Origin of the sequence: Agrobacterium vacciniicorymbosi (genome assembly GCF_040427045.1) — a bacterium.
Classification (GTDB): Bacteria; Pseudomonadota; Alphaproteobacteria; order Rhizobiales; family Rhizobiaceae; genus Agrobacterium.
Window position 1 is genome coordinate 387,633 of record NZ_JBETMF010000002.1, and the last position, 55,108, is coordinate 442,740.

General features: G+C 57.8%; 60 protein-coding genes (2 of these 60 only partly in view). 18 read left to right on the forward strand and 42 right to left on the reverse strand.

Annotated features, from left to right (window positions below):
* A protein-coding gene (locus ABUK73_RS05185) for a DUF2339 domain-containing protein (RefSeq protein ID WP_454892329.1) crosses the window boundary here: on the reverse strand, positions 1-571 show its beginning. 2,189 nt of this gene lie to the left of the window's left edge; only the first 571 of its 2,760 coding nucleotides appear in the window; it begins with the start codon at positions 569-571; its stop codon lies beyond the left edge, outside the window.
* A 51-nt stretch (positions 572-622) separates the two neighbouring features.
* Positions 623-2,197 (reverse strand): VOC family protein, encoded by a 1,575-nt coding sequence (locus ABUK73_RS05190; protein ID WP_353576326.1) that lies wholly within the window; start codon positions 2,195-2,197, stop codon positions 623-625.
* Between the two features lie 283 nt (positions 2,198-2,480).
* Between ABUK73_RS05190 and ABUK73_RS05195 the strand changes: the two genes are divergently transcribed.
* The 3 genes from ABUK73_RS05195 (at position 2,481) to ABUK73_RS05205 (ending at position 5,302) form a co-directional block, all read left to right on the forward strand.
* Positions 2,481-3,521, forward strand: coding sequence for an ABC transporter substrate-binding protein (locus tag ABUK73_RS05195; RefSeq protein WP_454892325.1), 1,041 nt, complete (start codon positions 2,481-2,483; stop codon positions 3,519-3,521).
* Positions 3,522-3,698: 177 nt separating this feature from the next.
* On the forward strand, positions 3,699-4,487 hold the full coding sequence (locus tag ABUK73_RS05200; protein WP_162727722.1) for an ABC transporter ATP-binding protein: 789 nt from the start codon (positions 3,699-3,701) through the stop codon (positions 4,485-4,487).
* Positions 4,484-5,302, forward strand: coding sequence for an ABC transporter permease (locus ABUK73_RS05205; RefSeq protein ID WP_353576328.1), 819 nt, complete (start codon positions 4,484-4,486; stop codon positions 5,300-5,302). The genes ABUK73_RS05200 and ABUK73_RS05205 overlap by 4 nt, the downstream gene beginning before the upstream one ends.
* A 25-nt stretch (positions 5,303-5,327) precedes the next feature.
* Here ABUK73_RS05205 and ABUK73_RS05210 read toward each other — a convergent pair whose 3' ends face one another.
* The 13 genes from ABUK73_RS05210 to ABUK73_RS05270 form a co-directional block, all read right to left on the reverse strand.
* Positions 5,328-5,684 (reverse strand): HepT-like ribonuclease domain-containing protein, encoded by a 357-nt coding sequence (locus tag ABUK73_RS05210; RefSeq protein ID WP_353576329.1) that lies wholly within the window; start codon positions 5,682-5,684, stop codon positions 5,328-5,330.
* Positions 5,684-5,980, reverse strand: coding sequence for a nucleotidyltransferase family protein (locus ABUK73_RS05215; RefSeq protein WP_353576330.1), 297 nt, complete (start codon positions 5,978-5,980; stop codon positions 5,684-5,686). Before ABUK73_RS05215 ends, ABUK73_RS05210 begins: the two co-directional genes overlap by 1 nt.
* Positions 5,981-6,030: 50 nt before the next feature.
* Positions 6,031-6,852 carry a mechanosensitive ion channel family protein gene (locus ABUK73_RS05220; protein WP_353576331.1) on the reverse strand — a complete coding sequence of 274 codons (822 nt, stop codon included), beginning with the start codon at positions 6,850-6,852 and terminating at the stop codon, positions 6,031-6,033.
* An 82-nt stretch (positions 6,853-6,934) separates the two neighbouring features.
* The gene (locus ABUK73_RS05225; RefSeq protein WP_353576332.1) at positions 6,935-7,453 is read right to left on the reverse strand and encodes a tyrosine phosphatase family protein; all 519 of its coding nucleotides are present in this window, start codon (positions 7,451-7,453) and stop codon (positions 6,935-6,937) included.
* Positions 7,450-8,061 (reverse strand): HD family hydrolase, encoded by a 612-nt coding sequence (locus ABUK73_RS05230; protein WP_353576333.1) that lies wholly within the window; start codon positions 8,059-8,061, stop codon positions 7,450-7,452. The genes ABUK73_RS05225 and ABUK73_RS05230 overlap by 4 nt, the downstream gene beginning before the upstream one ends.
* A gap of 2 nt (positions 8,062-8,063) precedes the next feature.
* Positions 8,064-8,912 carry a CAF17-like 4Fe-4S cluster assembly/insertion protein YgfZ gene (ygfZ, locus tag ABUK73_RS05235; protein WP_353576334.1) on the reverse strand — a complete coding sequence of 283 codons (849 nt, stop codon included), beginning with the start codon at positions 8,910-8,912 and terminating at the stop codon, positions 8,064-8,066.
* Positions 8,913-9,003: 91 nt separating this feature from the next.
* Positions 9,004-9,753 (reverse strand): hypothetical protein, encoded by a 750-nt coding sequence (locus tag ABUK73_RS05240; protein WP_353576335.1) that lies wholly within the window; start codon positions 9,751-9,753, stop codon positions 9,004-9,006.
* 14 nt (positions 9,754-9,767) lie between these two features.
* On the reverse strand, positions 9,768-10,025 hold the full coding sequence (locus tag ABUK73_RS05245) for a hypothetical protein (RefSeq protein WP_111841631.1): 258 nt from the start codon (positions 10,023-10,025) through the stop codon (positions 9,768-9,770).
* Positions 10,026-10,129: 104 nt separating this feature from the next.
* Positions 10,130-10,558, reverse strand: a complete 429-nt coding sequence (locus ABUK73_RS05250) for a TIGR02301 family protein (RefSeq protein WP_353576336.1) — start codon at positions 10,556-10,558, stop codon at positions 10,130-10,132.
* 62 nt (positions 10,559-10,620) lie between these two features.
* Positions 10,621-11,040, reverse strand: a complete 420-nt coding sequence (locus tag ABUK73_RS05255; protein WP_353576337.1) for an NUDIX hydrolase — start codon at positions 11,038-11,040, stop codon at positions 10,621-10,623.
* Between the two features lie 37 nt (positions 11,041-11,077).
* Complete coding sequence (locus ABUK73_RS05260) at positions 11,078-11,758, reverse strand: glutathione S-transferase family protein (protein WP_353576338.1); 681 nt, start codon at positions 11,756-11,758, stop codon at positions 11,078-11,080.
* Positions 11,759-11,770: 12 nt separating this feature from the next.
* Complete coding sequence (locus ABUK73_RS05265) at positions 11,771-12,100, reverse strand: type II toxin-antitoxin system RelE/ParE family toxin (RefSeq protein ID WP_353576339.1); 330 nt, start codon at positions 12,098-12,100, stop codon at positions 11,771-11,773.
* The gene (locus ABUK73_RS05270) at positions 12,097-12,372 is read right to left on the reverse strand and encodes a ribbon-helix-helix domain-containing protein (protein WP_113087204.1); all 276 of its coding nucleotides are present in this window, start codon (positions 12,370-12,372) and stop codon (positions 12,097-12,099) included. The genes ABUK73_RS05265 and ABUK73_RS05270 overlap by 4 nt, the downstream gene beginning before the upstream one ends.
* 134 nt (positions 12,373-12,506) lie before the next feature.
* Between ABUK73_RS05270 and ABUK73_RS05275 the strand changes: the two genes are divergently transcribed.
* On the forward strand, positions 12,507-12,830 hold the full coding sequence (locus ABUK73_RS05275) for a YnfA family protein (RefSeq protein WP_353576340.1): 324 nt from the start codon (positions 12,507-12,509) through the stop codon (positions 12,828-12,830).
* A 3-nt stretch (positions 12,831-12,833) separates the two neighbouring features.
* Positions 12,834-13,595, forward strand: a complete 762-nt coding sequence (locus ABUK73_RS05280; RefSeq protein WP_353576341.1) for an SOS response-associated peptidase — start codon at positions 12,834-12,836, stop codon at positions 13,593-13,595.
* A gap of 72 nt (positions 13,596-13,667) precedes the next feature.
* Here ABUK73_RS05280 and ABUK73_RS05285 read toward each other — a convergent pair whose 3' ends face one another.
* The 6 genes from ABUK73_RS05285 to ABUK73_RS05310 all read right to left on the reverse strand — a co-directional run bounded on the left by ABUK73_RS05285 (position 13,668) and on the right by ABUK73_RS05310 (position 21,375).
* Positions 13,668-14,963 (reverse strand): GGDEF domain-containing response regulator, encoded by a 1,296-nt coding sequence (locus tag ABUK73_RS05285; protein WP_353576342.1) that lies wholly within the window; start codon positions 14,961-14,963, stop codon positions 13,668-13,670.
* A gap of 287 nt (positions 14,964-15,250) precedes the next feature.
* A complete protein-coding gene (locus tag ABUK73_RS05290) occupies positions 15,251-15,388 on the reverse strand; it encodes a hypothetical protein (protein WP_353576343.1) in 138 nt (45 codons plus the stop codon).
* A 181-nt stretch (positions 15,389-15,569) separates the two neighbouring features.
* Positions 15,570-16,430, reverse strand: coding sequence for a CDP-alcohol phosphatidyltransferase family protein (locus ABUK73_RS05295; RefSeq protein ID WP_353576344.1), 861 nt, complete (start codon positions 16,428-16,430; stop codon positions 15,570-15,572).
* 21 nt (positions 16,431-16,451) lie between these two features.
* Positions 16,452-17,150 (reverse strand): phosphatidylserine decarboxylase, encoded by a 699-nt coding sequence (locus tag ABUK73_RS05300; RefSeq protein WP_113087105.1) that lies wholly within the window; start codon positions 17,148-17,150, stop codon positions 16,452-16,454.
* Positions 17,151-17,300: 150 nt separating this feature from the next.
* Positions 17,301-19,187 (reverse strand): ABCB family ABC transporter ATP-binding protein/permease, encoded by a 1,887-nt coding sequence (locus ABUK73_RS05305; protein WP_353576345.1) that lies wholly within the window; start codon positions 19,185-19,187, stop codon positions 17,301-17,303.
* A gap of 121 nt (positions 19,188-19,308) precedes the next feature.
* On the reverse strand, positions 19,309-21,375 hold the full coding sequence (locus tag ABUK73_RS05310; RefSeq protein ID WP_353576346.1) for a LysM peptidoglycan-binding domain-containing protein: 2,067 nt from the start codon (positions 21,373-21,375) through the stop codon (positions 19,309-19,311).
* A 154-nt stretch (positions 21,376-21,529) separates the two neighbouring features.
* Between ABUK73_RS05310 and ABUK73_RS05315 the strand changes: the two genes are divergently transcribed.
* Positions 21,530-22,150 (forward strand): LOG family protein, encoded by a 621-nt coding sequence (locus ABUK73_RS05315; RefSeq protein ID WP_353576465.1) that lies wholly within the window; start codon positions 21,530-21,532, stop codon positions 22,148-22,150.
* A 30-nt stretch (positions 22,151-22,180) separates the two neighbouring features.
* Here ABUK73_RS05315 and rarD read toward each other — a convergent pair whose 3' ends face one another.
* From rarD to alr, 13 genes are all read right to left on the reverse strand, one after another.
* Positions 22,181-23,095, reverse strand: coding sequence for an EamA family transporter RarD (gene rarD, locus ABUK73_RS05320; protein ID WP_353576347.1), 915 nt, complete (start codon positions 23,093-23,095; stop codon positions 22,181-22,183).
* A 169-nt stretch (positions 23,096-23,264) separates the two neighbouring features.
* Complete coding sequence (gene pip / locus ABUK73_RS05325) at positions 23,265-24,221, reverse strand: prolyl aminopeptidase (RefSeq protein WP_353576348.1); 957 nt, start codon at positions 24,219-24,221, stop codon at positions 23,265-23,267.
* A 10-nt stretch (positions 24,222-24,231) separates the two neighbouring features.
* Positions 24,232-24,696, reverse strand: coding sequence for a GFA family protein (locus tag ABUK73_RS05330; protein ID WP_353576349.1), 465 nt, complete (start codon positions 24,694-24,696; stop codon positions 24,232-24,234).
* The gene (locus ABUK73_RS05335) at positions 24,693-25,169 is read right to left on the reverse strand and encodes a GFA family protein (RefSeq protein WP_353576350.1); all 477 of its coding nucleotides are present in this window, start codon (positions 25,167-25,169) and stop codon (positions 24,693-24,695) included. Before ABUK73_RS05335 ends, ABUK73_RS05330 begins: the two co-directional genes overlap by 4 nt.
* Complete coding sequence (locus ABUK73_RS05340) at positions 25,166-25,534, reverse strand: endonuclease domain-containing protein (protein WP_353576351.1); 369 nt, start codon at positions 25,532-25,534, stop codon at positions 25,166-25,168. The genes ABUK73_RS05335 and ABUK73_RS05340 overlap by 4 nt, the downstream gene beginning before the upstream one ends.
* A gap of 277 nt (positions 25,535-25,811) precedes the next feature.
* A complete protein-coding gene (cysS, locus tag ABUK73_RS05345) occupies positions 25,812-27,197 on the reverse strand; it encodes a cysteine--tRNA ligase (RefSeq protein WP_353576352.1) in 1,386 nt (461 codons plus the stop codon).
* Between the two features lie 212 nt (positions 27,198-27,409).
* Positions 27,410-28,150, reverse strand: a complete 741-nt coding sequence (locus ABUK73_RS05350; protein WP_353576466.1) for an SDR family NAD(P)-dependent oxidoreductase — start codon at positions 28,148-28,150, stop codon at positions 27,410-27,412.
* 135 nt (positions 28,151-28,285) lie between these two features.
* Entirely contained in the window at positions 28,286-29,779 is a 1,494-nt protein-coding gene (gene purF / locus ABUK73_RS05355) for an amidophosphoribosyltransferase (RefSeq protein ID WP_113086847.1), read from the reverse strand.
* Between the two features lie 136 nt (positions 29,780-29,915).
* Positions 29,916-30,503 (reverse strand): CvpA family protein, encoded by a 588-nt coding sequence (locus ABUK73_RS05360; protein ID WP_113086848.1) that lies wholly within the window; start codon positions 30,501-30,503, stop codon positions 29,916-29,918.
* 89 nt (positions 30,504-30,592) lie between these two features.
* Positions 30,593-31,999: a DNA repair protein RadA gene (gene radA / locus ABUK73_RS05365; RefSeq protein WP_353576353.1), complete on the reverse strand. Its 1,407-nt coding sequence runs from the start codon at positions 31,997-31,999 to the stop codon at positions 30,593-30,595.
* A gap of 6 nt (positions 32,000-32,005) precedes the next feature.
* The gene (locus tag ABUK73_RS05370; protein ID WP_353576354.1) at positions 32,006-32,263 is read right to left on the reverse strand and encodes a type II toxin-antitoxin system RelE/ParE family toxin; all 258 of its coding nucleotides are present in this window, start codon (positions 32,261-32,263) and stop codon (positions 32,006-32,008) included.
* A gap of 35 nt (positions 32,264-32,298) precedes the next feature.
* Complete coding sequence (locus ABUK73_RS05375) at positions 32,299-32,556, reverse strand: type II toxin-antitoxin system ParD family antitoxin (protein WP_353576355.1); 258 nt, start codon at positions 32,554-32,556, stop codon at positions 32,299-32,301.
* Positions 32,557-32,621: 65 nt separating this feature from the next.
* Positions 32,622-33,797 carry an alanine racemase gene (gene alr / locus ABUK73_RS05380; RefSeq protein WP_353576356.1) on the reverse strand — a complete coding sequence of 392 codons (1,176 nt, stop codon included), beginning with the start codon at positions 33,795-33,797 and terminating at the stop codon, positions 32,622-32,624.
* Between the two features lie 202 nt (positions 33,798-33,999).
* On the opposite strand from alr, the gene ABUK73_RS05385 reads away from it, so the two are divergent.
* Complete coding sequence (locus ABUK73_RS05385) at positions 34,000-35,694, forward strand: ABC transporter ATP-binding protein (protein WP_353576357.1); 1,695 nt, start codon at positions 34,000-34,002, stop codon at positions 35,692-35,694.
* A 44-nt stretch (positions 35,695-35,738) separates the two neighbouring features.
* Here ABUK73_RS05385 and ABUK73_RS05390 read toward each other — a convergent pair whose 3' ends face one another.
* The gene (locus ABUK73_RS05390) at positions 35,739-37,235 is read right to left on the reverse strand and encodes a replicative DNA helicase (protein WP_045231824.1); all 1,497 of its coding nucleotides are present in this window, start codon (positions 37,233-37,235) and stop codon (positions 35,739-35,741) included.
* Positions 37,236-37,565: 330 nt separating this feature from the next.
* On the opposite strand from ABUK73_RS05390, the gene ABUK73_RS05395 reads away from it, so the two are divergent.
* The 3 genes from ABUK73_RS05395 to ABUK73_RS05405 all read left to right on the forward strand — a co-directional run bounded on the left by ABUK73_RS05395 (position 37,566) and on the right by ABUK73_RS05405 (position 40,774).
* Complete coding sequence (locus ABUK73_RS05395; protein ID WP_353576358.1) at positions 37,566-38,021, forward strand: MarR family winged helix-turn-helix transcriptional regulator; 456 nt, start codon at positions 37,566-37,568, stop codon at positions 38,019-38,021.
* A gap of 152 nt (positions 38,022-38,173) precedes the next feature.
* A complete protein-coding gene (locus ABUK73_RS05400) occupies positions 38,174-39,688 on the forward strand; it encodes an MFS transporter (protein ID WP_353576467.1) in 1,515 nt (504 codons plus the stop codon).
* Positions 39,689-39,706: 18 nt separating this feature from the next.
* Complete coding sequence (locus tag ABUK73_RS05405; RefSeq protein ID WP_353576359.1) at positions 39,707-40,774, forward strand: HlyD family secretion protein; 1,068 nt, start codon at positions 39,707-39,709, stop codon at positions 40,772-40,774.
* A 41-nt stretch (positions 40,775-40,815) separates the two neighbouring features.
* Here ABUK73_RS05405 and ABUK73_RS05410 read toward each other — a convergent pair whose 3' ends face one another.
* Positions 40,816-41,526: an ArsR/SmtB family transcription factor gene (locus ABUK73_RS05410; RefSeq protein WP_353576360.1), complete on the reverse strand. Its 711-nt coding sequence runs from the start codon at positions 41,524-41,526 to the stop codon at positions 40,816-40,818.
* Between the two features lie 122 nt (positions 41,527-41,648).
* Here ABUK73_RS05410 and ABUK73_RS05415 point away from each other — a divergent pair, with 122 nt between their 5' ends.
* Positions 41,649-42,560 (forward strand): DMT family transporter, encoded by a 912-nt coding sequence (locus ABUK73_RS05415; RefSeq protein WP_353576361.1) that lies wholly within the window; start codon positions 41,649-41,651, stop codon positions 42,558-42,560.
* Between the two features lie 88 nt (positions 42,561-42,648).
* On the opposite strand, the gene rplI is transcribed toward ABUK73_RS05415, so the two are convergent.
* The 5 genes from rplI to ABUK73_RS05440 all read right to left on the reverse strand — a co-directional run bounded on the left by rplI (position 42,649) and on the right by ABUK73_RS05440 (position 46,437).
* Positions 42,649-43,224, reverse strand: a complete 576-nt coding sequence (gene rplI / locus ABUK73_RS05420; RefSeq protein WP_113086856.1) for a 50S ribosomal protein L9 — start codon at positions 43,222-43,224, stop codon at positions 42,649-42,651.
* A gap of 14 nt (positions 43,225-43,238) precedes the next feature.
* Positions 43,239-44,213 carry a YybS family protein gene (locus ABUK73_RS05425; protein WP_353576362.1) on the reverse strand — a complete coding sequence of 325 codons (975 nt, stop codon included), beginning with the start codon at positions 44,211-44,213 and terminating at the stop codon, positions 43,239-43,241.
* A gap of 192 nt (positions 44,214-44,405) precedes the next feature.
* Positions 44,406-44,654, reverse strand: a complete 249-nt coding sequence (gene rpsR, locus ABUK73_RS05430) for a 30S ribosomal protein S18 (protein ID WP_042618600.1) — start codon at positions 44,652-44,654, stop codon at positions 44,406-44,408.
* A 12-nt stretch (positions 44,655-44,666) separates the two neighbouring features.
* A complete protein-coding gene (rpsF, locus tag ABUK73_RS05435; protein WP_062452557.1) occupies positions 44,667-45,137 on the reverse strand; it encodes a 30S ribosomal protein S6 in 471 nt (156 codons plus the stop codon).
* 1,036 nt (positions 45,138-46,173) lie between these two features.
* Complete coding sequence (locus tag ABUK73_RS05440) at positions 46,174-46,437, reverse strand: hypothetical protein (protein ID WP_353576363.1); 264 nt, start codon at positions 46,435-46,437, stop codon at positions 46,174-46,176.
* 228 nt (positions 46,438-46,665) lie between these two features.
* Here ABUK73_RS05440 and ABUK73_RS05445 point away from each other — a divergent pair, with 228 nt between their 5' ends.
* Entirely contained in the window at positions 46,666-47,778 is a 1,113-nt protein-coding gene (locus ABUK73_RS05445) for a helix-turn-helix transcriptional regulator (RefSeq protein ID WP_353576364.1), read from the forward strand.
* A gap of 71 nt (positions 47,779-47,849) precedes the next feature.
* Here the strand turns inward: ABUK73_RS05445 and ABUK73_RS05450 are convergent, their stop codons facing one another.
* Positions 47,850-48,893 carry an aldo/keto reductase gene (locus ABUK73_RS05450; RefSeq protein ID WP_353576365.1) on the reverse strand — a complete coding sequence of 348 codons (1,044 nt, stop codon included), beginning with the start codon at positions 48,891-48,893 and terminating at the stop codon, positions 47,850-47,852.
* A gap of 248 nt (positions 48,894-49,141) precedes the next feature.
* Here ABUK73_RS05450 and ABUK73_RS05455 point away from each other — a divergent pair, with 248 nt between their 5' ends.
* The 6 genes from ABUK73_RS05455 to mltG all read left to right on the forward strand — a co-directional run.
* Positions 49,142-50,425 (forward strand): Nramp family divalent metal transporter, encoded by a 1,284-nt coding sequence (locus ABUK73_RS05455; RefSeq protein WP_353576366.1) that lies wholly within the window; start codon positions 49,142-49,144, stop codon positions 50,423-50,425.
* Between the two features lie 119 nt (positions 50,426-50,544).
* Positions 50,545-51,489, forward strand: coding sequence for an ACP S-malonyltransferase (gene fabD / locus ABUK73_RS05460; RefSeq protein WP_353576367.1), 945 nt, complete (start codon positions 50,545-50,547; stop codon positions 51,487-51,489).
* Between the two features lie 29 nt (positions 51,490-51,518).
* Entirely contained in the window at positions 51,519-52,256 is a 738-nt protein-coding gene (gene fabG / locus ABUK73_RS05465) for a 3-oxoacyl-[acyl-carrier-protein] reductase (RefSeq protein ID WP_113086860.1), read from the forward strand.
* A gap of 286 nt (positions 52,257-52,542) precedes the next feature.
* The gene (locus tag ABUK73_RS05470; RefSeq protein ID WP_006727438.1) at positions 52,543-52,779 is read left to right on the forward strand and encodes an acyl carrier protein; all 237 of its coding nucleotides are present in this window, start codon (positions 52,543-52,545) and stop codon (positions 52,777-52,779) included.
* 142 nt (positions 52,780-52,921) lie between these two features.
* Complete coding sequence (gene fabF / locus ABUK73_RS05475) at positions 52,922-54,190, forward strand: beta-ketoacyl-ACP synthase II (RefSeq protein WP_113086861.1); 1,269 nt, start codon at positions 52,922-52,924, stop codon at positions 54,188-54,190.
* A gap of 250 nt (positions 54,191-54,440) precedes the next feature.
* Positions 54,441-55,108 carry the 5' portion of an endolytic transglycosylase MltG gene (mltG, locus tag ABUK73_RS05480; RefSeq protein WP_353576368.1) on the forward strand. It continues 553 nt past the right edge of the window, so only the first 668 of its 1,221 coding nucleotides appear in the window; its start codon is at positions 54,441-54,443; the stop codon falls past the right edge of the window.

Below are 55,108 nucleotides of genomic sequence, written 5' to 3' on the forward strand. Positions count from 1 at the left end.
CGGGAATCATGGCATTGGAATAGGCGCTGGCAATGCCCGGCACCATTTTGCGACGGATGGCTTCGCCGGCTGCCGCCAGCAGCAGGCCGAAGATCGCCGCCATGAAAAGCCGTACGGCGGGGCTGAGAAGGCCGCTTTCGATGGAGTATTTGACGAGGAAAATGCCGCCCAGCGCCAGCGCCAGACCGCCGGCCCAAACCGCCCAGCGCGCACCGAGCCTGCTTTCGAAGCTTTCTTTCGGGCGGGTCGGTGTGGCGGGAAGCGTGAAGGCTTCCGATGCCGCTTCGGTCACTGGCTCATCTGCCGCAACCTGCGCGGCGATGGGCGGCTGTTCGTCCGCAGTCTCTTCAGCGGCCTCACTCTCAGCCGCCGCTGCTTCCGCCTCTTCCTCGGTGGGTAAGGTCGCGTCTTGAGATGGTGCTGCAAGCGCCACCCCGCCCGAAGCGATCTGTGCTTTCAACGCCGTCAATTCCGCCTCGACGGCGGTCAGCCGTCGGGAGTTCTTGATGCTGGCATTCAGCGTGTAGAAGAAGGCGACGACATAGCCGATGATGAGCAGAAACAGGAACAGTGTCATAAGAACCCCGAATATGGTCCTGTTTTTTAAGCCCTTTTTAGCTGTTTATGCAAGACCGGTTGTGGGCAAGGCTTTCGCCCATCGTTTGGCAAGCTCCACATCGTCTAGGCCCAGCTCATGGCCATGCGGCAGAGCCTTCACTTCGGCCTCCGCGCCATTGTCGATCAGGTGCTGCTTCAATGCGTCAGCCCTGTCGCGGTATCGGTCCGTTTCGCCTGCCGCCAGCAAGACGCGCGTGCCGGAAAGATCGGCCTCCGGCCAATGCGTCAGCACCGGCATGGGCCGCAAAAGCAGGGCATGGGCGGCAAATTCCGGATAGAGCGCAAAGAAGGCCGCGAGGAAATTCGCGCCGTTGGAATGGCCGATGAAGCTGAGCTTGCCCTTCTCGATTCCATAGGCGTGCATTGCCCCTTCCATGAAGGCGGCAAAGGCTTCGGCTTCCGACTTGATATCCCGCTCATCGAAGGTGCCATCGGCAAAGCGGCGGAACCAGCGGGCGATGTCTTCTTCCGTACTGCGTCCCCGCACGCCCAGCAGCGTGGCATGCGGGTTGGCCGTGTGAGCCAGCGCCATGAGGCTGGTTTCGCTGCCGCCGGAGCCGTGCAGCAGAATGATCGTGCTGCCATCCGGGTTAGCAGGCGTGTGAAAGCGGTGCACGAAGGGCAGGTCGCGGTAAATGACGCGCTCTTCGCCCGGCAACGAGAACTGTGGCAGCGCCACACGCACATCCTCTTCATCGCGCATGAACAGCGGCGGGATGAACAATTGCTCGCCCATCGTCTCAAACGGTTCGTCCACCGTCATGCCGGGGCCATCCGTTGCCATCTCGATCAGCACGTCGCCGGGCTCGCGGACATAAAGCGAGTGGAAATATTTGCGATCATGCGCATTCGTTGGCGAGGAGTTGAGCGATTTCAGCCCTTGGAGCGTCTCATTCAACTCGTCCATATCTGCCGCGCGAAAGGCGATATGATCCACCGTGCCGGTGCCGGGCGCGCTGGACCAGAAACCGGTGGCATCTCGCACATCGATGATGTCGCCCGAGGCAGAAACCACGCGGCGGATGGAGCCGTGCTGGCTGATGCGGCTATAGCCGAAGTGCTTGGCCAGAAAGCTTTCGGTTTCCTCCAGCACTTCGCTCAGCACGGTTGCGCCACGAATGCGGCGAATGGCATGTTCCAGCGGAATGCCCGGCGCTTCATGCGGTGTCGCTTCTGGAAACGCATGGGTGCCGACGAGTTTCAGGATGATACCGTCAGGGTCTTTCAGGCGAATGACCGGCTCACCGAATTCCTCCATCGGGCCTTCCGTGCGAATACCGGCAGAGAGCGCCCGCGTTAGCCAGAAGCCGATACTGCCGGGATCGATGGCGAGCGACACTTCCAGCGTCTGTCCATAACCCACCCGGCCTTGTGCGCCATCTTCCCAGACGAGAAATGTCAGGAGAGAGCCGGGAGAGGCGGCATGATCTCCATAAAGCAGGTGAAGCTGCAGCGCGTCTTCAAAGCCCGCCGTGCGCTTGGCTAGCCGAAGACCCAGGAAGCCGACGTAGAAATCCACATTGGCCTGCACCTTGCGGGTAATCATGGTGATGTGGTGGATGCCAAGGGCAGACGTCATGAGCGGTTCTCCAAGTCTTCATTCATGGCGGTATGTTCTCTGAGGCGGGCTTTTTGGCAATCCCGCGCCTTGAGAACGATGTGTTCATCTTGTGAACAATCATGTGACAAGTGAGGTGGTTGCCCGCGAAATATGCGGTTGCACGCAAGTTTGATCAAAGGTGATTATATTTTGTGCGATATAAATTTTGAGCAAAATATGTGCGATTTTTACTTGCTATCGCTGGCCAAATTGGTTTGTATGGCCCCAACGAGATAAAAATCTCCAGAGGGAAAAAATCAGAATGTTGACGCGAAGGCTGTTATCAAAAACAGCGGCTTTGGCCGCTATCGGTATGTTTGCAACCATTGCAACTGCTCCACTCCCAGCCTTTGCGGAAACACCCATAAAATTCACACTCGACTGGAAGTTCGAAGGCCCGTCCGCCGGTTTCCTGCTGGCGCAGGACAAGGGTTACTTCAAGGCCGAAGGTCTGGATGTGACCATCGATAGCGGTAACGGCTCGGTCGAAGCCATTCCGCGCGTCGCGACCGGCGCTTACCAGATGGGCTTCGGCGACATCAATTCCGTCATGAAATTCCTGGATGAAGACCCCACCCAGAAGGTGAAGGCCGTTTACATGGTCTATGAGCGCCCGACCTTTGCGGTCGTCGGCCGCAAGTCTCTGGGTGTTACGGGTGATCCGAAATCACTGGAAGGCAAGAAGCTGGGCGCACCGCCGCCGGATGGCGCCTTTGCGCAGTGGAAGGCCTTCAAGCAGGTTGCCAAGATCGATGACAGCAAGATCGATATTCAGTCCATCGGCTTTCCGGTGCGTGAGCCGATGCTGGCAAAGGGTGACGTGGATGCGGTCTTCGGCTTTGCTTTCTCCGTTATTCTGAACCTGAAGGCGCAGGGCATCGCCGACGACGATATTTCCACCATTCTGATGGCCGAGCATGGCTTGAATCTCTATGGCAATGCCGTGCTCGTAAACACTGATTTTGCAGAGAAAAACCCTGAGGCCGTGAAGGGTTTCCTGAAGGCGCTGGCCAAGGGCTTTGTCGATTCGGTGAAGAACCCGGCAGAGGGCGTGGCCGCCGTTCTGAAGCGTAACGAAACGCTGAACAGCGACATTGAATTGCAACGCCTGACCATGGCCAATGCCATGAACATCAAGACGCCTTACGTGGTTGAAAACGGCATGGGCGGCGTCGACCCGGCGCGGCTGGCGGCCTCCATGGAAACGCTGAAAGTCTCCGTTGGCCTCAAGGGCAATATGAAGGCGGAGCAGGTTTTCGACGCCAGCTATCTGCCGCCGAAGGATGAGCGTCTGCTGCCTTGATTGGGATCCGCTTATACCTTCACGTCGTCATCCTAGGGCTTGTCCCTAGGATCTAACCACGTTCAATGTTGGGGTTCGTTAGATCCTCGGCACAAGGCCGAGGATGACGCTGAGTGAATTATTAGCGCTACATTCACCCTCATTCTGCAAGAGAATCTAATACGAACAGGAAAAAGCATGCCTCATCTGGTTGAAATCGATGGCGTTGATATGCGCTATGGCGGGGCATCGGGCACGCTTGCCGTTTCAGGTCTCGATCTCAAGGTCAGAAAGGGCCAGTTCGCCGCCGTCGTCGGGCCATCCGGTTGCGGGAAATCGACCTTGATGAAGCTCGTCACCGGGCTTCACATCCCGCAAAAAGGCAATGTCATCGTCGCCAACAAGCAGGTCACGGAACCAGTCTCCATCGTCGGTATGGCGTTTCAGAACCCAACCATGCTGCCGTGGCGCACGACACTGGAAAACATTCTTCTGCCGCTGGAGATCGTTGAAAAACATCGTCACCGGCTGCGGGCGAACAAAGCGGAATATGTCGCCAAGGCCGAGCGGCTGCTGGAAATCGTCGGGCTGAAAGGCTTCGGCTCCAAGTTTCCATGGCAGCTTTCCGGCGGCATGCAGCAGCGCGCCAATCTATGCCGTGCGCTGATCCACGAGCCCGACCTGTTGATGCTGGATGAGCCTTTCGGCGCGCTGGATGCGTTCACCCGCGAGGAATTGTGGTGCGTCATCCGCGATCTGCACGCCGCCAAACGCGTGACCATCATTCTCGTCACCCACGACCTGCGCGAGGCGACCTTCCTTGCTGACAAGATTTTCGTGATGAGCGCCCGCCCGGGCAGAATTTTGGCGGAACACAAAGTGCCTTTCGCCCGCCCGCGCCAACTCGATCTGATGTATGAAAAGAGCTTCAACGAAATGGTTCAGCAGTTGCACGGCGAAATCGCCAAGGCGAGGGTGGCGGCATGAGTGCGGTTGTCGAACGTCCCGTGGCCGCAGAACCGCGCCAGCCACTCGTCGCCCGCGTCAACTGGGTCAAGGCAGCACCTTGGCTCTATACGCTTGCGCTCTTCGCTTTCTGGGAACTTCTGGTTCACGCGCTGAGCATGCCGCAAACCATCCTGCCATCACCGGTGCGGGTGGGGCAGGCCATCATTCAGTATTGGTCACCGATCTGGAAGAACTCGCTGCAAACGCTCTATACGACGACGCTTGGCTTTGCGCTGGCTGTCATCGCCGGGCTCGGCATCGGCCTTTTCATCGGCTGGTCTAAGACCATCTATGCCGGGCTCTATCCGCTGATGATCGGTTTCAACGCCATTCCCAAAGTCGCGCTGGTGCCCATCCTCGTCATCTGGTTCGGCATCGGCACCGTGCCGGCAGTATTGACGGCCTTCCTGATTTCCTTCTTCCCCATCGTCGTCAACGTCGCAACCGGCCTTGCCACCATCGAACCGGAAACCGAGGACGTCTTGCGGGCGCTGGGTGCCAAGAAAATGGACATCATGCTGAAGGTCGGCATTCCCCGCTCCATGCCCTATTTCTTCGGCTCCCTCAAAATCGCCATCACACTCGCCTTCGTCGGCTCCGTCGTCTCCGAAACCGTCGCCTCCAATTACGGCCTCGGCAACATGATGAGTTCCGCCCAAAGCCAGTTCAACGTGCCTCTGGTCTTCGCCGGTCTGCTGATGCTGGCGATGGAAGGCATCGTCATGTACGCGCTGATGGCCTGGGTTGAGAGACGGATGACGGGCTGGGCGCATCGCTCCACGATGGGGCAGTAATTGCGGTGAGCTGGAGAGGGGCGCGTTAGAAACGCGGGTCTTCGACAGTTTTCAGAATGCTCTCAACCGCTTTTTTGAGCGGGGCAATGTGCTCTGTCACGACCACCCAAACCACGTCGTCAGCAACCTTGTGATATTCGTGGCGAAGCACATTTCCTACGCCGCGAATCTGTTTCCAGGGCACGTCAGGTGCGGCGTTCAATAAATCGTCAGGGATGTGACGAGAGGCCTCCGAGATGATTTCCAGGGCACGCTGGATGGCTAGCTTCAGCAACCAGTCACGCTCGAAATCCTCTATGGTCTTTCCGGCCGTATGCGTCTCGATGCCATCGATTGCATCCAGCATTTCGACAAGAACCAGATCGATCCTGCGTTTCGCCATCAAAAAATCCGGATTGCGGATTGTTCGATGTCGCCTTTCAGCATGGGATGAAGGCTGGTGCGCGTGGTGACATCCACGCTTACCGATAGCTCTTCTTCGAGGAACTGTTTGATGCCAACGAGATCAAAAAGCGAAAAGCGCTTTGCGGGATCGTAATCGATGAAGAGGTCTAGATCGCTGGAAATCAGTGCTTCATCCCGCGCTGTCGATCCAAACAGATAAAGCGCCGTGGCGCCCATGCGCTTTACCGCATCGGCGCGTTGCCTGAGCTTTTCTATGGCGACGGCTTTTTCCATGATGGGACTTTATACTATCTGCCGTCCGCCATCCACTTCAATAACTGCGCTTACGCACCCTCGGCGCTGAGCTGCATATCCCGCTCATCAAACGCCGTCTTCAAAGCCTTGGTCACGTCGCGGGTGGTGGCGAACCAGTTTTCGCTGCGGGCCCAGTAGCGCAGGGTGACTGTTGCGCTGTCATTGGTGACGGAATCGATGAAGGTGGTGGGGGCCGGGTCAAGCAGCACGCGGCTGTCGGAGCGGGCGACGGTCATCAGCATGGATTGGGCATCGGCAGTGCTTTCGCCCTTCGGCACGGTGACGCTGAGTTCGTGGCGGCGGGAGGGGAAGCGGCTGTAATTGGTGATCGGCACGTTCCACAGTGTGGAGTTTGGTGCGAGGCGATAGAGGCCATCGCTGGTTTTCAGCTCCGTGGCGAAGAGGCCGATCTCAACGACGGTGCCAGTAACGGCGCTGGTCTCAATATATTCGCCAACGCGAAACGGGCGAAGGACGAGCAGCATGATGCCCGCGGCGATGTTCTGAAGTGTTCCCTGAAGTGCGAGGCCGACGGCCAAACCTGCGGCACCCAGCGCGGCGAGGATGGAGGCGGTTTGTACGCCGAACTGGCCCAACACCATGACGAGCACGAGGATGAGAACGACATAGCGAACTATGCCGGAGAAGAAACGCGCCAAAGTTTCATCGAAACCGCGAATGCGCGACAGTCCTTCAAAGGACCAGCGCTGAAGCAGGGTCGCGGCAATCCAGCCGATGATGAGAAGAAGAAGGGCGCCGACAATCGAGAAGGAATATTGAACCATCAGGGCGCTTGCCTGGCGAAGTGCCGCCTGAGATGCGACGATGATATCGGTTGCCTGCTGGTCCATAAAACTGCCCTTGTTCGATTTGTTTCAAATTCACTCGATTTCGTAACGAATGACGAAGAGGTGAGTTCCGATTTTTGGGTGATTACGCCTGAAGCGGCAAAACGAAAGGCACGTTGCCATCCGTATCTGCACCGCGCCCGATTTTTTTGATCGCGGTCACCAGCGCGCCGCCGCGCCCGAGCAGCCGGTCACCGATTTCGATGATGCGGGCATTGGGTGTGGCATAGGGCGAAACGGTGCGAAGCCGCGCGGCAAGCGCCGCATCGTCCTGCTCCGGCTGGACTGTGAGGGCAACGATGATGGCAGCAGCCGGGGAGCGGGACACGCCCATCCAGCAATGGATCAAGAGCGGGGCGGATTGGTCCCATCCATGGGCAAAATCGATCAATTGCTGGACATGCAGATCATCAGGCGCAATCAGCTTGTCGGTGCCCTTGAAGGTGATGTCGTTCATTTGCAGCGTCAGATGCCTGTCTGCGGCAATGACGGCGGGGCGGTGGAAGGCCTGCTCCTTGGCAATCAGCGTCACCATTTCACGGGATTTGTGGCGCACGGCCATTTCGCCGATGCGTGACAGTGGGCAAACGACGATAGCAGTCATGCCTTGGCCTTCCGCAGCAGTTCGATGACTTCGAAGCGCGCGATGAAACGGCTTTGAGCTTCAAGGGCAGGCACGGGGTCGATCTCGATCATGTCTCTGGAAATGCCGCGCGGCAGGCCGAAGAATTTCTGGGCCTCCGCCATGGAGAAGCCGGCAAGTTCGGTCGCCTCGAAATAGGCGGCCACCGTGTCGGCTTTCTTGATGCGATCCTTGAGATCGCGGCTGGCGTGCGGCGGAAGGGCAAAACGCAGATGCACGGCAGCTTCCAGCCTTTTTTCCACGCTCTTGTAGCCGCCACCTACCACGGATTTAAACGGCGAGATCATATCACCGATGACATATTCCGGCGCATCATGCAGAAGCGCCATCAGCATATCATCCGGCGAGGCTGCTGCATTCATTTGGCAAAACACCGTCTCAACGATGAGGCTATGCTGCGCCACCGAGAAGGCGTGATCGCCGCGCGTCTGGCCGTTCCAGCGCGCCACACGCGCAAGGCCGTGGGCGATATCAGCCAGTTCCACATCGAGCGGTGAGGGGTCCAGCAGATCAAGCCGTCTGCCGGAAAGCATGCGCTGCCATGCGCGCGGTGTTTTAACACTCGCCACGTTCAGTCTTCCGCAGTGGCTGCCGGATCGACAGCGGGAAAGCTGAGCCCGCTCCACGCGGGCAGGGCAACAGTCACGGCAATGCCGCCGGTGGTGATATCGGTGCCAGATGCCATGGCATCTGCAGCGCGGTCCGTGCGGATGATGGCAAGGCCCTGCTTTCCGATGACGGTGCCAAGCGTGCCAATGGGCTTGCCGCCAGCGAGGATGTCAGTGCCGGTAGCGGGCAAATCTGCCTCTGCTGTAACAGTGACCACGCGACGGCGTGCTGTGCCACGGTGCTTCATGCGGGAGACGACTTCCTGTCCGACGAAGCAACCTTTTTTGAAGGATACACCGTCATTCACGTCCATCAGCACATCATGCGGGAAGGCGTCACTCAGGGGGTAATCGATACCGGCGAGGACGATGCCGTTGGCGATGCGCAGGCCATGATAGCTGGAGGCGTCGGCAGAGGCAGAGTGGCCGGGTAGGCGATAAAGTTCTATGCCTGCCTTGGCAAAGCGGCTGTCTTTGATCGCGCCTTCAGGAGCGGCTTCGTCCCAGAACACGCTGGCGCCCTTGGCTTGTCCCGCCTTCAAATCCACCGGTGCGCGCAGCTTGTACATGGTCAGGCGGCGAAGCAGTGCGTCCTGCTGGTCGACACCCGTTTCCAGAACATAGCCTTCGCCATCGCGCCAGATCAGGAACTCGAACATGATCTTGCCCTGCGGCGTCAAGAGCGCGCCTGGGCGGGCTTCTCCAGCAGGCAGCGAGTCGAGATCGGGGGTGACAAGATTTTGCAGAAAATCCGTGGCTCCGGTGCCGGAGACATGGATGAAGGCGCGGTCGTTGAGAAAGGCGGAGGACATCAGCTTTACCGTTCAGGTTCGTTGTTACCTGAACAGTTAGGGTTTTTGAGCAGGAACAGCAAGCGCGCAGACCTCAGTCACCACGCTGACCTTAGTCGCCTGCAGTGAAGAACTTCCACTGGCCATCTTTGGAGATGCCGATGCGGTAAAAGCTGTAATTGCCATATTCCTGCATGTCGGCCAGATCACCTGCGGTGATGATGCGCAGCAGCTCCACCTTTTCCGGCGGCGTCAGCGTGGTCAGCGACTTTCCGGCGAAATAGGGGAAGACATACATTTCATCCGGCGTGCCGACATCAACATGGGCATAGCCGGTGGAGAGAAGATCGATAATGATGGCCAGAACTTCCAGCCCGTCAGGATCGCCAGAGAAGCTTTTCAGCGCGGCAATCGGGTCTTCGCCATCGCCATCCACGCGTGCCTGGTTGGGGCCGGGATTGACGAGAGGGCGTAGTTTTTCGATGTCGCCGGTGGAGGCTGCATCGATGATAAGCTGGCGCAGGCGGCGCACAGGCTCCGGTGCCTTGCTGATATCATGCTCGATCTGCGCGGAAATCTGCGGTGCATCATTCTGCTGCGGGGCTGTCTGCTGGCTGGAGGAGCGGTTTACCAACGGGTCGGGCAGGGGAATGCCATCCGAATCACCTTCGATTGCCTCGGGCTCTAACGGTTGCTGCTTGTCCGCAGGCTTGTCGCTTTCGCTGCTCGACGGGTCCTGAGCCGGTCTCAGTTCTGAAAGCGCGTAGGCATTATGGGTAAAGCTGACGGTGGCGAGCGTCAGGGACAGCATCAAGGAAAGAGCGGCAGAAGACCGCAAAAGCCCCTTGCGAGAGCGAGACATGACTGAACTCCGGCTTATTGAATAATGCGATGAGGGGAAAATTCGCCCTCGAGCATCCGCTGGCGCAGCGATTCCAGCATGGCTTCTGCGCCTGCTTCGCCGTGCATACGGATGGTTTCACGCATGGCCAAAGCAATAGCGGCGTCTGCGATGATCTCCGGCTCGATGCCATCGGCCATACCATCGGCCCATGCTTCGTTCTGATGTTCCAGAGCGACCTGCATTTTTTCATGCACGATCATATCGTGGATTTCGTTACGGCTTGTTTGCATCTTTCATCCTCGACAGGCAGGCAACTCGTTACCACCCTGTTAACAACTCTAACAGTCTTTTATCAAAACGGCACGGCCTGCGGCCAAAAGAGGTTAATAAACCTCTAATTTCCAAACCTTGACGCGATTTCTTGCGCCAGTGTTGCCCCTTCGATACGGTATTTCTCTTCTGCAGCGATGGCCGCCGGTGTGCAGGCCGTGTGCACTGCCGCAAATGTGCGGTAACCACGGTTAAAAGCAGCCGTCATGCGTTGCTTGCGTTGCGGCTCGTTGGCAGTGTCTGCCGCTAAGAGATCGCTCATCGCCTTGCGCCACTCTTCCGAACCGGTGGCCGGGCATAGGGTGCGAAGATATTGCACCGCACCCAGAATTTCAGACAGCCGCGCCATCTGGTTGTCGTATGGGGCAGGCTTTTCGTCTTGTGCGGGTGGTGGTGGAACGGATTTGACCGACGGCTGCGCACCAAGCTGCGATGCCAACGGCATGGTCATGCCGAGGCTTAAAAGCAGAGAGAGCCAAATCCGTCGTTTCATCAGTCTACGCATTACCCGACATGTCGTTTCAACAACTTGGCCACAGATAGCCGCGATTCTGCTCAGCATTGCAACTGGCCGAGCACACGTTCGGCGCATTCCACAACGCTATCAGGCGCGGGCAGGCGGCGGATTTCGTCCAGCGTGTACCAGCCCGCATCCGCAGCATCGTCTGCCGCCAGCACAACGGCTTGCGCATCGGCCTCCACAGTGTAGACCGAGAGAAAAAAGTGGCTGGTCAAATGTCCGTCAGCGTCATGGCTGGGCAGATCGTAGGTCGCGAAAAGCTGTGGATGACGCGCGACGATGCCGGTTTCTTCCTGAAGTTCCCGCAGCGCCGTCTCTTCCGGCGTCTCGCCCGGCTCGCCACGACCGCCGGGAAAGGCGAACATATCCTGCGATGGTGGATTGATGCGCCGCACAAGCAGCACGCGTTCACCACGGCGAAGAATTGCAGAAGAGGCAGGTTGAGGCAGGGCCATGCGGTGTCCTTATGGAATAAGACCCTTCATTATGACCTCAACCTTGCAGGAAACGTGGCGGCATCTTCTCGTTGTATGGAAAATACTGAAAATAGGGCCGCGCCTCGGCAATGGTGCGCTTTATCGCCGGTCGCTCCATCAGTCGCTCGAAATAGGCCTTGGTGTTTGGCATGTCATCGCTGAACGGGTGAATGATGGAGGCGTAAAACAGGGCAGGGCTCGCCGCGCAATCAGCCATGGAAAAATGATCAGCCCCCGCCCATTGCCGCGCTGCCATATGCTTTTCAAGAACGGCATAGGCCTTATCCAGCATCGCAAAAGCATCCGCGACGCCATGTGGGTCCAGTCTGTCTTGGGGCCGCAGCCTCTCGCCGACGATCCGCTGCATCGGCACATTGACATAAAGATCGAAGAACCGGTCCCAAAGCCGCACCTGCAACGCCTGCTCCGCATCATCAGGTAAAAGCTGCGCTGCGCCCGGATAATGCTGTTGCACATATTCAATCATGATGCTGGTTTCCGGGATGTTCATACCGGTGGCACTGTCATGCAGCAATGGAATCTTGCCGATAGGCCAGCGGGAGAAGAAATCTTCTCTTGATTCAGCATCACCAAAATTGACCGTAACCGGTTCAAAAGGCGTCTCATTTTCATAAAGCGCAATGAGAACTTTCTGGCAGAAGGATGAAAGCGGGTGGAGGTAGAGCGTAAGGGACATCACTGTGCTCACTTATGATGACGGGTCATTTCCAAAAAGAGCAGTCAAATCACGGCGGCCATCGATGACTCGAACGATTTCCACGATATGCACGTCTTCGTCGTCAGCATCCGGTACCGTCTCGTAGAGTATCACATAGGGTGCCTCGACGAGCATGCGGGCAGAGCGAAAAATTTCAGGATGCCTCTCACCGGCTCGAGGGTGTTGCGCCAGAATATCGATTTTTGAGCGAATGCGCTGAAAATACCGCTCGGCACTATGCGGGTTGACTTTGCCCAGATCGATATAGATTTTCTTGACGTCCGCGCGCGCCAGCGGTGTCCAGACGAGCTTTGCCTTCATTGTTTTGGAAGGGAGGCCAGTTCAGCGCGGGCCTCTTCGAGAACTGCGTCTAGGTCGACTTCGGTGGCAGGTCCGCTGGCTTTCCCTTCGGCCCACATCTCGCGCATACCAGCAATGTCGCCGCGTCGCTGTGCCCATTTCGCAGCCCAGTCCCGCATGGCTTCGCGAATGACTTCGCTACCGCTGGCATAGGCGCCGCTCTCCACCGCATCGCGCAGAATTTCTGCGTGCTGAGGCGTCATGGAGACGCTGATTTTTTGTACATTTGCCATGTCAAACTCCAGAAAGACTGGTGGCAATTCTTACCATCAGTCTGTGGTGTTTGCCACAGAAAACACAGTGGCTATTACCACGACGACCCTGTGCGGTATCATCGGCAGAGAGAATCGAATTTGGAACGCCGGTCATGAAACTCTACCTCATCTATGCCGCCGCAGCGCTTGCCGAGATTGCTGGATGCTTTGCTTTCTGGGCCTGGCTGCGCATGGGCAAGTCGGTGGGTTGGCTGGTGCCGGGCATGGTTTCGCTGGCGGCTTTTGCGTGGTTGTTGACGCTGGTGCCGACGGAAGCGGCGGGGCGGGCTTATGCGGCTTATGGCGGCATCTATATTGTCGCCTCATTGATCTGGCTGTGGAGTGTGGAGGGGCATGTGCCGGATCGTTGGGATGTTGCAGGCGGTGCCATTTGTCTGGCGGGTGCCTCGCTCATTCTGTTTGCACCGAGAGGTTAGGTCATGTGCGGGCGCTTTGTGTTGAATGCGACGCCGGAAGAGGTGGCGGAGTATTTGGATCTGATCGGGCTGGAAGAGTTTCCGGCACGGTTCAACATCGCGCCGACACAGCCTATTCTCATCGTGGTGGAGGGCGCACGGCAAGAGCCGGGCAGCAACCTGCCGAACCGGCAGGCGATGCTGGTGCGCTGGGGTTTTATGCCCGGCTGGGTCAAAGACCCGAAGGACTTTCCGCTGCTGATCAACGCCCGCTCGGAGACCGCAATCGGAAAGGCATCGTTTCGCGCTGCCATGCGCCATCGGCGTATTCTCATTCCCGCCACGGGCTTTTACGAATGGCGCAGACCGGCCAAGGAAGAGGGCGGCAAGGCGCAGGCTTTCTACATCAAACCCAAAAGGGGCGGCATCGTCGCTTTTGCCGGATTGATGGAGACATGGTCCTCTGCCGATGGCTCGGAGGTCGATACGGGCGCCATTCTCACCACCTCCGCAAACCGCTCCATCGCGCGTATTCACGACCGCATGCCGGTGGTGATCGCGCCGGAGGACTTCAGTCGGTGGCTGGATTGCAAAACGCAGGAGCCGCGCGACATTGTTGATCTGATGAAATCCGCGGATGAGGATTTTTTCGAGATGATCCCTGTGTCGGACAAGGTCAACAAGGTTGCCAATACCGGGCCGGAATTGCTGGAGCCGGTGGCGGAAACGCTGGCCGTTGTGCCGAAGCCAGCACCAAAAGACGATGCGCAGATGTCGTTGTTTTGAACAGCTGAGAAATGCTTTTTGTTTTACGCAATCCCGGACGCAAAACCGGTTCCCACTTTTGCTGGAATTGCTCTAACGGTCGAGTTCGAAAAACTCCTGCCGCATCATGATGTCGGAATAGACGCGGTTTCGGCCCTTGGCCTTGGCGATGTAAAGCAGCTGGTCTGCTGCCGTCAGCTGATTGTCGATGGATGCGCCTTTTTCCAACTCCACGACGCCGATGGATATGGTCAGTGCCTGTTCGCTGCTGCCAATGGCGTGACCGTTGCTTTCGACGGCGAGACGCAGGCTTTCGCAAAAATCATAGGCCTGCTTTCCATCCACGCCTTTGAGGAAGAGGGCGAATTCCTCCCCGCCGATGCGCGCGGCAATGTGGTTCTGCGGGCCGCACAGGCTGGCGAGCAGCTGCGCCAGCCGTTTGAGCGCCTTGTCACCGGCGCTGTGTCCCAGTGTGTCGTTGATCGTTTTGAAATGGTCGATATCGAGAATGGCAACCGCGCCGCCTTGGATAGAGCCATCGCCCTTTTCCATCTCCGCAAGTAGCGCATTGCCCTGTTCGAAGAAGGAGCGGCGGTTGGCCAGTCCGGTCAGAGGATCGCGTTCGGCAAGCTCCCGCAACCGCATCAGCTGCTTCAATGTCTCGACATTGTTGTCGATGCGGCACTGCAGCTCTTCCGGCACAAAGGGCCTGTAGATGAAGTCCGACGCCCCGGCCTTGAGAAAATGTGCAGACAGCATGCGATCGGTAGAAGAGGACACGCCAATGATGCGAAGATCTTCCGAGGAGCGTTTGGCGCGAATAAGCCGGGTCAGCTCATAGCCATCCATATCCGGCATGAAATAATCGGTAATAACCAGCTGAATGGAGGGATTGGCAGCCAGTATTTCCATCGCTTTCGCGCCCGAATGGGCCTCGTGCACGCTGAAATTTTGGCGGGTCAAAATCTCGACAAGGCTGTTGCGGGCGCTCTTTGCATCATCCACCACCAGAATGGAGAATTGTCGGTTGGTCAAAATCCGCTCCACGGTTTTGACGACCGTATCGAAGGTGCGCTTCCCATCCTTGATGATGTAGTCGATGATTTTCTTTTCGGCATAATGCTGCCGCGCCTGCTCATCGACGGTGCCGGTGAAGACGATGGTGGGAACCCTGTATTTTTCCAGCACATTGAGAATCTCACCGCCCGGCGCATCCGGCAGGGTCAGGCCGGTCAGAGCCAGGGTGAACTTGTGTTCTTCCAACAGCGCTATCGCGTCTTTCATGCTGTCGCAATGGAAGATGGAGGCGGCGATATCCTCCCTGAATTTGCTGGTGAGCAAAAGAGATAGAGCAACGGAGTCTTCAATGAGAAGAATTTTGTCCTGCATGGCTCGACTTCGACCTCTGAAGATCCGTTAACGCGCAACTGTTTTCGATAGGCGGCACAGCGAGGGCAGCAACAGTGCAGAAACAATTATTCGATAGGAATCGTGAAAAGTAATATTGGCAGTGTTTAGAATTTTTCACTTTGCGTGAACAGGTGAGTTTTCTTTGATGCGTTCAATTCGAGCGTTTCTATTTGACGAGGAAACGCTCTAGCACGAAAACCTTCCCAAAACAGAAATGGCACCGGAGAGGTGCCATATCGATGAGCGAATAATGAGTGCGCGCCGCGTTACACTTTCGCGGGAACGGCTGCCGGTTTGCGGGTCAGCATCAGGGCTGCGGCTGCCACGGCCTTCAGACCAAGCGGTCGGTAATGGCTGTTCAGGTCGGGCTTCGCCGGCGCTTCGGTGGTTTTTGTATCGCTCATTTCAATCTCCAGAATTCCCCTTGAAGCCGCCGATTTGGCGGTCTTCCTGACAACCTCTCTCGAAGGAAATCGTGACGAATTCGAGGCAATTTTAATCAATTGAAAATTGCAGCCTGCGACATTTTGTGTTCGCCCACAGACATTATACCGCCGCATTGAAGCTGGTGGTTGTTCCCGGGCGTTAGAGCCCGCGATCCATGCCGAGGCCATCGTGATGATCGCCGTCTTCCTCGATGGTCAGCGTGCCATAGCGCTTGTGCCAGATGCGCGCGCTGAACGGCAGGAAGGTGAGATAGGCGACAACGGTCAATACCAGCACTTCCCAGGTGAAGCTCATCAACAGCGCGACATAGAGAACGACGATGAGAATGGCAGGCAGTACGAGATCGCGACGAATGCGGCTTTCAGACTTTCCGGACCAGACCGGCAGGCGGCTTATGAGGAAATAGCCGATCAGTACCGTGTAGGCACTGGCGATATAGGCAAAGGTCTTGCCGGGCTCGATGCCCATGAAGCCGAGATAGACGGGCAGAAGCACCAGCATGGCACCCATGGGGGCGGGCACGCCGACAAAGAACTCGTTCTGCCAGGGCGCTTTGACTTCACGCTCAATCATGACGTTGAAGCGGGCAAGGCGAAGGCCTGCCGCGATAACGTAGATCAGGGCGGCAATCCAGCCGAAGGAGCGGGCATTGTCCAGCAGATAGGCGTAAACGACGAGGGCAGGGGCAACGCCGAAATTGACGATATCGGCGAGCGAATCCATCTGCGCGCCGAATTTCGATGTCGCCTTCATCATGCGGGCCAGTCGCCCGTCCACGCCATCGAGGAAAGCCGCTAGAAGGACCATGCCGACAGCAAGTTCGAAGCGGCCTTCGAAAGCAAGCCGAACGCCGCTCAACCCGGCGCAGATGGCAAGAACGGTGACGAGATTGGGAATGACAAGCCGCAGGGGAATTTCCCGCAGGCGCGGTCCACGACCGCTGTCATTGCTAATCTCGTGCTTGCCGTTGGTGCTTGGCTCGGGCGTCGGCGTTTCCATGGCGTTGCTCCTATTCAGCGATTAGCCGCGACGGCTGATGACCGGACCCTTGCTCGAGCCGAATTCGGCAAGAACGGTTTCACCGGCAATGGCTGTCTGACCAACGGATACGCGCGGCTGGAAACCTTCCGGCAGGAAGATGTCGAGGCGCGAACCGAAGCGGATGAGGCCGAAGCGCTCACCGGCATCGACAGGCTCGTTCGGCTTGACCCAGCAGACGATGCGGCGGGCAACCATACCAGCGATCTGCACGACGCCGACCTTGCCATGTGCGGTTTCGATGACGAGGCCGTTGCGCTCATTATCTTCCGATGCCTTGTCCACTTCCGCGTTGAGGAAGAGACCGGGGCGGTAGGCGACATTGATGATGCGACCACGAACCGGCGCACGGTTTACGTGGCAGTTGAACACGTTCATGAACACCGAAATGCGGACCATAGGTTCCTTGCCGAGTTCCAGTTCCAGCGGTGGGACCACGGTCATCACGGCGGAAACCTTGCCATCGGCAGGGCTGATGATGAGGTCGTCATCCTGCGGTGTCACGCGTTCCGGATCCCGGAAGAAGTAGGCGCACCAAAGGGTGAGAACGAGGCCGACCCAGAAAAGCGGTTCGGCTATCCAGCCAAGCACCAGCGATGCGATGAAGAAGGCGGCGACGAAAACATAACCTTCCTTATGGATCGGCACGATGGTGTTACGAATGGTGTCGAACAGGTTCATTGATCTTTCTTCTCCGAATTGGTTATCGCTGCATATATAATGATATGACGCCGATATACATGCTCTGGCGCGATAAAACACGCATAGGTGACTACAGGCAAACCGTGCCACGGGCAATGTGTTCCGCTTGCGCGCAATGGGTTATACCCGTCAATGCGCAGGCTCTCCGCGGTCCACTACGCCCAGATCGTCTTTCTCACGCACCTCGCGCAGGCGCTCCTCGGCCTGAATGGCTTCACGCTGACGGTTCCACATGGACGCATAGAGCCCGCCCGAGGCGATGAGCGAGACATGGGTGCCGCGCTCGGCAATCATGCCATCCTTCAAAACGATGATCTCATCTGCATCGATGACGGTGGACAGGCGGTGGGCGATGACGAGCGTGGTACGGTTTTTTGACACCACATCCAGCGCGCTCTGGATTTCCTGTTCCGTATGCGTGTCCAGCGCCGAGGTCGCCTCATCCAGAATGAGGATGGGCGGTGCCTTCAAAATCGTGCGGGCAATGGCAACGCGTTGCTTTTCTCCGCCGGACAGCTTCAGGCCGCGCTCACCCACCATGGTCTGGTAGCCCTGTGGCAGTTTGCTGATGAAACCACTGATCTGGGCGGCATTTGCCGCTGCGATCACTTCGGCCTCCGTCGCATCCGTGCGCCCATAGCGAATATTGTAGGCCAGCGTATCGTTGAACAGCACCGTATCCTGCGGAACCATACCGATGACCGAGCGCAAGCTTTTCTGCGTCACTTCACGAATGTCCTGATCATCGATGGTGATCGAGCCGCCCTGAATATCGTAGAAACGATAGAGCAGGCGCGAGAGCGTGGACTTTCCAGCACCCGAGGGGCCGACGATCGCAACCGTTTTGCCAGCGGGAACATCGAAGGAAATGCCTTTGAGGATGGGGCGCTCCGCATCATAGGCGAAACGCACATCGCGAAAACAGAGGGCACCGGTGCCGATCTGCAGTTCCTTCGCGTCCGGCGCATCCACCACTTCCGCCTGGACTTCCAGCAGATCGAACATCTCTTCGATATCCGTCAGGCCCTGACGGATTTCGCGGTAGACGAAGCCGATGAAATTAAGCGGCACGGAAAGCTGCAGGAGCAGCGCATTGATGAAGACGAAATCACCGATGGTCTGTTCGCCACGCTGCACGGCCAGCGCCGACATGACCATCATGATGGTGGAGCCGATACCGAAAATGACGCCCTGGCCGAAGTTGAGCCAGCCGAGCGAGGTCCAGATGGCCGTTGCCGACTTCTCGTATTTCGCCATGGAGGCATCGAAGCGGCTGGCTTCCATCTGCTCGTTGCCGAAATACTTGACGGTTTCGAAATTCAGCAGCGAGTCGATTGCCTTGGTGTTGGCGTCCGTGTCGCTGTCGTTCATCGACCGGCGAATGCCGATGCGCCAGTTGCTGGCTTTGACCGTAAACCAGATATAGGCCCACACGGTAACGACGGTGACGGCCACATACCAGAAGCCGTAGGACAGCCAGAAGATGATGGCGGTCAGCAGGAACTCGATGAAGGTCGGGGCGGTGTTGAGAATGGTGAAACGGACAATGGTTTCGATGCCCTTCGTGCCGCGCTCGATAACGCGCGAAAGGCCGCCGGTCTTGCGCTCCAGATGAAAGCGCAGCGACAGTCGGTGCATATGCACGAAGGTTTTATAGGCAAGCTGGCGAACCGCATGCTGGCCGACGCTGGCAAACAACGCATCGCGCAACTGGTTGAGGCCGATCTGGATGAGGCGCGTCAGATTATAGGCGATGACCAACGCCACGGCACCCAGCAGGAAAACGGGCACGAGACCGGCCATATCCAGCTTGCCGTTCAGCGCATCCGTTGCCCATTTGAAGAAATAGGGGACGGAGATCAGCACGAATTTCGCGAGAATGAGAAAGAAGGTGGCCCAGACCACGCGCATCTTAAGATCAGGCCTGCCTTGCGGCCACATATAGGGCCACAGGTTGACGATGGTTTGCATCGGATTGCCCGCATCTGCGGAAATCGTCTTCTTCTTGTCGGTCATGCTCTGCTCCGGCGGTGCCTGCCGGAATGCAGACAGCAAGACGGCGGCCCTAACCAAGCCGCCGTGTTGAAACCTAGATAATGCTGTCGCCGAGCCTTTGCAATGCCGCCCGGCGCGGAGATCAACGGCCCATCAGGCGCTTGCGATGCAGTTCTTCCGCATTCGGCAAGGCATTTTCGGGAACACCGAAAATCTGACCCGGCTCGATCAGGTCAGGGTTTTTGATCTGGTCCTGATTGGCGAGGTAGATGGTTGTGTAACGAACGCCCTGACCGTAAACGCGGCGGGAAATCTGCCACAACGTATCGCCGCGACGGATGATGACGGCACTGTCGCTGTGAGCGAGAGGGGCCTGTTCGAAAGTCTTCGGCCCGGTCTGGGGCTGTGCCTGCGTCTGGGCCGAAATCGGATCAGCGGTGACGGGTGCTGCGGCATTGAGTTCCGCAAAACGATCCATCAACCCGGCAATCTGCTTGCCGATGGCGGCAACATCGTTCGGCAGACCGTCGATAACGGTCTGCAAGGCGCGGGCCTTGGCGGCAATATCCGCAACGAAAGCGGTAAAGGCCGGGTCGGCAGTGGCCGCCGTGCGGAATTCCGACAGGGAACGCAGCGCAATCGACGTCGCGGATTTTGCAGCCGCAACCTCTTCCAGCGCCGGTGTCTTGCCGTCCTTGTAGAGCCCGGAAAGGATCGCGAATGCCTTTGTCACGTCAACGCGCAGGGCTTCGAAAGCCGTGCGGTCGCTGACCACGCCGGAATCTTGCTGGGCAGGGCTGGTAGCGTTGGGTGTGGAAGGCTGTGCCGGCATCTGCTGCATGGCAACGGTTGCCTGATCGTTGGCTGGACGCGCAAATGGCACCCGCACACGAACCGTGACATTGCCTGCCGCATCCAGTGCTTCCGCCGTGACGATATGGTTGCCGACGGAGAGATCGACATCGCCTTCGATCACGAAACTGCCGGATGTTTCGGCCTTGGCGCTTCCAATCTGCTTGTCGTCCACCAACACACGGACGTTCGTGTTTGCAGGCGCGGAACCGGCAACGAAAATCTTCGTGCCTTCGAACTCGACGGCCACAACGCGGATGGACGGTGTTTCAGCAGAAGACGCCGCAGGTGCCTGACCCGCCGGAGATGCTGACGTGGCAGGTGCGGGCGTAGCCGCACCGTTTTGCGCGGGCGCTGGATTGTTTGTCTGCGGCTGGGCCGAGGCGGTTTCATTGGTCGTTGTGGCTGGTGCTTGCAGGGCAGGGGGAGCCGCATCTGGCATGGTCATAACGCGGCTTGCCTTGCCGGGTGTGGTGACCATGGCAAGAAGCTCGCCATTCTTCTGCGCAGGCACGGAAACCGTTGCGGTCTCGCGGGATTGAGCAGCCTTGCCATCTTTGCCGGTGGCGCGCAGCACGATTTCGTGGTCGCCGGGCGGCAGGGGATTGTCGAGAACGGCAGCGAAATCACCGCTGCCGCCAGCCGTGGTCTTGGCAATGACCTGACCATTGTTGACGATTTCCAGCTGCGAGCCCGGTGCGGCCTTACCAGCGATGACGGCAGAGCCATCTGGCTCAACGCGCAAGACATCGAAAGTCGGCAGCTGGGCAGCATCCGAAGGTGCGGCGGCGGGCGCAGGTGTTGTGGGCGCGACCGGTACTGGCGCGCCATCATCCGTGCCGGCAAAGACGCCGGGCAGGCGGCGAACCTGTGCTGCGGCTTCGCGCGCATCCGCAGGCAGACCGCGCAGGAATGCAATGGTCCTTTCAGCCGCGGTGCGTGCGGTGGTGATCAGGCGCGAGGTGTTCTCGTCAAGCGCCTCGGGAATGTCGACATTGCCGAGTTCCTTCAGGGAGTCCTCTACCTTTTTGCGTGAGGCTGCGAAGTCCTCGTTGGACGGCACCTGGTTGTCGGCAAAGCGGCCCGTCATGTCCTTGATGGACTGGGTGGCCGATTCCGCGAGACGTCCGACCTTTTCGGCAATTTTGGCGGTATCCTTCGCGGCATCCGACAGCAGGTCGCCAGCCTTTTCGTTACCCATCTCCACGCTGTTCTTGACGTCATTGCCAGCCTGATTGATGGCATCGCCAATCGGCTTGTCGTCATTGGACATACGTGGAAGAACGAAGAAGACCATCAGCAGCGTCGCGACGCCAAGCACGATAAGCGCCAGCAGTCCGGCCCTTTTGTTGTTCATCATCACTCTCCGGGTAACTTTCCTGTCTTCTTGTTGCGATAGCTAGCGTCTAAGTCGTGTGCGCACAAGCGGGAGGCCCGCAAAAGCAGCGTTTCCAGCCTGTCATTCCCCAAATTTTCTTGACGGATCGGCCGCCCCGATGTTCCTTCAGCCCATGACTGAAGAAAACAGACCGATTCGATCCATCTGCGTTTATTGCGGCTCCCAGCCCGGACGCGATCCAGCTTACATGGAAGCGGGCCGCGCGCTTGGCAAATCCATCGCCGAAAACGGCATTCGCCTCGTCTATGGCGGTGGCACAAAGGGCATCATGGGTGCCGTTGCCAGCGGCGTTCTGGCCAATGGCGGCGAAGTTACGGGTATCATACCGGAATTTCTGGTCGATATGGAGGCCACACGCCATTCTCTCGGACAATTGAACGAATTGATCATCACGAAGGACATGCATGAGCGCAAGCACATGATGTTCGAGCGCTCCGATGCTTTCGTCACCTTGCCCGGCGGCATCGGCACACTGGAAGAAATCGTCGAGATCATGACCTGGGCGCAACTTGGCCGTCACGCCAAGCCGATGGTCTTTGCCAATATCAACGGCTTCTGGGACCCGATGCTGGAACTGATCCGCCACATGCGCGACCAGGGCTTCATCCACCGCGCTCACCTGCTCAATCCGCTCGTCATCAACGAGACGCAGAACATCGTTGCAGCAATCATCGACCGCGCCAAAGCGCAACAGAACCCGGAAGGCGATCCTTCGGTCATCTCTCAGCTTTGAGGCCAGCGTCTCAAAGCTTTTCCCCACCGCTTATTTCGGTGTTTTCGCCCGGATCAATCCCGGCACGGTGTAGATCAGCAGCGCTGCCCAGATCATGATGAAGGCGATGAGCCTTACCGTGTCGAAGGGCTCCTTGAAGATGAAGACGGCGATGATGAAGATGATCGACGGTGCGATGTATTGCATGATGCCGATGGTGGAGAGCTTCAAAAGCTTTGCGCCGTTGCCATAGAAGATCAGTGGCGTTGCGGTGACGATGCCGCTGGCGATCAGCAGCCACGTATCTGTTGGTGTGCCCGCCATGAAATGCGCCTGACCGGTGCTCATGAGATAGATGATGAAGGCAAGCGCTGGCGGGGTCAGCAGCAGCACTTCCAGCAGGAAACCCTGTGTCGGCCCAATCGGCAATGTCTTGCGGAAGAAGGCGTAAAAGCCCCAGGAAACGGTCAGCGCAACGGAGACCCATGGCAGGCTGCCTGCATGCCATGTCAGCAGCGCGACTGCGGAGGCCGAGAGTGCGATGGCCAGCATCTGCACGCGGCTCAGCCTTTCCTTCAAAAGCATAGCGCCCAGAAAGATGCTGAACAGCGGATTGATGAAGTAACCCAAGGCCGCATCCAGCGCGCGCCCGCTGCCGATGGCCCAGATGTAGATGCACCAGTTGATGCTGATGATGGTTGCCGTAAGGCTGGCCATGCCCAGCATGCGCGGGGTGGTGAGCGCCGTTTTGATTTCGGCGGTGCGGCCCAGCACGATCAGCACGGCAGCGGCAATCGGCACCGACCAGATGACGCGGTGTGCGATGACCTCCAGCGGCGACACATGCGCGACAGCCTTCATGTAAAACGGCAGGAAGCCCCACAGGATATAGGCGACGAGGGCATACACGAACCCGCGGGTGCTATCGCCCGATTGAGGGGCGGGGATTGTCTGGTTCACTGCCATCGGAGCTGCCAATCTCATTGGAAAGCACCGGCCTATTCCTCTTTTTGGTTATATACCAATTCATTTGCGTGAAGAATGTGATGAAAAAAGCTTCATCTGCTGAAAAAATGGATGCGCCGCCTGAATCGGAATATCAGGCGGCGCAGCTACAGCGTTGTAAAGATTGACGTTACTTGCCCGCAAAGCGATCCGTGGCGCGGATCAGCTGGTCAAGAATGCCGGGTTCGCTCAGCGCATGGCCTGCGGCCTCCACGATGTGCAGATCGGCCTTTGGCCACGCCTTGGAAAGCTGCCAGGCATATTTCAGCGGGCAGGGCATGTCATAGCGCCCGTGGACGATGACGCCGGGGATGTCTTTGAGCTTATACGCATCGCGCAGCAGCTGGCCCTCTTCGAACCATCCGGCATTGACGAAATAGTGGGTTTCGATGCGCGCAAAGGCGATGGCGTATTGATCTTCACCGAAATCATCCACCCGGCCTTGGTCCGTCACCAGCGAGATCGTCGCACCTTCCCACTGGCTCCACGCCTTGGCGCATTCCAGCTTTTTCTTCTCGTTCGTGCCGGTCAGATAGCGGTTATAGGCCACCATCATCTCGTGGCGTTCAGCTTCGGGAATGGGGACGATGAAGGTTTCCCAGCGGTCGGGATACATTTCGGAGACACCGAACTGGTAGTACCAGTCCAGCTCTGGCTTGGTCAGTGTGTAGATGCCGCGCAGAACGAGTTCGCTCACCCGCTCGGGATGGGTTTGTGCATAGGCGAGCGCCAGCGTCGAGCCCCATGAACCGCCAAACACCTGCCATTTATCGAAGCCGAATTTCTCCCGCAGCTTCTCCATATCCGCCACCAGATGCCATGTGGTGTTGGCTTCCAGATTGGCATGCGGCGTGGACCGCCCACAGCCGCGCTGGTCGAACAGGATCACGTCGTAAAGGGCGGGGTCGAACACGCGTCGCTGGGTCGGGTTCACGCCGCCGCCGGGCCCGCCATGCAGGAAGACGGCGGGCTTGCCACCCTTGGTGCCGACGCGTTCCCAATAAATCACATGGCCATCGCCCACATCCAGCATGCCGGTCTCAAAGGGCTCGATCTCTGGATAGAAGCTGCGCAAGACATCACTCATTCTGTCGTCCTCAATTCATATTGTCTTCAGGCGGCCATACAGCCGTATCGTGGTCCGGGTGCTGGTAGGAGACCATCGTGCTCTCATCCAGGCTTTGCTCCGTGTTGCGCTTGTCGAACAGCGTCTTGATCCACGGCATCTGCATATGCGCATTGACCTGCACCTGCGGCTCGATCTCCTGCGGATGGTCGAAGGCACCGATGGCGATCTCCACGCCGCCGGGATGATGATAGGTCAGCGGGGTGCCGCATTTGTTGCAAAAGCCGCGATGGATTTTGGCCGAGGAGCGAAAGAGGGTGGGCTGGCCGCGTGTCCATGTCAGATGCGCCTGATCTGCCGTTACCAGCGCGCCGAAGAAATTGCCGAAATGTTTCTGGCACATGCGGCAATGGCAAATGGAGGGGCGACCCAGCTTGCCCGCATGAAACCGCACCGCGCCGCACTGGCAACCGCCGGAATAACCCGCATCACTCATCGATCTCTCTCCTGTGGCCATGTCTGCGTATCGTGGTCGGGGTGCTGATAGGATGTGAGTCCGACCAGATAATCCACCGAGGTCAAATCATCTTCCGTCGGCACGGCGGGCAGGGTGTGGAGACTATCCACGAAACCGATCTTCTTCTCGATACCCCACTGCATCGAGGGTGGAAAAGCCGATGGATCATCAAACGCCCCCGCCGCAATCGCTATGCCGTCCGGTGCCTCATAGGTTAGCGGCGTGCCGCAATCGGCGCAAAAACCACGGCTGACTACACTGGAGGACTGAAACCGCTTCGGCTCACCCCGCGTCCATGTGAAATCAGTGCCGCGCACGGACACCAGCGGCGCATAATAGGCCCCGAACGCTTTCTGGCACATGCGGCAATGGCAGATGGAACTGTCACTGAGATCGCCTTCAACGCGAAAACGGATGGCACCGCATTGGCATCCGCCGGTGTGGATCATCATGGTGTGTCCTCCTTGATCGTTCTCAGGATGTGCAGACAGACGTTGTCGATATCGCTCAGGATGTCGTGGTTCCAGAAGCGGATGACGGTCCAGCCATGCTGTTCGAGTTTCTCCGTGCGTTGACGGTCATACCTCATGGCGCCGTCGTCCGCATGTTGGGTGCCGTCCAGTTCGATGACCAGTTTATGGGAAGGGCAAGCAAAATCAACGATATATCCGAGGATGGGTAACTGTCGCCTGAAACTGAGACCATCAAGCCTGTGAGCACGAAGCACGTTCCACAATTTCAACTCCGCGTCCGTCATGACTTTTCGCATGGTGCGGGCATGGGCACGGTGGTCTGGTTTTACATCGGCGTGAGACATGGACGGCTCGTCGAAATTGGTTGCGACGAGAGGTTGGTACACCTGTGCACAAAGCGCAATAGAGAGTGTGCCGCAAGGCACCCCCCTCTGTCCTGCCGGACATCTCCCCCTCAAGGGGGGAGATCGACTCGTGGATGGCTCTCGCCCATCTTGAAAGCCGAAGATGGAGTGAGGAGAGAGCGTCTTGCTGATCTCCCCCCTTGAGGGGGAGATGTCCGGCAGGACAGAGGGGGGTTAGCCACGCCCTCCGACCTGTCGATGGAAAACTGCCCAAGCCCTACCGCTTGATCTCCCAAGTTGTCACCCGCTCACCGCTATCCTTATCCTTGCCATCCTTCAGCTGAATGCCCTTCTCCGAAAGCTCATCGCGAATACGATCCGCCTCGGCAAAGTTCTTCGCCTTCAACATCTCCAGCCGCATGGCGACAAGCGAGTCGATGGCGTCGGCGATGGCCTCATCCACCTCTGCCTTTTTCGGCAGAACACCCAGCAATGCCGCACTCGCCGCGAAGGCAGGCATTTTCTCCGGGTCTGCATTGGCGGCTTGGGCAAGCGCATGCAGGGCTTGCACGGCTGCAACCGTGTTGAGGTCATCCGCCAGCGCATCCAGCACCGTTTGGTCCGGCTCGGCATCACCAACGTCAGTTGCAGGCCATTTGGCCAGCAGGCGTTCGGCTTCCTCAAGCCGCTTCACCGAAAAATCAATCGGCTCACGGTAATGCGTCATCAGCATCGCCAGACGCAGCACTTCCCCCGGCCACTTCCGCCCCCCGAATTTCTCCGTGTGCAGCAGCTCGTAAATGGTGATGAAGTTGCCGTCTGACTTCGACATTTTGCGGCCTTCGACCTGCACGAAGCCGTTGTGCATCCAGACATTGGCCATGACATGCGTGCCGTGGGCGCAGCGCGATTGGGCGATTTCGTTTTCGTGGTGGGGGAAGATCAAGTCTAGCCCGCCGCCATGAATATCGAAGACCTCGCCGACGTAACGCCCGGCCATAGCCGAGCATTCGATATGCCAGCCGGGACGACCGCGACCCCATGGGCTTTCCCAACCGGGCTCGTTATGGCCAGACAGCTTCCACAGCACGAAATCGCCGGGGTTCTTCTTGTGCACTTCCACGGCCACACGCGCACCGGCCTGTTGTTCATCCAGCGGGCGCTTGGAAAGCTGGCCGTAATCCCCCATGGATTTGGTGTCGAATAGCACTTCACCGCTGGCGACATAGGCGTGGCCGCGCGCGATCAGCTTTTCGATGATCTCGATCATCTGCGGGATGTTGTCGGTGGCGCGGGGCTCGATGGTGGGTTCGAGGCAGCCGAGCATGGCCACGTCTTCATGGAACTGCTGCGCTGTCTTTTCCGTCACCGCGTGGATGGCGTCGTTCAGCGGCAGGTTCGGGTAGTCGCGCAGCGCTCGGGCGTTGATCTTGTCATCGACGTCGGTGATGTTGCGGGCATAGGTGACGTGCGCGTCGCCATAGACATGGCGCAACAGCCGGTAGAGAACGTCAAAAACGATGACGGGGCGTGCATTGCCGATATGGGCGAAATCATACACCGTGGGGCCGCAGACATACATGCGCACATTATCGGCATCGATGGGCTGGAACTCAGCCTTTTCGCGGGTCAGTGTGTTGTGAAGTTTCAGGCGCAAGGACATGGCTCTTCCTCAAGGGCAATCAGTTTCCCCAGCCGGAACGTTTGTCTGCTTGTGACCTTTCGGGAGACGAAAACGATCTGGCCGGGCGTTAGACCAGCAAAATTTAACTCAGCAACAGCAGCAGATCATCGTTTTCATGGCTTGCCTTATGAAACGGCAAGCGGATTTGGTCAAGAGCGATTGGTGCTTGGGCGTCGCACCAATCGGCATCTTCACTCCGGCGTGCGGTAGCTCACGAATTTACGGTCCCTGACAACATAAATCTTGCCGGTTTCCGTCATCTCTGCCGAAGCCAGCGGCAGGAGAGCAGCAGCGATCTCGGATGGATGGGGCAGGGTATCGGGGTCTTCGCCCGGCATGGCCTGCGCGCGCATGGCCGTGCGGGTGGCGCCGGGGTTGATGCTGTTGACGCGCAGCGACGTCGCTTCCGTTTCCGCCGCCCATGTGCGGGCCAGTGCTTCCACTGCGGCCTTGGAGGTGGAGTAGGCACCCCAGAACGGGCGACAGGAATGCGGCGCACCGGAGGAAAGGATGAGGGCGCGGCCCGCATCGGATTTCAGCAGCAGCGGCTCCACCGAGCGGATCAACCGCCACGTGGCCGTGACGTTAATGGTCATGACCTTTTCGAAGACCTTCGCCTCGATATGGCCGACAGGCGAGATGACGCCGAGAACGCCGGCATTGGCGACGAGAATATCCAGTTTGCCCCAACGCTCGTTGATGGATGCACCCAGCGCATCGATGGCGTTCATGTCAGAGAGATCGAAAGGCACCAGCGTTGCCGTGCCGCCTGCAGCCTTTATCGCATCATCCAGGTCTTCGAGACCACCCACCGTACGGGCGCAGGCAATGACATGCGCGCCTGCCTTGGCCAGTTCCAGTGCCGTGAAATAACCGATGCCACGGGATGCGCCGGTAACGAGCGCGATGCGGCCTTTAAGGTTGGTGGTCATGTCTCCCCCGAGAATGATGTTCATGCGGCAATTCTCTTACGAGGAAGCGCAACATGCGGCAATGGGCCGGAAGGTCGCACGCAAAAGGATGTGCAACACAGGAAAAGCCCGCGCAGGACGCGCGGGCGAAGATGATCAGCCGTTGCTGGCCAGCATGGAAATCTTGTTGCCCATGGATTCGCCGTTCTTATCGAGAAGGCGGGTCGGGTATTCACCGGTGAAATAGTGGTCGGTAAATTGCGGGCGAGCCGGGTTGCGGTCCACGCCGCCCACAGCCTGATACAGACCGTTGATGGACAGGAAGGCCAGCGAATCCACGCCGATGAATTTTGCCATGTCTTCGACATTGGCATACTGGTTGGCCAGCAACTTGTCGGCATCCGGCGTGTCGATGCCATAGAAATCCGGGTGGAAAATCATCGGGCTGGCAACGCGGATGTGAACTTCCTTGGCACCGGCTTCGCGGATCATCTGCACGATCTTGACCGAGGTTGTGCCCCGCACGATAGAATCATCCACCAGAACAACGCGCTTGCCTTCGATCATCGCACGGTTGGCAGAATGCTTCAGCTTGACGCCGAGCGCGCGGATGGACTGCGTGGGCTCGATGAAGGTACGACCGACATAATGGTTGCGGATGATGCCGTATTCGAATGGAATGCCACTTTCCTGGGCAAAACCGAGCGCGGCAGGCGTTCCGCCATCCGGCACGGGCACGACGACGTCAGCTTCCAGCGGTGCTTCCTTGGCAAGGATGGCACCCATGTTCTTGCGGGTCGTGTAAACATTGCGGCCGCCGACGACGGAGTCAGGACGGGCGAAATAGACATATTCGAACAGGCACAGGCGCTCTGGCTGCGGCTTCACCGGCTTGCGGGCATCGATGGTGACGGAACCATCCGGCTGGATTTCGCAGATGATGACTTCGCCATTTTCAACGTCGCGAACGAACTTCGCGCCGATAATATCCAACGCGCAGGTTTCCGAGCAGAAGATCGGCTTGCCATCCAGATCGCCCATGACGAGCGGGCGAATGCCCGTGGGGTCGCGGGCGGCAATCAGCTTGGTGCGGGTCATGGCCAACATCGAATAGCCGCCTTCCATCTGGCGGATGGCGTCAATGAAGCGATCCGCCGTGGAGGAATGGCGGGAGCGGGCGATGAGGTGCAGCACGACTTCCGTATCGGACGTAGACTGACAGATGGCACCGGTTGCGATGATCTGGCGGCGCAACGTCAGGCCGTTGGTGAAATTGCCGTTATGGGCAACGGCAATGCCGCCTTCTTCCAACTCCGCAAACAGCGGCTGCACATTGCGCATCGCCACTTCGCCTGTTGTGGAATAGCGTGTATGGCCGATGCAGATGGAGCCGGGCAGGCGGGCAAGGGTGGCCGGGTTGGTATAGTGATCACCGACGAGGCCCATATGCCGCTCCTGATAGAAGCGCTTGCCATCAAACGACACCATGCCTGCGGCTTCCTGGCCGCGATGTTGCAGGGCGTGCAAACCAAGCGCCGTCAGCGCTGCCGCATCCGGGTGCCCCAGAACGCCGAACACGCCGCATTCTTCATGCAAGGTGTCGCCATCGATGATGTCGTTGAAGGTGGACTGCGAAAGCGGCTCATTCATCTGGCTTGCCTTTGCTTAACTGCCAAAAACAAAAACCGCTCCGGCGGGTGGTGCGCCAGTGTGGTCTGTCTGCTGCCTATATTGAATATGTAGCACAAATAGCGCGCCTTGCATGCATTGCAAGACGCGCCTGTTGTCAATTCGTCGTAGCCGGTGGGTTTGTTGCCGGAACATCTTCCGCCGGTGTCTGTTCTGTCGTGCCTTCCGCAGGCTTGCCGAGGATACGGGCGCGGATTTGCGGCTCGATATTGTCAGGCAACGCGGCTTCCAGCTTGGCGACGAGGCCATCCAGGAACGGCTTGGTTTTCGCCTGTGTGACCCAGGTCGGCTGCGTCTTCACATCCACCAGCCAGTTCCAGAAGGCAACGGCGACGACCAGCAGTAGAATACCGCGCGCGGCGCCGAACAGGAAGCCGAGTGTACGGTCCAGCGCGCCGATACGGCTGTCGATAATGAAATCGGCAATGCGCGACGTGATGAACGAGATGATGATGAGCGCGACGAGGAAGATGATGCCAGCCGAACCGGCAACCGCGATCTTTTCGTCATCCGTGTAGTTGCGCGCATAGGGCAACAGCAGCGGATAGAGATAATAGGCGGCTGCAACCGAGCCGCCCCAGCTGGCGATGGACAGGATTTCACGCGAAAACCCCCGCACCATGGCGAGAACAGCGGAGAAAAGTACAACGGCGAGAACGATGCCGTCGAAAATCGTAATGGGCATTTACCAACTCCGGAGGTCGCGACACTGATGGAAGCGCCACTGTGCCAATTTGCGATCCTCATACACTAGCCGTTTAGCCAGCGAAAGGATCAATATTCGTCTTCCTCAACCTGTCTGAACCGGTTGCCCGAACCCGCAATGCGCGAGACGAGATCCGGCAGGCTTTCGATTTCAGTCCAGCGCCCTTTGGCACCTTTCGGCAATTCAGCAGAGGCCGAAGGCAAAAATGCGGTGGCAAAGCCAAGCTTTTCAGCCTCTTTCAACCGCTGCCCCGTGTGCGACACCGGCCTGACTGCCCCTGACAGGCTGACCTCGCCGAAATAGACGCAATCGGCAGGCAGGGCAAGACCGGCAAGTGAGGAAACCAGTGCAGAGGCGATTGCCATGTCTGCTGCCGGTTCCGAAATGCGATATCCACCTGCCACATTGAGGTAGACATCGTGACTGCCGAGCTTGACGCCGCAATGGGCCTCCAGCACGGCAAGGATCATCGCAAGCCGCGACGAATCCCAACCAACGACGGCCCGGCGCGGCGTGCCGAGCGATGTCGGCGCGACCAGTGCCTGCACCTCCACCAGCACCGGGCGCGTTCCCTCCATGCCTGCAAAGACGGCGGCACCCGGGGACTTCTCGTTGCGCTCACCCAGAAACAGTTCGGACGGGTTGGAGACTTCGCGCAAACCCTTGTCCGACATTTCGAACACGCCGATTTCATCCGTGGGACCGAAACGGTTCTTCACGGTGCGCAGAATGCGATAATGATGGCCGCGATCGCCTTCGAAATAGAGCACCGCATCCACCATATGTTCGACCACGCGCGGACCGGCAATCTGCCCATCCTTGGTGACGTGGCCGACGAGTACCATGGTGGCACCGGTCTGCTTGGCAAAGCGGATCATGGCCTGAACGCCGGTACGCACTTGCGTTACCGTGCCGGGGGCGGAATCAGCGGTGTCGCTCCACAGCGTCTGGATCGAGTCGATGATGATGAGATCAGGCCGCTTGCCCTCGGAAATCGTCGCCAGAATGTCCTCGACATTCGTCTCTGCTGCCAAGAGAACATCGGTGTCGGCAGCACCCAGACGCTGGGCCCGCAGCCGCACCTGTGCCACCGCCTCTTCGCCTGAGACATAGACGATGCGATGTCCGCGCCGAGACAATGCCGCCGCCGCTTGCATCAAAAGCGTGGATTTACCGATGCCGGGATCTCCACCGATCAGCACCGCAGAGCCACGCACGAAACCGCCGCCGGTCGCCCGGTCCAGCTCACTCATGCCGGTGGGAATGCGCGGCGCTTCCTCGATTTCGCCTGATAGCGAGGTGAGGGTGACGGGACGACCCTTTTTCGGCGTCTTACCCGGGCCAGAGCCGATGCCACCCATCGGGTCTTCTTCGACGATGGTGTTCCACTCGCCGCAGCCCTCGCACTTGCCCGCCCATCGGGTGTGAACAGTGCCGCAGTTCTGGCAGATGAATTGTGTTTTGGCTTTGGCCATGAATTGTCAGTTTTCTTCTTGTTTGAAGTCTTTGGGAGACACGTGCCTGCGGCCATGCATGACTCGCAAAATACGAACGGTATCGTCCACGATGCGAAAATATATGCAACGTTGCCTGTAAGGTAGCGCTTTCAGTCCCTGGGAAAGCTCATCGCGCGGTAACCCCGGAAAACCACTGGCCGCAATCCACTCTATTTTTCTCGTTAAGTCTCGGATAAACGCAGAAGCCGTTATCGTGTCGTCGGCTGCTATCCAAAGAAACATCTCAAGAAGGTCTTGATCGGCGAGAGGTGAGTAAATTAGCTGCTTCGGTCTAATTGGCTCATTCCTCGTTTTATAATGGAATCAGCCCAATTGTCTGCTGTCGTGAACGTGAGGTATTCCCCTCGCTCAAACTGCGCGTCAGCTTCCGCAATCAGCCGCCTGAGTTCTTCTTTTTCACTTCCAAGCAACTGCAAGCTCGCGTGAACCACAGCATTCGCATCTTCGAAAGCGCCGGCTTTTACCTGCTCATCAATAAACGCGCGATCCTGTTCGCTGAGATGGATTTCGGTCATTTCGATCTCCTTTTGTTCTCGTATAGCACAGGTCATTCTAGCTTTCCAAGAGGCAAGAAAAAGCTTCAGTCTTCTTCGATGAGATATTGTCGCTCGTAACGCAATCCAAGGCCGGTCAACATTTCGTAACCGATGGTACCTGCCGCGCGCGCAACCTCGTCGACAGGCACATTCGGGCCGAAAAGTTCGATGTAGTCGCCCGCGCGGATGGCGCTCGCGGGAACGTCTGTTACGTCGAAAATCGTCAGGTCCATCGTGACGCGACCAGCCACGGGCACTTCGTAACCGTTGATGAAGCCATAGGCGCCGCCATTGCCCATGTCACGCAGCGGAATGCCGGAACCGGAGAGCGAACGGTGATAGCCATCGGCATAACCGACGGAGGCAATCGCCAGACGGCTGGCGCGCTTTAGGCGCAACGTACCGCCATAGCTGACTGTCTGGCCTTCGCCCGCCTCGCGAATCTGGAGGATGCGGGCCTCTGCCTTGGCCACGGGGCGCATGGGGTTCGGCATATCGTTGACCGCTTCGCCGCCGTAAAGGGCGATGCCGGGGCGGGTGAGATCGAAGTGATAGTCTGGCCCAAGGAAAATGCCTGCTGAGGCCGACAGGCTTGATTCGATTCCTTCGAAAGCGGCGCTAACCTGCCGGAATGATTCAAGCTGTGCCTTGTTCATCGGAGACGATGGCGTGTCGGCGCATGCAAGATGGGAGAGCACCAGCACGGGATCGAAGCTGGCAGGACGGGTCACATCGTCCGCCAGAAACAGCGCATCGTCCAGCGGCAGGCCAAGACGGTTGAAGCCGGTGTCGACATGCAGCGCGAAGGGGTGGTCGCCGCGCTCTGCCAGAAGCCCCATCCAGAAGGAAAGCTGCTCTTCCGATGCAACGACGGGAACAAGATCATTGTTGAAAACCTGAGCTTCCTGCCCTGGCCAGATGCCGGAGAGAACGAAAATGCGCGCCTCCGGCGCATGCGGACGAAGCGTTACGCCTTCGGCCACGGTCGCCACGAAGAAGTCTCGTGCACCGGCGTGGTAGAGCGTTGAGCCGCAATCCTCGATCCCCATGCCGTAAGCATCCGCCTTTACTACGGCACTGGTGCGGGCCTTGCCAGAGCGCTTGGCCATGTCACGCCAGTTGTCGGCAAGGGCACCGAGATCAACAGTGACGCGAAGCGGTGCGACGTCAAACGCATCCATTTCAGTCTCGGAAAAGCCGTCGTCAAACTCGTCTGTCATGATCCTACACCGCTAAAGAAGATGGAGGTGGTCTATCACTTTTGTTCAAGACGGTCATGACGGAGTGGCGGAAACTTTGCCTATGCACAATGTTTCGCCTCAGAGTTTGATCACGTTTTCGCGCCTGTGGGTTGTAGAGCTTTAGCGCAGCTTGTATTCCCGGCAGCACCTCCAATTTGTCAACGAAATCGGGGAGCGCTGCGTGTTCGGTATTCACAAAACGACATTAGGTCCTTTGCTGCGCATTTACGCGGATGACCTGAAGACGTCATGGGCTTCCATAGGGCTGTTGGCGTTCATGATTCTGGCGGGATCGCTTTCGACGATTGCAGGCCCCTATGTCTTTTCCCGCATCGTCGATGATCTTCCCACCGATCCCGCGCGCTGGCTCATGGCCTTTTCGCTTTACGCGGTTTTGACGGCTGCATCGTCCGGCCTCCAAAGCTGTACGCAATATCTCGCCGTCATCCATTCGGAGCGGTTGGAATATGTTGCCTCGACACGGTTTTTCGAGCGCTTATCCCGCAAGATGCCGTCATTTTTCACCGACCACAATCCGGCGGAAATCCAGGCGGCGCAGTCTCAAGGCGCCTCATCGGCATCCATATTGCTGCAGGTTTTATTGATCTATCTTCTGCCCGGTGTTGCGACAGTTTTGTTCAGCACCATTATGCTTGGCGCGACCATCAGTTTCGAGATCATCGTCATCGTCCTCTGCTACGGTGCGATCTATATCGGACTGACGCTGGCGTCGAACCGCGTTATAAAGCGCTATATGGAGCGTGCAATCGATGCGACGCAGCAGAATGCCGGGTTCGTCGGAAATGCCATCGGCATGATCGAGCCGTTGCGCCACACGGCCAGCACGGATTGGATGCAGCAGCGTTTCGCGGAAAAGGCAGGCTCCATCTACAGCAACTGGCGTCTCTATTCCCTCCGACGCATGGCATTCATCGGTATGATCGTCACGACGCTCGGCGTGCAGATCATCGTCAGCTACTATTTTTTATGGCCGCGTCACCAGGCCGGAGAGCTATCCGTTGGCGATATCGTTCTGTTCAACACGCTGCTGCTGCAACTCAATGTTCCCTTTGAGCTGATTGGTCAGTCCATCAATGAATTGCTGCGATCCCTGGCTCGTTTTGCGCCCTATGCGAAAATGTGGCACGCGCCAGAAGAGGACAGGTCGGCACATGCGCAGATATTGGTTCTCTCGCAAAAGGTCATAGATTTCGCAGACGTGGGCTACCTTTATGAGAATGGGCGTGGTGTCGATGGCGTGTCGTTTACGGCGAAGCCGGGGCAATTGACTTTCATCACCGGTGAAACCGGCTCCGGCAAATCGACCCTGTTCAAGCTTTTGCAAAAATCCATGCTGCCGCAAAAGGGCAGGATCAGCGTGGATGGGCTCGATATCACGCGCATCACCCGTGACGACTGGTTTGCAGTGGTTGGTATCGTGCCGCAGGAGGTGCAGCTACTGAATGACAGCCTGCGCACCAACATCATTCTCGGTCGCCCGATGGATGACGCCCGGTTAAGGCATGCTGCCGAACGGGCTGCACTTCTCAACCGCATCGATGCGATGCCGGAAGGTTTCGATACGATTGTCGGCGAGCGTGGATTGAAGCTTTCGGGCGGAGAGCGCCAGCGCATTGCGATCGCCAGAGCGCTTTACGGCGAGCCTTCCATTCTGCTGCTGGACGAGGCGAGTTCGGCGCTGGATGAAGAGACCGAGCGCGAAATCATGGATCAGTTGCGCAGGGTGGATGCGGATATGACAATCATTGCCATCACCCACCGGCAAAGCAGCATTCGCCCAGATGATCAGGTCATTGCTCTGCCGAGCAGGACGTTACGTGAATCAGAAACTGAGACCACTGCGCCAAGTCCTTGAAAACAAAAAGCCCCGCTTCGGATGAAGCGGGGCGGTCTGCGAAATCATTGCTCTTCGTATTGCGTGAACGAAGGATCGGCCAGATCCGCAAAGCGCGTGAATTCCGACTGGAACTGTAGCTTCACCGTGCCAGTCGGTCCGTGACGCTGTTTGGCGATGATGACGTCGGCGGTGCCTTTGACGCGGTCGAAATGCGCTTCCCATTCGGCGTATTTCGGGTCGGACATTTCGCGCGGTTCCATGTTCTTGACGTAATATTCCTCACGGAACACGAACAGCACCACGTCGGCGTCCTGCTCGATGGAGCCCGATTCACGAAGGTCCGAGAGCTGCGGGCGTTTGTCTTCGCGGCTTTCCACCTGACGGGAGAGCTGTGACAGCGCGATGATGGGAACGTTGAGTTCCTTGCCCAGCGCTTTCAGGCCCGTCGTGATCTGGGTGATTTCCTGCACGCGGTTTTCGCCTGACTTGCCGGAGCCGGTCATCAGCTGAATATAGTCTACCACGAGGCAATCGAGGCCGCGCTGGCGCTTCAGACGACGCGCACGGGCGGAAAGCTGGGCGATGGAGATACCACCGGTCTGGTCGATATAGAGCGGCACCTTCTGCATCATCTGGCTGCAAGCGACGAGTTTTTCAAAGTCCGCTTCGGTGATTTCACCACGGCGGATTTTTGAGGAGGAGACTTCCGTCTGCTCGGAAATGATACGCGTTGCCAGCTGTTCTGACGACATTTCGAGTGAGTAGAAGCCGACGACGCCGCCATTCTTGGCCTTGAACGAGCCATCCGGCTGGACTTCCTGCTCATAGGACGCAGCGATGTTGTAAGCGATGTTGGTGGCAAGCGAGGTCTTGCCCATACCCGGACGTCCAGCAAGCACGATCAAGTCGGAACGCTGCAGGCCACCCATGCGGCCATCCAGCGAGTGGATGCCGGTGGAGATGCCGGAGAGGTTGCCGTCACGCTCGAATGCTGCACCGGCCATGTCGATGGCAAGTGAGACCGCATCGTTGAACGACTGGAAGCCGCCGTCGTAACGGCCGGTTTCGGCCAGTTCGAACAGGCGGCGTTCGGTGTCTTCGATCTGAGACTGCGGCGGCATGTCCAGTGGCGCGTCATAGGCGATGTTGACGACGTCCTCACCGATCTGGATGAGCGCACGGCGCAGGGCTAGGTCGTAGATGGCGCGGCCATAATCTTCCGCGTTGATGATGGAGACGGCGTCCGATGCCAGGCGGGCAAGGTACTGCGCAACCGTCAGGTCGCCGATCTTGCCGTCTGCGGGCAGGAAGGTCTTGATCGTCACCGGGTTGGCGGTCTTGCCCATGCGGATGATATCGCCCGCGACTTCGAAAATCTTGCGGTGAAGCGGCTCGTACAGATGCACGGGCTTCAGGAAGTCGGACACGCGGTAATAGGCATCATTGTTGACGAGGATGGCACCCAAAAGCGCCTGTTCCGCTTCGATATTGTTCGGTGCTTCGCGGTAGAGCGGTTCAGCAGCCGGGGCGGGGGTGATCTTCCTCACAGCGTCGTTCATGGTTTGTGTGATCTCCCTTGAGCCTTGTTACGGGCCTTCATTTTCTTGCAAGCCTGCCGGTTTGAAGTGTGACAGCGCGGCAGTCAATGACATTGCAGCAACAGTGACAGACAGGCTTGCCCGAATGGTGGCAGGCGGCATCACAATGCGTGTTGTTAACAGTAATCCACAGGGCAATCCGTGATCGGCGTCGGGGCGCTGCGAATCACTTTTCCCATGCCATGAGTTTACGTCATGGCTGCCATCGCGACAAAGCCTCTTGCATTTCAGTCTTGCCGAAAATAAATAGGCATGAAATAGATAGCATGCTAATTATAAGGTGTAGGTACATTGTCGCGAGCGACTGAAAAAGAGCAGCTTTTCGATGAGATGGCGGCCTTCAACCGCAAACTCAGATCTTTCTTCGACGCGAGAGTGGCGGAGCAGGGGCTGACGCTTGCGCGGGCAAGAGCACTTTTCGCGCTATCGCGTCGCGGTCCGCTGACGCAAAAGGAGCTTGCCGAGGAGCTGGAAATCGAAACGCCCACGCTTGTTCGCGTCTTGGATGCGATGGAGAAACAAAACCTCATCGAACGGCGTTCTGACGAGATCGATCGGCGGGCAAAACGCATTCACATGACGCCAGACGGTATAACGACATTCGAGGATGTGCATATGCAGGCAAAATCCATGCGGGCCGACATCGCAGCCGATATTTCGACGGATGATATCAGCGCCGCATTGGAGGTGGTTCGCCGCCTGTCTGCAAACCTGCAAAACCTCACTGGCGAAAAGGTGCAGTCGTGAGCAACGCCGTTTCAACCATTCAGGATGCGCCAGATGAAGACGTCGAAGGCGTGCCGGAAACACCTGTTACGCCCGCTCCACCGCCGGAAAAATCCTTTTACGCAAAGCTGCTGTATATCTTCGCTGGCCTGTCGTTCTTCGTAACGCAGGGCATGGGCATGAACATTGTCATGGCCAATATCTACCAGTTGCAGGGCGAGTTTTCGGCCACGATTGCGGAAGTTGCCTGGCTCTCGGCAGCCTATATGGCGCCCTATGCCACCTTCTCCATCGCGCTGTTCAAGGTGCGCCAGCAATATGGCCTGCGGCCTTTCGCGGAAATCAGCATCATCTGTTTCGTGCTGGCCTCCTGTCTCAATCTCTTCGTGACGGATCTGCATTCTGCCATCGTGGTGCGTTTCGTCAGCGGCATGGCTGCGGCACCGCTGTCTTCGCTCGGCTTTCTCTATATTCTCGAAGCGTTCCCCGTGCAGCGCAAGCTGACGGTGGGCCTCAGCATAGCGTTGACCGGCACGCTTCTGTCGGCACCGCTGGCTCGCATCCTTTCCCCGCATCTGCTGGATATCGATGGCTGGCAGGCACTTTACACGATGGAGGTCGGGCTTTCGCTTGCCGTGCTGCCCATCATCTATCTGCTGCCGCTGACGCCACCACCGCGTGCCAAGGTCATCGAGCGCATGGATATATTGAGCTATCTGCTGTTTGCCGGTGGTCTTGGCTGTCTTGCCGTGTTCCTGACGCTTGGTCGCTTTTACTGGTGGTTCGAAACATGGTGGCTGGGCGTCTTACTGGCGACTTCCATCGGCCTGCTGGCGGTGATGACCGCGATCGAGCTTCCGCGCAAAAATCCGATGCTGGATTTGCGGTGGATATTCTCGCGCACCAATCTGCATCTGATCGCCATTTTGCTGATCTACCGCGCCGTATCATCGGAACAGTCCTCTACGGCTGTTAGTCTTTACCAGCAGCTTGGTATCCTCAACGAGCAGACGACCGGGCTTTATGCGCTCATCATCGTTGCAACGCTGCTGGGTGGTGCCCTGTGTGCGCTGCTGATGCTGACGAAATATGTCGATACCGCCCATGTGATTGCGCTGGCGCTGATTGCGCTCGGTGCCTTCATGGATAGCGGTTTGACCAATCTCGTGCGGCCAGAGCAGATGTATCTCAGCCAGGCAATGATCGCCTTCGGTGCGGCCATGTTCCTGCCGCCTGTCATGGCGAAAGGATTTGGCGCTGCCTTGGCAAAAGGCCCGCCTTACCTCGTCAACTTCATCACCATCTTCATTTTCACGCAGATCACGGGATCGCTGTTGACGACCGGCCTTCTTGGCTCCTTCGTCACGTTGCGGGAAAAATTCCACTCAAACATTCTGGTGGAAAGCATTCTGTTGCAGAACCCGCAGGTGGCGCAACGCGTTAGCCAGCTGTCTGCCGGTTACAGCCACGTCATCACCGATGCCGCGCTTTTAAAGGCGGAGGGTCTGTCGCTGCTCGGGGCGCAGGTCACGCGCGAGGCTTATATCCTGGCCTATAACGACACGTTCCTGCTGATTTCGGTTTGTGCCGCCGCTGCTCTTGTCATGCTTTTGCTTCATCTTGCATGGTTACGTCTCAAGTCTCTGCTGAAAGGCGAAGACGAGATCGTGGCCGCACCTCAATCCTGATTGTCCAGAGATATAAAAATGCTGAAGAAAATATTCACGCCTCTTACTCTCATCGTTCTCCTGGGCGGCGTCGCCGGTGTGGCGCTGGTGCTTTACGCATGGCGGCTGCCGCCCTTTTCCAGCTCCGTGGAAATGACCGACAACGCCTATGTGCGCGGCTATGTCACGACCATGAGCCCGCAGGTCAGCGGCTATATCGTCGATGTGCCGGTCAAGGATTATCAGGAGGTCAAGCAAGGCGATATTCTGGCCAAGGTGGATGACCGCATCTTCCGCCAGAAGGTGGCGCAGGCCGAAGCCTCTCTCGATAGCCAGAAAGCGGCTTTCGACAATTCCCGCCAGCAGGAAATCGCGGCAAAGGCCAACATCGCCTCGGGTGAAGCGGCAGTCGATAGCGCGCAGGCCTCGCTGAAACAGGCGCAGCTTGCCGCCGACCGTCAGGATAGTCTTCTGCGCAGCGGTGCAGGCACCTCCAGCGTGCAGGAAGAAGCACAGGCTAATCTCGACAAGGCCCGCGCCGGTCTTTCACAGTCGAAGGCAGCTCTTGAGGTGGCGCGACAGGATTTGCAGACCATCATTATCAATCGCGGCTCCTTGCAGGCGGCGGTCGCCAATGCGGAAGCAGCCGTGGAACTGGCAAAGATCGATCTTCAAAACACTGAAATCCACGCGCCGAAAGACGGCAAGCTGGGCGAAGTCGGCGTTCGCGTCGGCCAATATGTCGCTGCCGGAACGCAGTTGATGGCAGTCGTGCCGCATGACATCTGGGTCGTTGCCAACTTCAAGGAAACGCAGCTGGCGGGAATGGAAGCAGGGCAGGTTGTGTCTATCTCCGTCGATGCCCTGCACCGCAGGAAGCTGACCGGCAAGGTGGAGCGCTTTGCGCCCGCCGCAGGCTCCGAATTCGCCGTCATCAAGCCGGACAATGCCACGGGCAACTTCGTGAAGATTGCCCAGCGTCTGGGCGTACGCATCTCCATCGATCCTGACCAGCCTCTGGCCGCCGAGCTTTCCCCCGGCATGTCGGTCGTGGTGCGGGTGGATAAGGGCAAAGCGCCCGAGGGTGCCGAGACGGCTGCGAAGTAAACGTCAAACAGTCGCGGGCAGGGCGCTGATCCTGCCCGTGGTCACACCGCGTTCCAGTCTGCCGGCAGGCAGAAGATGTCGCGAAAGCCCCTGTCGCCGACAGGCGTGATACGCAACGCGCGGCTGTCCGGGCGTCTGGTGATCCACCCCAATTCCAGCGTCCGGTCCAGAAGGGCAGCACCCACGCGTCCGGCAATGTGGTGACGCCGCTCGCTCCAGTCCAGACATGTCTTGCATAGCGGACGCTTCGAGCGCGTGCCATCGTCCAGATCGATCCCGAAATCCTGCAGGAACGCCTTGCCATCGTCGGTCAAAAGCGCGCCTTCGTCTGACAAAATGATGCGCCCGCTTGTCGAAAGACTATCGGCCATGGCCACCGCCAGTCTGCCCGCAATGTGGTCGTAGCAACTGCGGGCGATGCGCATGTCTTTTTCTTTCGGGCCCACGGGATGGTGTCGCTTCGGCCCATCGGCGGCGATGTTCATCAAGGCATCGATGCCATGCGCCACCTGTGGAGACGCCAGCCGGTAATAGCGATGCCGCCCCTGCTTGACGGTGGAAAGAAGATGGGCGTCCACCATTTTTGCCAGATGTCCGCTGCCGGTCTGCGCGGTGACGCCTGCCTGCCGGGAAAGCTCGCCAGCGGTCAGCGCCTGTCCGCCCATCAATGCGCAGAGCATATTGGCGCGGGTCGTATCGCCGATAAGATTTGCGATAGCAGCGATTGTATTGGGTGACGCGATATTGTTCATTCCAGAAATCTAGCATCAAAGAATGGGGCCGTCAGCGGGGCATTGTTCGGCCGTGACCGAAGCATCCGGCCTGCCGATGTCTCTATAAAAAAGAGCATATGCCTCATCTAAGGAAGAAATGAATGAATGGAAAATTCGGGCTGCTTCGGGAACTTGGCCTGCTGGTTCTCTTGGGGTGCCTGTGGGGCAGCTCCTACACTTTCATCAAAATCGGTATCGAGACCATTCCGCCAGTGACGCTGATTGCGGCGCGCACGGCGATTGCCGGTGGTATTTTGATGGCCATCATCCTCTGGCGCGGCCTGCGGCTGCCGAAAGATATGGAGCTTTGGAAGCGTTTCGCCATACAGGCGATGCTGAACAGCGTGCTGCCCTTCACGCTGATTGCCTGGGCGGAACATTATATTGATGCCGGGCTTGCGGTTATCCTCAATTCGCTGACACCGGTTTTCACATTCCTGCTGACGCTGCTCATCACGCGGCATGAGACGCTGAGTGGCCGCAAACTGTTCGGCGTCATGATCGGTCTGGTCGGTACGGTGGTAATGATCGGCATTCAGGCGCTGAATGGCCTGGGGAATGTCGTTCTCGCCCAGTTCGCCGTTATTCTGGCAACCGTGTTTTACGCAGGTGCGGCGATCTTCGGAAAGAACTTCAAAGGCATCGATTCGATGATCCCCGCCGCTGCCTCGCTAATTTGCGGCGCCGTCATTCTCATTCCGCTCAGCGCTATCGTGGACCGCCCATGGGAGCTTGCGCCATCGGCCAGATCGATCATGGCACTGCTGGGCCTGTCGGTGTTTTCCACAGCGCTCGCCTTCAGCATCTACTTCCGGCTTGTGCATACGCTGGGGTCGCTGGGAACGACGGCGCAGGCTTATGTCAGAGTACCTGTGGGTGTTGCGATAGGCGTGGTGTTTCTGGGAGAGGAACTGCATGCCACGACAATGATTGGTCTTGTTTGCATCTTGGCCGGTGTGATCGCCATGACACTGCCGCCGCAAGCTGTGCGCTTCAAACGAAGAGCAGCTTAGGACACTCAACTGCCTTCGCCAAAAAGCGAAAACCCCGGATGTTGCCATCCGGGGTTTTCGTTTGTGAGCCGCTAAAGCCCGCAAATATTTACTCGTCGTCGCCGTCCTGATCTGCATCTGGATCAAAGAAGTCTTCTGGGCGAAGAGCGTCTTCGTCAACGCCGTAGATGGCGTCAGCAGATGTGAGGCTTTCGCCCTTTGCCTGACGCTCGGCTTCTTCAGCAGAACGGGCAACGTTCAGTTCAACCTGAAGCTCGACTTCCGAGTGCAGGTGAAGCGTAACGTTGTGCAGACCAATGGTCTTGATCGGCGTGTTGAGTTCGACCTGGTTGCGGCCGATGTTGAAGCCTTCAGCGCCGAGGATTTCAACGACGTCGCGTGCAGCAACAGAGCCGTACAGCTGGCCGGTTTCGCCAGCGGAGCGAACAACGATGAAGCTCTTGCCAGCCAGTGCGTCTGCAACGGTCTGTGCTTCGGACTTGCGCTCAAGGTTACGAGCTTCGAGCGTTGCGCGCTCGGATTCGAAACGGGTCTTGTTGGCAGCGTTGGCGCGAAGAGCCTTGCCCTGCGGCAGCAGGAAGTTACGTGCGTAGCCATCGCGAACCTTTACGGTTTCGCCCATCTGGCCAAGCTTGGCGATGCGTTCGAGAAGAATGACTTCCATCTTCTTGATCCTTTCTAGTTGTCGGTTTCGTTTGTATTGTCGGTTTTCCGCGCCGGGGTAAGGGAGATCGTGCTGCGCACGTCACTCAGACCCAGTACGAGAATGATGAGCAGCGGAAACATGAAGACCGCTGAAATATAGCTGAGAACCAGAACCGGCCAGCGCCAGTCCTTGCCCTTGGAACGGTGGTGCAGGGAGGCATAGCCCGCCATCAGGAAGCCCGCGCCGAATGTGCCGCAGATGACTGCGCCAATCATGGCCACGGTGCCGCCGACGAAGGTCAGCACGATGCCGCCGAGAAAGATGAAGATCGCATTGCGGTGCATGCGCAGCGCCGCTGCAATGTCTTCGCGCGGACGCAGGCCCTTGCCGAAGGAGCGGACCATGCGGCTTGCGAAATAATAGGCCGCAAACAGCATGATGACCCAAAGTCCGCCCTGAATCATCGGCAGCATCAGCACCAGCAGGGATTTCGTCTGCGCAAGCGCCGTTGCATCCGGCGTGAACGAGGCTTCGCGCGCCTGCACCGATGCCATCATCACATCAACCAGCTGCGAAACGAGATCAGGGCCGTAGCCGATCATCGTGCCAAGTATGATGACGGAGAGGGTGATAAGGCCGCACAGATGCAGCACGATACCCGACAGCGGATACCAGGCCATCAGATCATCAGGGCCACCGATCTCGGAAGCGGGACGTGCCAGATTGGCAAGGTGAGACAGCCAGCCAGCGGGGACGAGCGTAAAGATCGCTATCGTCACGGCAAAGATCGGTGACACGGCAAGCGCGCCAAGGAAGGCGGCGGAGAGAACGGCGACAATGGCCGCAGCATTGCCCCAACCGAGACCGGCCACGAGAATGGGCATCGCGGAGGCGGCATAAAGCAGGAATGACATGGACGACTGTGCCGTTGCGCCAAGCGTAAGAAACGCGGCACATATGCCGGCGAGAACGCCGGAAATCAGCACTGTCTGGTTCAATCGTATCAACGTCGCTGTCCTGCCCAGAATTTGGTAGCAGTTAGAGGATGGCTTAGAGCCTGATCCCCAACATGGGTTTTGGTGTTCGGTCGATCCGCGCCCAACGCGGAAGGATATTAAAGTCTCGGCCCGCTGATTAAGAGTCAGCTGCTTCGAGAAGAAAAACGAGGCCGCGCCAAAGCGCAGCCTCGTCAGTGTCAATTAAGACAGAACGTAAGGCAGCAGGCCGAGGAAACGAGCGCGCTTGATCGCCTGAGCGAGTTCGCGCTGCTTCTTCTGCGAAACAGCTGTGATACGGGAAGGAACGATCTTGCCACGCTCGGAAATGTAGCGCTGCAGAAGACGTACGTCCTTGTAGTCGATCTTCGGAGCGTTAGCGCCGGAGAAAGGGCACGTCTTGCGACGGCGGTGGAACGGGCGGCGTGCCTGAGAAGAAGATGCGTCAGCCATTATATATGCTCCTTATGCACGGTCTTCGCGCGGACGGCGCGGACGGTCTTCACGGTCGCCGAAGCCACCTTCACGCGGCGGGCGAGGACCACGGTCGAAACCGCCTTCACGCGGGCCACGGTCAGGACGGTCGCCGTCACGGCGTGGACGGTCGTCGCGATCGCGCTTCTGCATCATTGCAGACGGACCTTCTTCGTGGGCTTCCACGGCGATGGTCATGTAACGAAGAACGTCTTCGTTGATGCGCATCTGACGCTCGATTTCGTGGATAGCCGGTGCCGGAGCATCGATGTCCATCAGAGCGTAGTGAGCCTTGCGGTTCTTCTTGATGCGGTATGTCAGGGACTTCAGACCCCAGTTTTCGACGCGTCCGACTTTACCGCCGAACGATTCGATAACACCCTTGTACTGCTCGACAAGTGCGTCGACCTGCTGGGCAGTGATATCCTGCCGGGCAAGGAAGATGTGTTCGTAAAGAGCCATTTAAGCTTTGCCTTTCTTGCGTTTCATTCATCACCCGGCAACGGCGCTAAGCCTCAACGACTGCTCCTGTTTGGCAAAAGCCAAGGGCAAGAAAAGCGTTGTTCGAGACGGTCGAGAGCGGAGACACGGGAGGCCGGAAACCTTATGGTCCTGCGGTTTCGTAAACGAAACCAGCCCTCCGTTCAGCCACCAGCCAATTGGACCGGGTGTTGTGAACAGCGCGCTTATACGGATTTCTCATCAGAATGCAAGCGCGCTGCCTGAAAAAGCCTGCGCGGTCAGCTCAACCTTGGTTGATCGTTCGGCGCAGAATCGTAAAATTCAAGTCATATCGATGTAGGCTAGTCGGACCGAAGCGGTGTTCTGCGCAAATCCCCTAAACTCTGTTTGGGAATAAGCTTATTTGACATTTTTCGAGTGAGCAGGTTTCGTAGCGAATGAGCGTGGATTTCTTTTTAAGCCTGATACTTTCATGATAGCCGATGATGTTCAGGCAGCCCGGTAAGCATCGCTCGTCATCCCATCGGACGAGGGGCGTTTCCTGTAGGCAAAAGTTCATCAAAAACTTTACGCCTTTCCAGGATATCTTTTTAACGCATTGTGGCGACGTGTCCTTCGCGAAGGCCATAGTAGGCGCTGTTGCTGAAAGTAGCAGTGCGCAGGTCAATGTCATCAAGGCAACTTTCATTTTCGGCACCTTTCAAGTGCTGTGTAGGTCAGCCGCAAGATGAATTCGCCTGATTCCGGGCATCCCGAAGAAGCTGCTCGAGTTGGCTCTTATACGCCCGCAACCCTGGATCATGCTGGCATTTACTAACCAGACTTATGCTCCTGGAATAAAGAGCTATTCCCGCCTTTGCTGTGCCACAAATACCTACCGCCCTTTGAGCGCGGTTCGCTTGGGGCTGGATTTGAGCCGCAAGATACTGATCAGAGCAAATGTCACGGCCTGCGGCGAGAGATATGCCTGGCTGAATGAACGCCAAGGCAAGAGCAAGACTATACGTCAGTTTCATTGTATTCCCCCTAGTGCTTGTTACCATCCACGGTTCATCTGGCGGTACCAGAATGGATCCTGCGGTGTGTTTGCCAGTTTGTTTTGATTGCATTGCCATACGACTTGTTTTTGTTGATTGAACGCGTCGAGAAGCTGACTATGTTCGTGTCGATTACTTCTTGGTGTAGAATCCAGCCGGTTTTTAATCTGGAAAAGGCGATTAATATGCGGAGCGCAATTGTCTGCGTATGCTGGTGCCGTCATCGATATGGCGGCAAGTGCAGTGATGAATAGGATTTTCATGTCGGATTTCCTGTGCCGGAACACTCTTGCCATTTCTCAGATGGCAATTTAACCATAATCAATCTCTGCATTTGCAGCCTCACCCTTTGGGGTGAGGACGACAATTCTTCCGGTAACTTGTTTGGCGCTGAGGGAAGGAATTTTGTACATGCGGTCAACAGGCCAATTTCCTGGTCATTCGGTTGATACGCAGGGATGTGAGGTCGCCTCCTATGGGAAACGAGGGCAATGCAGACAGCCGACATCATTGATGGAATCTATGAAGCAGCGCTGGTTCCTGAGAAATGGCAAAGCGTACTGGTTAATATCAACGATATTGTCGGTACACGCGGCGGGGTGATTTTTACTCAATCCGAGGTCGGTGCAACTTTCGTCGCAACGCCGGCGGCTGTGGAGATATTTCAACGCTTTGCCAGCGAGGGATGGGACAAACACAACACGCGTCGAGAGCGCGCCGACCGTCTCGACCATGCGGGCTTCGTGACCGATCTCGATGTGTTCAATGCACACGAATTGGCCGATGAGCCTCTCTATCGCGACTTCCTTTACCCACTCGGACTTGGCTGGTCGGTGGGCACACATATCACCACTCCGGATGGCGACAGGATTGCAGCCAGCTTCGACGGGGATTTTGAGGCCGGGCCGATTTCCCGCGAAAAGACGGACTGGCTGGATTCCATTCGACCGCATCTTGCCCGCTCTCTCAGCATTGCGGGGCGACTAAAAATGGCCGCGGCTTCGAAAGTCGTCGACGGACTGGGCGTTTTTGGCCTGCCTGCCTGTGTTGTGAGCCCGGGCGGCAGAATGCTGGCGGCGAACACACTGATGCAATTGTTCATCCCGTCATTGATTATGGACAGCCGGGAGCGTGTAAAATTACGTCACGCACAAAGCGATCGGTTGATGCAAAAAGCACTCGCTCAACTCGCCATAAACCCAAGTGTGGCGAAGGTCATGTCAATTCCTGTTCCAGCATTTGGCGAAGGGGCTGCAAGCGTGGTCCATATCGTTCCAGTCCGGGGGCAGGGTCAGGATATCATGCCTGGCGGTCTGTTCATTCTCGTCATCAGCACGCTTGCCTCATCGACTGTTCCCGGCACTTCCCTTCTTCGAGGCCTGTTCGACCTCACGGCGTCTGAAGCAAAGGTGGCAAGGCTCGCCGCAAGCGGCACAGCACCCAAAGACATCAGTATCATTGCTGGCATCAGCCCCAATACGGTCAAAACGCATTTGAAGTCCATTTACGCAAAAACCGGCACTGAGTATCACGGCGCGCTCGTCCGCCTTCTGTCAGGCACGCTTATGCCTTTACCCTTCGATGCCACGCATCAAGAGAATTAGTCTGGATAATGTCCTCTCTTGACGCGGGAACTGTTTCCCGCGCCCACCAAGAAAACATGAGCAGGCTTTGATCAGATCGGCATTGGGTACTGCCGGTGAATGTCGGCAATGCTCTTCAGGACCTCGTCCGAAAGCTTAATATCGGCTGCTGCGATATCCGTCTTCAACTGTTCCATGGTCGTTGCTCCGATAATGGAGGACGCCATGAAGGGGCGGGAAAGGGTGAAGGCGATGGCGAGTTGGGCCGGATCGATTCCATGCTCATAGGCCAGTTCGAGATAAGCCTTGACCGGCGCTTCCTGCAACGGCTGTAGGCGACCGCCAATATCCTTGTTGATCGAACCGCGTGAGCCTTCCGGGCGGGCGCCGCTCTGGTATTTGCCGGTCAAAATGCCGCCAGCCAGTGGAGAATAGGCCAGAAGCCCGACATTCTCGTGGTGTGCGACTTCGGCGAGATCGAGATCGAAGGAGCGGTAGAGCAGGTTATATTCGTTTTGGATGGAGGCGACGCGCGGCAGGCCGTTGGCTTCGGCGATGTCGATGTATTTCTGCGTACCCCATGCGCTTTCATTGGACAGGCCGATGGCGCGGATTTTGCCAGCCTTGACCAGTTCGCCCAACGTTTCCAGCTTTTCGGTGATTTCCGACAGCGTCTTTTCGGTGTTCTGCGTTGAGGCATCGAAACCCCATACGCCACGGAAATGGTAGGTGCCGCGGTTGGGCCAGTGGATCTGGTAGAGGTCGATATAATCGGTCTTCAGGCGGGCCAGGCTTGTATCGACGGCTTCGCGAATGGAGGCGGCATCGATATCGCGTCCACCCCTGATGTAGTCACGACCGGAGCCCGCGACCTTAGTGGCCAGCACGATATCCTTGCGCTTGCCGGTCTTCTGGAACCATGTGCCGATATACTCTTCGGTGCGACCCTGCGTTTCTGCCGAAACCGGCGTGGTGGGGTAGAGTTCGGCGGTGTCGAAGAAGTTGATGCCGTTTTCGACGGCATAATCCATCTGTTCGTGCGCTTCGGCCTCGGTGTTCTGCGTGCCCCACGTCATGGTGCCGAGGCAGATTTCCGACACGGAAATGCCCGTACGTCCCAGGGTATTATGTTTCATGGAAATGTCCTGATGCTTGGCTGATGGCTTGGAAGGTGCGGTGGAGACTAGCCGTGATTTGGCCGAGCGCAAGAAAAAACATTCCGGAAAATTCGATGCTTATGGCGGTTTTCAGGCGATTTATCGTCCAAGGGTAGTAATCGCGCTTCTGTTTATGTCAAAACGGGGACGTATTTCCCTTTTGGCGCGCAACCATCTCCTGCCGTGTGCATTTGGGTTCGATCATAAACCAGCGCGGAGGACCGTGAATGACAGACAGTGCAGCAATTGCGCAGCCGACAACAGTTGACGATAAGGCGGTGCCGCCAGCAACCGGGCGATGGAAACTCATCGGCCCCGGTATCGTGGCCGCCGCCACCGGTGTCGGCGCAGGCGACCTCGTTGCCACGCTGATTGCCGGTTCCCGATTCGGTTATGCGCTTTTGTGGGCTGCCGTTCTCGGCTGCATCGTGAAGATCGCACTGGCGGAAGGTTCCGCGCGCTACCATCTGGCTACCGGTTCCACCATGCTGGAAGGCTGGCGGTCGCTGGGCAAATGGACCAGCTGGTATTTCGGCATTTACATCATGGTCTGGGGCTTCGTGTATGGCGCAACGGCCATGAGCGCCACGGCGCTGCCGCTGGCCGTCTTCTTCCCATCCGTGCCGCTTTGGGTGTGGGCTGTGCTGACCGGGCTTTCCTGTGCCGCTTTCGTGGCCTTCAATCGCTATGAAGCCTTCGAAACCGTCATGAAGATTTTCATTGGCATCATGTTCGTCATCGTGATCGGCATCGCCATCATGGTCTCGCCGAATGTGGGTGAAGCCGTGACGGGTCTTATCCCGACAATCCCTGAGGGATCGGCCATCTATACGCTCGGTCTCATCGGTGGCGTCGGCGGCACCATCACCATGGCGTCCTATGGTTATTGGGTAAATGCCAAGGGCTGGCGCACGCCGGCCTGGATGGGTGTGATGCGGCTGGATAACCGCGTCGCCTATATCGTCACCGGCATGTTCGTCGTGGCCATGCTCATCATCGGTGCTGAACTGCTCTACGCGTCGCAGATTGCGCTTTCGACTGGGGATCGCGGTCTTCTCGATCTCGACCGCGTGCTGGAGGAACGATTCGGCAGCACCATGTCCACACTGTTCCTTATCGGCTTCTTCGCCACGGCGGTTTCATCGGTGCTGGGCGTATGGCAGGGCGTGTCCATGCTGTTTGCGGACTTCGTGCGCGGCATCAAAGGCGAAACCGGTACCCGCGAAGGGCTGGAAAAGACACCTGCCTTCCGCTTCTACCTGTTCTGGCTGACGATCCCGCCCATGGTGCTGCTGTTTCTGGGACGTCCGTTCCTGCTCGTCATTATATATGGCGCGCTCGGTGCCTTCTTCATGCCGTTCCTGGCGCTGACGCTGATCTGGCTTCTCAACTCCTCACGCGTGCCGAAGGAGTGGCGCAGCGGCTGGCTGTCCAACGGTCTGTTGGGCATTTCCGCTCTGCTGTTCATTGTACTCTGCATCAGCGAAGTGGTTGGCCTGTTTACCCGGTGAGGCGGCGATTGCGGGGTGTGAAAGGTGGACAGACGCCTGCCGCACCCCGCAAAGCCTTGACTCTGTGGGCCGGAATGTGAATGGAAGTCCCCAAGAAAATAAGAGAAGGGATGGATCCCATGGCTATTGCATTCACATTTCCGGGTCAGGGCAGCCAGGCTGTCGGCATGGGCAAGGAGCTTGCCGAGAACTTCGCAGAGGCGCGCGCTGTCTTTGAAGAGGTTGATGAGGCGCTCGGCCAGAAGCTTTCCGACATCATGTGGAACGGCCCGGAAGAGACGCTGACGCTAACGGCAAATGCCCAGCCAGCGTTGATGGCCGTTTCCGTCGCTGTCATGCGTGTGCTGGAAGCACGCGGGCTGAAGCTTGCCGACAAGGTTTCCTATGTTGCCGGTCACTCGCTCGGCGAATATTCTGCGCTCTGCGCTGCCGGAACATTCTCCCTTTCCGATACCGCCCGTCTGCTGCGCATTCGCGGCAATGCCATGCAGGCCGCAGTGCCGGTGGGTGAGGGCGCCATGGCCGCCATCATCGGTCTGGAACACGGCGATGTAGAAGCCATCTGCAAGGAAGCCGCTATTGGCGGCGTCTGCCAGATCGCCAATGACAATGGCGGCGGTCAGCTGGTTGTTTCCGGCTCGAAGGCTCCGGTTGAAAAGGCTGCGGCACTGGCATCTGAGAAAGGCGCAAAGCGCGCCATCATGCTGCCTGTGTCAGCGCCCTTCCATTCAGCACTAATGGCGCCTGCTGCTGATGCTATGCGTGAAGCGCTGGCTGAGGTGGCCAAGAAAAGCCCGGTCGTGCCTGTCATCGCCAATGTGCGGGCAGCACCCGTATCGGATGCCGAAGAGATTGCCAGACTGCTGGTAGAGCAGGTCACGGGCCAGGTCCGCTGGCGCGAAACCGTTGAGTGGTTTGCAGCAAACGATGTTACGACACTCTATGAAATCGGCTCCGGCAAGGTGCTGACGGGTCTTGCCCGCCGCATCGACAAGACGGTGAACGGCGTTGCCGTCGGCACGCCTGCCGATATCGATGCTGCACTCGCAACACTTCTCGGCTGAGTTCTAAAGATAGACAAAGGATAAACATCATGTTTGATCTGACCGGCCGCAAGGCTCTCATTACAGGTGCAACCGGCGGCATCGGCGAAGAAATCGCCCGCACGCTGCATGCGCAGGGCGCAACGGTTGGCCTTCACGGCACCCGCGTCGAAAAGCTGGAGGCGCTTGCGTCCGAGCTTGGCGAGCGCGTCAAGATTTTCCCGGCCAACCTTGCCGACCGCGCTGAAGTCAAGGCGCTGGGCGAAAAGGCCGAGGCCGAACTCGAAGGCGTCGATATTCTCGTCAACAATGCCGGCATCACCAAGGACGGCCTGTTCGTTCGCATGAGCGATGAGGACTGGGACAATGTTATCGAGGTAAACCTCACCTCCATGTTCCGTCTGACGCGTGAACTGACACATCCCATGATGCGCCGCCGTTTTGGCCGCATCATCAACATCACATCCATCGTTGGCGTAACCGGAAATCCGGGCCAGGCCAACTACTGCGCCTCCAAGGCCGGTATGATCGGCTTTTCCAAGTCGCTGGCGCAGGAAATCGCCACACGCAACGTCACCGTCAACTGCGTGGCACCGGGTTTCATCGAAAGCGCGATGACCGGCAAGCTGAACGACAAGCAGAAAGAAGCCATCATGGGTGCCATTCCCATGAAGCGTATGGGCACCGGCGCGGAGATCGCTTCGGCTGTTCTTTACCTTGCTTCCAACGAGGCAAGCTATATGACGGGCCAGACGCTGCACGTAAACGGCGGTATGGCGATGATCTAACAGCCTTGCCCGCGGCACGCCGTTGAGAAAATTGCCTGTAGAGCAAGATGGTTAGCACTATTTTAAGGCTTTTTTCTCCCCGGAAACCGTGTTAAGCGGGCGAAGACTGTGAACAGTCGTCCCGGAAACAAAAGCGACCGTTGCGATTTCTTGGCGCGATGTTTAGCTTGAACCGGGTTGAACGGGTTTGCCCACGGTGCCTGCCTTGAAAGGCGCTTGGGGGTTTTAACAGGGCAGGGTGTCTTAAGAAGGCATTCCTTTCAAAGTAAAGGTCGAGGAAACCGACATGAGCGATATCGCAGAACGCGTAAAGAAAATTGTAGTTGATCATCTTGGCGTTGACGCCGAAAAAGTCGTTGAAGGCGCAAGCTTCATAGACGATCTGGGCGCTGACTCGCTCGACACCGTTGAACTGGTTATGGCGTTCGAAGAAGAATTCGGCGTTGAAATTCCAGACGACGCAGCTGACTCGATCCTGACTGTGGGTGACGCTGTAAAGTTCATCGAAAAGGCTCAGGCCTGATCGATTGAATAAAAAAGGGAAGGCATCTGCCCTCCCGATATGGCCCGGCCAGTCCGGGCCAATATTTTATCCTGCGGCGCTCGGCATCGCGCGAGTGCTGTAAATAGCATAGCGATGATTGGATAAGGGCGGAGCATTAGCGATGAGACGTGTCGTTATCACCGGTACCGGCATGGTATCTCCTCTTGGCTGCGGAACGGAAATTACCTGGGAACGGCTTCTGGCCGGCCAAAATGGTGCGCGTCTCGTAACCGAGTTCGAGGTTGACGATCTTCCTGCAAAAATCGCCTGCCGCATTCCCGTCGGTGATGGTTCCAACGGAACCTTCAATGCCGATGACTGGATGGAGCCCAAGGAACAGCGCAAGGTCGATCCCTTCATCGTTTACGGCATGGCCGCAGCCGAAATGGCGTTGATCGACGCGGGCTGGCATCCATCCACAGGAACCGACGAAGATCAGATCATGACGGGCGTCCTGATCGGCTCCGGCATCGGCGGTCTCGAAGGCATTGTTGAAGCGGGCTACACGCTGCGCGACAAGGGCCCACGCCGTATTTCTCCATTCTTCATTCCCGGCCGTCTGATCAATCTCATTTCCGGCCAGGTTTCCATTCGCCACAAGCTGCGCGGACCGAACCACTCGGTCGTCACAGCCTGCTCCACCGGTGCGCATGCCATTGGCGATGCAGCCCGGCTGATCATGCTCGGCGATGCCGATGTGATGGTCGCAGGTGGCGCGGAATCCCCTGTTTGCCGTATTTCACTTGCGGGTTTTGCCGCTTGTAAGGCGCTGTCCACCCAGCACAATGACGATCCGCAAAAGGCCTCGCGCCCCTATGACAAGGACCGTGATGGTTTCGTCATGGGTGAGGGTGCCGGTATCGTCGTTCTGGAAGAGCTGGAACACGCCAAGGCGCGCGGCGCGAAGATTTATGCCGAAGTCGTCGGCTATGGCCTGTCAGGCGACGCATTCCACATCACGGCTCCGTCCGAAGATGGTGAAGGTGCTTACCGCTGCATGTCCATGGCACTGAAGCGCGCAGGCTTGACGCCAGCGGATGTTGATTACATCAACGCTCATGGCACATCGACCATGGCCGACACCATCGAGCTTGGCGCTGTCGAGCGTCTGGTGGGCGATGCGGCCTCGAAGATTTCCATGTCCTCCACCAAGTCCGCGACCGGGCATTTGCTGGGTGCTGCTGGCGCCATCGAAGCCATTTTCGCTACGCTTGCCATTCGCGACAACATCGTGCCGCCAACGCTCAATCTTGACAATCCCGATGTCGAGACGGCCATCGATCTGGTGCCGCACAAGGCGCGCAAGCGCACCGTCAACGTGGCGCTGTCCAACTCCTTCGGTTTCGGCGGCACCAACGCATCGCTCGTGCTTCGCCGTTACGAAGCGTAAAACCGCTCGGCTCTTGCCGTTTGGTCAGGAATCGCAGACAAAGCATTGAGTTTTCCCGGTTAACAGCCGGGACATTCATCTTCGCTGTCCGATTTGGCAGCGTTTGAGAGCGGAAAGGTCGCTGTCTTTGGAAACGAAGATGTGTTCGATGTTTCCCCGTCTACCGAGTGCAGAATAGCCTGCCGAACCTGTTTTTGCCGCATTGCCTGCTCAAATAGCCGCTGTAATGCCGAACTGAAAAGGACCGCCGGTGAGCGATACGAGAGAGAACAATCAGGCCCCTCAAGGACGTGAAGGCTCGAGTGAGAGCAAGGGCGGCCCGATCATTCCGAAATCTCCGACCGAGGCTTTGAGACCTGAAAAGGTTCCGGCCCCGCCGAAGCGCTCCCGCAAGGCCCACAGCCAGGTGGTGATTTTCCTCAATTTCCTCATGACGCTTGTGGTTGCCGTCTGCGTGGTCGGCGTTGCGGCCTTCTATTATATGATCAATTCGTTCCACGAGCCGGGCCCGCTGGAGATCAGCAAGACGGTCACCGTTCGCAACGGCGCCGGTCTTGCCGAAATCGCCAACAATCTGGAGCGCGAGGGTGCGATCTCCAATGCGCGTGTCTTCCGCTTGATGGCAGACCGCTACATGACGCCGAGCCAGACGCCGAAGCCCGGCGAATATGAAATCAAAGCTCACACATCCATGAAGGATATTCTGGCTCTGCTGGAATCCGGCAAGTCCATTCTCTACACCGTGTCCATGCCGGAAGGCTTGACGGTCAAGCAGATGTTCGCGCGCCTCGCCTCCGACACGATCCTCGAGGGTGATCTGCCAGCCGAACTGCCAGCCGAAGGATCGCTACGCCCGGACACCTATCCCTTCACGCGCGGCACCAAGCGGGAAGAGGTTGTCAACCAGATGCGCGCCGC

Coding starts and splice junctions, on each gene's coding strand:
- ABUK73_RS05190 (WP_353576326.1), bottom strand. CDS start 2,197: ATGACGTCTGCCCTTGGCATCCACCACATCACCATGATTACCCGCAAG.
- ABUK73_RS05195 (WP_454892325.1), top strand. CDS start 2,481: ATGTTGACGCGAAGGCTGTTATCAAAAACAGCGGCTTTGGCCGCTATC.
- ABUK73_RS05200 (WP_162727722.1), top strand. CDS start 3,699: ATGCCTCATCTGGTTGAAATCGATGGCGTTGATATGCGCTATGGCGGG.
- ABUK73_RS05205 (WP_353576328.1), top strand. CDS start 4,484: ATGAGTGCGGTTGTCGAACGTCCCGTGGCCGCAGAACCGCGCCAGCCA.
- ABUK73_RS05210 (WP_353576329.1), bottom strand. CDS start 5,684: ATGGCGAAACGCAGGATCGATCTGGTTCTTGTCGAAATGCTGGATGCA.
- ABUK73_RS05215 (WP_353576330.1), bottom strand. CDS start 5,980: ATGGAAAAAGCCGTCGCCATAGAAAAGCTCAGGCAACGCGCCGATGCG.
- ABUK73_RS05220 (WP_353576331.1), bottom strand. CDS start 6,852: ATGGACCAGCAGGCAACCGATATCATCGTCGCATCTCAGGCGGCACTT.
- ABUK73_RS05225 (WP_353576332.1), bottom strand. CDS start 7,453: ATGACTGCTATCGTCGTTTGCCCACTGTCACGCATCGGCGAAATGGCC.
- ygfZ (WP_353576334.1), bottom strand. CDS start 8,912: ATGTCCTCCGCCTTTCTCAACGACCGCGCCTTCATCCATGTCTCCGGC.
- ABUK73_RS05240 (WP_353576335.1), bottom strand. CDS start 9,753: ATGTCTCGCTCTCGCAAGGGGCTTTTGCGGTCTTCTGCCGCTCTTTCC.
- ABUK73_RS05245 (WP_111841631.1), bottom strand. CDS start 10,025: ATGCAAACAAGCCGTAACGAAATCCACGATATGATCGTGCATGAAAAA.
- ABUK73_RS05250 (WP_353576336.1), bottom strand. CDS start 10,558: ATGAAACGACGGATTTGGCTCTCTCTGCTTTTAAGCCTCGGCATGACC.
- ABUK73_RS05255 (WP_353576337.1), bottom strand. CDS start 11,040: ATGGCCCTGCCTCAACCTGCCTCTTCTGCAATTCTTCGCCGTGGTGAA.
- ABUK73_RS05260 (WP_353576338.1), bottom strand. CDS start 11,758: ATGTCCCTTACGCTCTACCTCCACCCGCTTTCATCCTTCTGCCAGAAA.
- ABUK73_RS05265 (WP_353576339.1), bottom strand. CDS start 12,100: ATGAAGGCAAAGCTCGTCTGGACACCGCTGGCGCGCGCGGACGTCAAG.
- ABUK73_RS05270 (WP_113087204.1), bottom strand. CDS start 12,372: ATGGCAAATGTACAAAAAATCAGCGTCTCCATGACGCCTCAGCACGCA.
- ABUK73_RS05275 (WP_353576340.1), top strand. CDS start 12,507: ATGAAACTCTACCTCATCTATGCCGCCGCAGCGCTTGCCGAGATTGCT.
- ABUK73_RS05280 (WP_353576341.1), top strand. CDS start 12,834: ATGTGCGGGCGCTTTGTGTTGAATGCGACGCCGGAAGAGGTGGCGGAG.
- ABUK73_RS05285 (WP_353576342.1), bottom strand. CDS start 14,963: ATGCAGGACAAAATTCTTCTCATTGAAGACTCCGTTGCTCTATCTCTT.
- ABUK73_RS05290 (WP_353576343.1), bottom strand. CDS start 15,388: ATGAGCGATACAAAAACCACCGAAGCGCCGGCGAAGCCCGACCTGAAC.
- ABUK73_RS05295 (WP_353576344.1), bottom strand. CDS start 16,430: ATGGAAACGCCGACGCCCGAGCCAAGCACCAACGGCAAGCACGAGATT.
- ABUK73_RS05300 (WP_113087105.1), bottom strand. CDS start 17,150: ATGAACCTGTTCGACACCATTCGTAACACCATCGTGCCGATCCATAAG.
- ABUK73_RS05305 (WP_353576345.1), bottom strand. CDS start 19,187: ATGACCGACAAGAAGAAGACGATTTCCGCAGATGCGGGCAATCCGATG.
- ABUK73_RS05310 (WP_353576346.1), bottom strand. CDS start 21,375: ATGAACAACAAAAGGGCCGGACTGCTGGCGCTTATCGTGCTTGGCGTC.
- ABUK73_RS05315 (WP_353576465.1), top strand. CDS start 21,530: ATGACTGAAGAAAACAGACCGATTCGATCCATCTGCGTTTATTGCGGC.
- rarD (WP_353576347.1), bottom strand. CDS start 23,095: ATGGCAGTGAACCAGACAATCCCCGCCCCTCAATCGGGCGATAGCACC.
- pip (WP_353576348.1), bottom strand. CDS start 24,221: ATGAGTGATGTCTTGCGCAGCTTCTATCCAGAGATCGAGCCCTTTGAG.
- ABUK73_RS05330 (WP_353576349.1), bottom strand. CDS start 24,696: ATGAGTGATGCGGGTTATTCCGGCGGTTGCCAGTGCGGCGCGGTGCGG.
- ABUK73_RS05335 (WP_353576350.1), bottom strand. CDS start 25,169: ATGATGATCCACACCGGCGGATGCCAATGCGGTGCCATCCGTTTTCGC.
- ABUK73_RS05340 (WP_353576351.1), bottom strand. CDS start 25,534: ATGTCTCACGCCGATGTAAAACCAGACCACCGTGCCCATGCCCGCACC.
- cysS (WP_353576352.1), bottom strand. CDS start 27,197: ATGTCCTTGCGCCTGAAACTTCACAACACACTGACCCGCGAAAAGGCT.
- ABUK73_RS05350 (WP_353576466.1), bottom strand. CDS start 28,150: ATGACCACCAACCTTAAAGGCCGCATCGCGCTCGTTACCGGCGCATCC.
- purF (WP_113086847.1), bottom strand. CDS start 29,779: ATGAATGAGCCGCTTTCGCAGTCCACCTTCAACGACATCATCGATGGC.
- ABUK73_RS05360 (WP_113086848.1), bottom strand. CDS start 30,503: ATGCCCATTACGATTTTCGACGGCATCGTTCTCGCCGTTGTACTTTTC.
- radA (WP_353576353.1), bottom strand. CDS start 31,999: ATGGCCAAAGCCAAAACACAATTCATCTGCCAGAACTGCGGCACTGTT.
- ABUK73_RS05370 (WP_353576354.1), bottom strand. CDS start 32,263: ATGTTTCTTTGGATAGCAGCCGACGACACGATAACGGCTTCTGCGTTT.
- ABUK73_RS05375 (WP_353576355.1), bottom strand. CDS start 32,556: ATGACCGAAATCCATCTCAGCGAACAGGATCGCGCGTTTATTGATGAG.
- alr (WP_353576356.1), bottom strand. CDS start 33,797: ATGACAGACGAGTTTGACGACGGCTTTTCCGAGACTGAAATGGATGCG.
- ABUK73_RS05390 (WP_045231824.1), bottom strand. CDS start 37,235: ATGAACGACGCTGTGAGGAAGATCACCCCCGCCCCGGCTGCTGAACCG.
- ABUK73_RS05400 (WP_353576467.1), top strand. CDS start 38,174: ATGGGCATGAACATTGTCATGGCCAATATCTACCAGTTGCAGGGCGAG.
- ABUK73_RS05405 (WP_353576359.1), top strand. CDS start 39,707: ATGCTGAAGAAAATATTCACGCCTCTTACTCTCATCGTTCTCCTGGGC.
- ABUK73_RS05410 (WP_353576360.1), bottom strand. CDS start 41,526: ATGAACAATATCGCGTCACCCAATACAATCGCTGCTATCGCAAATCTT.
- ABUK73_RS05415 (WP_353576361.1), top strand. CDS start 41,649: ATGAATGGAAAATTCGGGCTGCTTCGGGAACTTGGCCTGCTGGTTCTC.
- rplI (WP_113086856.1), bottom strand. CDS start 43,224: ATGGAAGTCATTCTTCTCGAACGCATCGCCAAGCTTGGCCAGATGGGC.
- rpsR (WP_042618600.1), bottom strand. CDS start 44,654: ATGGCTGACGCATCTTCTTCTCAGGCACGCCGCCCGTTCCACCGCCGT.
- rpsF (WP_062452557.1), bottom strand. CDS start 45,137: ATGGCTCTTTACGAACACATCTTCCTTGCCCGGCAGGATATCACTGCC.
- ABUK73_RS05440 (WP_353576363.1), bottom strand. CDS start 46,437: ATGAAAATCCTATTCATCACTGCACTTGCCGCCATATCGATGACGGCA.
- ABUK73_RS05445 (WP_353576364.1), top strand. CDS start 46,666: ATGCAGACAGCCGACATCATTGATGGAATCTATGAAGCAGCGCTGGTT.
- ABUK73_RS05450 (WP_353576365.1), bottom strand. CDS start 48,893: ATGAAACATAATACCCTGGGACGTACGGGCATTTCCGTGTCGGAAATC.
- ABUK73_RS05455 (WP_353576366.1), top strand. CDS start 49,142: ATGACAGACAGTGCAGCAATTGCGCAGCCGACAACAGTTGACGATAAG.
- fabD (WP_353576367.1), top strand. CDS start 50,545: ATGGCTATTGCATTCACATTTCCGGGTCAGGGCAGCCAGGCTGTCGGC.
- fabG (WP_113086860.1), top strand. CDS start 51,519: ATGTTTGATCTGACCGGCCGCAAGGCTCTCATTACAGGTGCAACCGGC.
- ABUK73_RS05470 (WP_006727438.1), top strand. CDS start 52,543: ATGAGCGATATCGCAGAACGCGTAAAGAAAATTGTAGTTGATCATCTT.
- fabF (WP_113086861.1), top strand. CDS start 52,922: ATGAGACGTGTCGTTATCACCGGTACCGGCATGGTATCTCCTCTTGGC.